The organism is Ruegeria sp. HKCCA6707 (genome assembly GCF_013033515.1).
Taxonomy (GTDB): domain Bacteria; phylum Pseudomonadota; class Alphaproteobacteria; order Rhodobacterales; family Rhodobacteraceae; genus Ruegeria.
The window spans coordinates 1-56,203 of record NZ_WQEG01000007.1; the positions used below are offsets into that span (position 1 = coordinate 1).

General features: G+C 55.8%; 58 protein-coding genes and 1 tRNA gene (1 of these 59 cut by a window edge). 24 read left to right on the forward strand and 35 right to left on the reverse strand.

The features are described 5' to 3' along the window. On the forward strand, positions 1 to 344 hold a 344-nt coding region (locus GOW40_RS22065; RefSeq protein ID WP_217352320.1), incomplete at its 5' end, for a hypothetical protein. Here the strand turns inward: GOW40_RS22065 and msrQ are convergent. Both msrQ and msrP read right to left on the reverse strand, forming a co-directional pair. After that, the gene (msrQ, locus tag GOW40_RS16605) at positions 257 to 871 is read right to left on the reverse strand and encodes a protein-methionine-sulfoxide reductase heme-binding subunit MsrQ (RefSeq protein WP_171133018.1); all 615 of its coding nucleotides are present in this window, start codon (positions 869 to 871) and stop codon (positions 257 to 259) included. The genes GOW40_RS22065 and msrQ overlap by 88 nt on opposite strands. Positions 872 to 874: 3 nt before the next feature. Further along, a complete protein-coding gene (gene msrP, locus GOW40_RS16610; protein ID WP_171133019.1) occupies positions 875 to 1,777 on the reverse strand; it encodes a protein-methionine-sulfoxide reductase catalytic subunit MsrP in 903 nt (300 codons plus the stop codon). A 243-nt stretch (positions 1,778 to 2,020) separates the two neighbouring features. Here msrP and GOW40_RS16615 point away from each other — a divergent pair, with 243 nt between their 5' ends. Beyond that, on the forward strand, positions 2,021 to 2,983 hold the full coding sequence (locus tag GOW40_RS16615) for a hypothetical protein (RefSeq protein ID WP_217352321.1): 963 nt from the start codon (positions 2,021 to 2,023) through the stop codon (positions 2,981 to 2,983). Positions 2,984 to 3,046: 63 nt separating this feature from the next. Here GOW40_RS16615 and clpB read toward each other — a convergent pair whose 3' ends face one another. Next, positions 3,047 to 5,665 carry an ATP-dependent chaperone ClpB gene (gene clpB, locus GOW40_RS16620; RefSeq protein ID WP_171133021.1) on the reverse strand — a complete coding sequence of 873 codons (2,619 nt, stop codon included), beginning with the start codon at positions 5,663 to 5,665 and terminating at the stop codon, positions 3,047 to 3,049. Positions 5,666 to 5,793: 128 nt separating this feature from the next. Further along, on the reverse strand, positions 5,794 to 6,099 hold the full coding sequence (locus tag GOW40_RS16625; protein ID WP_171133022.1) for a hypothetical protein: 306 nt from the start codon (positions 6,097 to 6,099) through the stop codon (positions 5,794 to 5,796). Between the two features lie 111 nt (positions 6,100 to 6,210). Here GOW40_RS16625 and pyrF point away from each other — a divergent pair, with 111 nt between their 5' ends. Further along, positions 6,211 to 6,915 carry an orotidine-5'-phosphate decarboxylase gene (pyrF, locus tag GOW40_RS16630; protein WP_171136712.1) on the forward strand — a complete coding sequence of 235 codons (705 nt, stop codon included), beginning with the start codon at positions 6,211 to 6,213 and terminating at the stop codon, positions 6,913 to 6,915. 277 nt (positions 6,916 to 7,192) lie between these two features. On the opposite strand, the gene GOW40_RS16635 is transcribed toward pyrF, so the two are convergent. Further along, on the reverse strand, positions 7,193 to 7,588 hold the full coding sequence (locus GOW40_RS16635; RefSeq protein WP_171133024.1) for an NUDIX hydrolase: 396 nt from the start codon (positions 7,586 to 7,588) through the stop codon (positions 7,193 to 7,195). A gap of 88 nt (positions 7,589 to 7,676) precedes the next feature. On the opposite strand from GOW40_RS16635, the gene GOW40_RS16640 reads away from it, so the two are divergent. Continuing rightward, positions 7,677 to 8,930 carry a DNA polymerase IV gene (locus GOW40_RS16640; RefSeq protein ID WP_171133025.1) on the forward strand — a complete coding sequence of 418 codons (1,254 nt, stop codon included), beginning with the start codon at positions 7,677 to 7,679 and terminating at the stop codon, positions 8,928 to 8,930. Between the two features lie 3 nt (positions 8,931 to 8,933). Here the strand turns inward: GOW40_RS16640 and GOW40_RS16645 are convergent, their stop codons facing one another. Then, positions 8,934 to 9,794, reverse strand: coding sequence for an N-formylglutamate amidohydrolase (locus tag GOW40_RS16645; protein ID WP_171133026.1), 861 nt, complete (start codon positions 9,792 to 9,794; stop codon positions 8,934 to 8,936). Positions 9,795 to 9,941: 147 nt separating this feature from the next. Here GOW40_RS16645 and GOW40_RS16650 point away from each other — a divergent pair. Next, positions 9,942 to 10,016, forward strand: a tRNA-Val gene (locus GOW40_RS16650). Between the two features lie 90 nt (positions 10,017 to 10,106). Continuing rightward, positions 10,107 to 10,232 carry a type B 50S ribosomal protein L36 gene (gene ykgO, locus GOW40_RS16655; RefSeq protein WP_008755722.1) on the forward strand — a complete coding sequence of 42 codons (126 nt, stop codon included), beginning with the start codon at positions 10,107 to 10,109 and terminating at the stop codon, positions 10,230 to 10,232. 76 nt (positions 10,233 to 10,308) lie between these two features. On the opposite strand, the gene GOW40_RS16660 is transcribed toward ykgO, so the two are convergent. Then, positions 10,309 to 10,632, reverse strand: coding sequence for a SemiSWEET transporter (locus GOW40_RS16660; RefSeq protein ID WP_171102421.1), 324 nt, complete (start codon positions 10,630 to 10,632; stop codon positions 10,309 to 10,311). A gap of 318 nt (positions 10,633 to 10,950) precedes the next feature. Here GOW40_RS16660 and GOW40_RS16665 point away from each other — a divergent pair, with 318 nt between their 5' ends. The 3 genes from GOW40_RS16665 to GOW40_RS16675 all read left to right on the forward strand — a co-directional run bounded on the left by GOW40_RS16665 (position 10,951) and on the right by GOW40_RS16675 (position 13,153). After that, the gene (locus GOW40_RS16665) at positions 10,951 to 11,967 is read left to right on the forward strand and encodes a Fe(3+) ABC transporter substrate-binding protein (RefSeq protein WP_171133027.1); all 1,017 of its coding nucleotides are present in this window, start codon (positions 10,951 to 10,953) and stop codon (positions 11,965 to 11,967) included. Between the two features lie 116 nt (positions 11,968 to 12,083). Next, positions 12,084 to 12,638 (forward strand): helix-turn-helix domain-containing protein, encoded by a 555-nt coding sequence (locus GOW40_RS16670; protein ID WP_171102423.1) that lies wholly within the window; start codon positions 12,084 to 12,086, stop codon positions 12,636 to 12,638. After that, positions 12,635 to 13,153 carry a GNAT family N-acetyltransferase gene (locus GOW40_RS16675; RefSeq protein WP_171102424.1) on the forward strand — a complete coding sequence of 173 codons (519 nt, stop codon included), beginning with the start codon at positions 12,635 to 12,637 and terminating at the stop codon, positions 13,151 to 13,153. Before GOW40_RS16670 ends, GOW40_RS16675 begins: the two co-directional genes overlap by 4 nt. 7 nt (positions 13,154 to 13,160) lie before the next feature. On the opposite strand, the gene GOW40_RS16680 is transcribed toward GOW40_RS16675, so the two are convergent. Next, positions 13,161 to 13,415 carry a BolA family transcriptional regulator gene (locus tag GOW40_RS16680; RefSeq protein ID WP_171102425.1) on the reverse strand — a complete coding sequence of 85 codons (255 nt, stop codon included), beginning with the start codon at positions 13,413 to 13,415 and terminating at the stop codon, positions 13,161 to 13,163. Positions 13,416 to 13,522: 107 nt separating this feature from the next. On the opposite strand from GOW40_RS16680, the gene GOW40_RS16685 reads away from it, so the two are divergent. From GOW40_RS16685 to GOW40_RS16705, 5 genes are all read left to right on the forward strand, one after another. Beyond that, positions 13,523 to 14,149: a J domain-containing protein gene (locus GOW40_RS16685; RefSeq protein WP_171102426.1), complete on the forward strand. Its 627-nt coding sequence runs from the start codon at positions 13,523 to 13,525 to the stop codon at positions 14,147 to 14,149. 35 nt (positions 14,150 to 14,184) lie between these two features. Next, a complete protein-coding gene (locus GOW40_RS16690) occupies positions 14,185 to 14,991 on the forward strand; it encodes a ferritin-like domain-containing protein (protein ID WP_171133118.1) in 807 nt (268 codons plus the stop codon). Between the two features lie 123 nt (positions 14,992 to 15,114). After that, positions 15,115 to 15,720, forward strand: a complete 606-nt coding sequence (locus tag GOW40_RS16695; RefSeq protein ID WP_171133028.1) for an isoprenylcysteine carboxylmethyltransferase family protein — start codon at positions 15,115 to 15,117, stop codon at positions 15,718 to 15,720. 145 nt (positions 15,721 to 15,865) lie between these two features. Then, on the forward strand, positions 15,866 to 16,852 hold the full coding sequence (gene cobS, locus GOW40_RS16700) for a cobaltochelatase subunit CobS (protein ID WP_171133029.1): 987 nt from the start codon (positions 15,866 to 15,868) through the stop codon (positions 16,850 to 16,852). A gap of 7 nt (positions 16,853 to 16,859) precedes the next feature. Further along, positions 16,860 to 17,561 carry an aspartate/glutamate racemase family protein gene (locus GOW40_RS16705; protein ID WP_171133030.1) on the forward strand — a complete coding sequence of 234 codons (702 nt, stop codon included), beginning with the start codon at positions 16,860 to 16,862 and terminating at the stop codon, positions 17,559 to 17,561. Between the two features lie 71 nt (positions 17,562 to 17,632). Here GOW40_RS16705 and GOW40_RS16710 read toward each other — a convergent pair whose 3' ends face one another. Next, positions 17,633 to 18,562, reverse strand: a complete 930-nt coding sequence (locus tag GOW40_RS16710) for a PleD family two-component system response regulator (RefSeq protein ID WP_171133031.1) — start codon at positions 18,560 to 18,562, stop codon at positions 17,633 to 17,635. A 563-nt stretch (positions 18,563 to 19,125) separates the two neighbouring features. Between GOW40_RS16710 and GOW40_RS16715 the strand changes: the two genes are divergently transcribed. After that, positions 19,126 to 19,875 carry an acyl-homoserine-lactone synthase gene (locus tag GOW40_RS16715; protein WP_254430573.1) on the forward strand — a complete coding sequence of 250 codons (750 nt, stop codon included), beginning with the start codon at positions 19,126 to 19,128 and terminating at the stop codon, positions 19,873 to 19,875. A gap of 230 nt (positions 19,876 to 20,105) precedes the next feature. After that, positions 20,106 to 21,239, forward strand: a complete 1,134-nt coding sequence (locus tag GOW40_RS16720) for a PleD family two-component system response regulator (protein WP_171133032.1) — start codon at positions 20,106 to 20,108, stop codon at positions 21,237 to 21,239. A 3-nt stretch (positions 21,240 to 21,242) separates the two neighbouring features. Here the strand turns inward: GOW40_RS16720 and GOW40_RS16725 are convergent, their stop codons facing one another. Then, positions 21,243 to 22,589 (reverse strand): cytochrome P450, encoded by a 1,347-nt coding sequence (locus GOW40_RS16725; RefSeq protein ID WP_171231093.1) that lies wholly within the window; start codon positions 22,587 to 22,589, stop codon positions 21,243 to 21,245. Positions 22,590 to 22,876: 287 nt separating this feature from the next. Here GOW40_RS16725 and GOW40_RS16730 point away from each other — a divergent pair, with 287 nt between their 5' ends. Continuing rightward, a complete protein-coding gene (locus tag GOW40_RS16730) occupies positions 22,877 to 24,304 on the forward strand; it encodes a cell wall metabolism sensor histidine kinase WalK (protein WP_171133033.1) in 1,428 nt (475 codons plus the stop codon). 11 nt (positions 24,305 to 24,315) lie between these two features. On the opposite strand, the gene GOW40_RS16735 is transcribed toward GOW40_RS16730, so the two are convergent. From GOW40_RS16735 to xylF, 5 genes are all read right to left on the reverse strand, one after another. Continuing rightward, complete coding sequence (locus GOW40_RS16735) at positions 24,316 to 25,797, reverse strand: hypothetical protein (protein ID WP_171133034.1); 1,482 nt, start codon at positions 25,795 to 25,797, stop codon at positions 24,316 to 24,318. A 131-nt stretch (positions 25,798 to 25,928) separates the two neighbouring features. Next, complete coding sequence (xylA, locus tag GOW40_RS16740; protein ID WP_171133035.1) at positions 25,929 to 27,236, reverse strand: xylose isomerase; 1,308 nt, start codon at positions 27,234 to 27,236, stop codon at positions 25,929 to 25,931. 8 nt (positions 27,237 to 27,244) lie between these two features. Beyond that, positions 27,245 to 28,048, reverse strand: coding sequence for an ATP-binding cassette domain-containing protein (locus GOW40_RS16745; RefSeq protein ID WP_171102436.1), 804 nt, complete (start codon positions 28,046 to 28,048; stop codon positions 27,245 to 27,247). Beyond that, positions 28,048 to 29,346 carry a sugar ABC transporter permease gene (locus GOW40_RS16750; protein WP_171133036.1) on the reverse strand — a complete coding sequence of 433 codons (1,299 nt, stop codon included), beginning with the start codon at positions 29,344 to 29,346 and terminating at the stop codon, positions 28,048 to 28,050. Before GOW40_RS16750 ends, GOW40_RS16745 begins: the two co-directional genes overlap by 1 nt. Before the next feature lie 63 nt (positions 29,347 to 29,409). After that, complete coding sequence (xylF, locus tag GOW40_RS16755; protein ID WP_171102439.1) at positions 29,410 to 30,429, reverse strand: D-xylose ABC transporter substrate-binding protein; 1,020 nt, start codon at positions 30,427 to 30,429, stop codon at positions 29,410 to 29,412. Positions 30,430 to 30,578: 149 nt separating this feature from the next. Here xylF and GOW40_RS16760 point away from each other — a divergent pair, with 149 nt between their 5' ends. Together GOW40_RS16760 and GOW40_RS16765 are read left to right on the forward strand one after the other, a co-directional pair. Next, entirely contained in the window at positions 30,579 to 31,796 is a 1,218-nt protein-coding gene (locus GOW40_RS16760) for an ROK family transcriptional regulator (protein WP_171133037.1), read from the forward strand. Further along, positions 31,786 to 33,297 (forward strand): CRTAC1 family protein, encoded by a 1,512-nt coding sequence (locus GOW40_RS16765; RefSeq protein WP_171136715.1) that lies wholly within the window; start codon positions 31,786 to 31,788, stop codon positions 33,295 to 33,297. The genes GOW40_RS16760 and GOW40_RS16765 overlap by 11 nt, the downstream gene beginning before the upstream one ends. Here the strand turns inward: GOW40_RS16765 and GOW40_RS16770 are convergent, their stop codons facing one another. The 17 genes from GOW40_RS16770 to GOW40_RS22475 all read right to left on the reverse strand — a co-directional run bounded on the left by GOW40_RS16770 (position 33,298) and on the right by GOW40_RS22475 (position 50,924). After that, complete coding sequence (locus GOW40_RS16770; protein ID WP_171133120.1) at positions 33,298 to 34,539, reverse strand: cytochrome-c peroxidase; 1,242 nt, start codon at positions 34,537 to 34,539, stop codon at positions 33,298 to 33,300. Positions 34,540 to 34,592: 53 nt separating this feature from the next. Then, positions 34,593 to 35,522 carry an aldose epimerase family protein gene (locus GOW40_RS16775; protein ID WP_171133039.1) on the reverse strand — a complete coding sequence of 310 codons (930 nt, stop codon included), beginning with the start codon at positions 35,520 to 35,522 and terminating at the stop codon, positions 34,593 to 34,595. A 21-nt stretch (positions 35,523 to 35,543) separates the two neighbouring features. Beyond that, the gene (xylB, locus tag GOW40_RS16780) at positions 35,544 to 37,001 is read right to left on the reverse strand and encodes a xylulokinase (protein WP_171133040.1); all 1,458 of its coding nucleotides are present in this window, start codon (positions 36,999 to 37,001) and stop codon (positions 35,544 to 35,546) included. Positions 37,002 to 37,063: 62 nt separating this feature from the next. Beyond that, positions 37,064 to 38,218, reverse strand: coding sequence for a Gfo/Idh/MocA family protein (locus GOW40_RS16785; protein ID WP_171133041.1), 1,155 nt, complete (start codon positions 38,216 to 38,218; stop codon positions 37,064 to 37,066). After that, positions 38,218 to 39,273, reverse strand: coding sequence for a sugar phosphate isomerase/epimerase (locus tag GOW40_RS16790; RefSeq protein ID WP_171133042.1), 1,056 nt, complete (start codon positions 39,271 to 39,273; stop codon positions 38,218 to 38,220). The genes GOW40_RS16785 and GOW40_RS16790 overlap by 1 nt, the downstream gene beginning before the upstream one ends. A gap of 27 nt (positions 39,274 to 39,300) precedes the next feature. Further along, entirely contained in the window at positions 39,301 to 40,359 is a 1,059-nt protein-coding gene (locus GOW40_RS16795; RefSeq protein ID WP_171133043.1) for a LacI family DNA-binding transcriptional regulator, read from the reverse strand. 7 nt (positions 40,360 to 40,366) lie between these two features. Next, a complete protein-coding gene (locus tag GOW40_RS16800; protein WP_171133044.1) occupies positions 40,367 to 41,989 on the reverse strand; it encodes a dihydroxyacetone kinase subunit DhaK in 1,623 nt (540 codons plus the stop codon). An 11-nt stretch (positions 41,990 to 42,000) separates the two neighbouring features. Next, on the reverse strand, positions 42,001 to 42,993 hold the full coding sequence (locus GOW40_RS16805) for an ABC transporter ATP-binding protein (protein WP_171133045.1): 993 nt from the start codon (positions 42,991 to 42,993) through the stop codon (positions 42,001 to 42,003). Beyond that, on the reverse strand, positions 42,986 to 44,083 hold the full coding sequence (locus GOW40_RS16810) for an ABC transporter ATP-binding protein (protein WP_171133046.1): 1,098 nt from the start codon (positions 44,081 to 44,083) through the stop codon (positions 42,986 to 42,988). The genes GOW40_RS16805 and GOW40_RS16810 overlap by 8 nt, the downstream gene beginning before the upstream one ends. Next, positions 44,076 to 44,444 carry a VOC family protein gene (locus GOW40_RS16815; protein ID WP_171102461.1) on the reverse strand — a complete coding sequence of 123 codons (369 nt, stop codon included), beginning with the start codon at positions 44,442 to 44,444 and terminating at the stop codon, positions 44,076 to 44,078. The genes GOW40_RS16810 and GOW40_RS16815 overlap by 8 nt, the downstream gene beginning before the upstream one ends. Further along, positions 44,445 to 44,639: a hypothetical protein gene (locus GOW40_RS16820; RefSeq protein ID WP_171133047.1), complete on the reverse strand. Its 195-nt coding sequence runs from the start codon at positions 44,637 to 44,639 to the stop codon at positions 44,445 to 44,447. Further along, on the reverse strand, positions 44,636 to 45,574 hold the full coding sequence (locus tag GOW40_RS16825; RefSeq protein WP_171102466.1) for a carbohydrate ABC transporter permease: 939 nt from the start codon (positions 45,572 to 45,574) through the stop codon (positions 44,636 to 44,638). Before GOW40_RS16825 ends, GOW40_RS16820 begins: the two co-directional genes overlap by 4 nt. Then, positions 45,571 to 46,518, reverse strand: a complete 948-nt coding sequence (locus GOW40_RS16830; protein ID WP_171102468.1) for a carbohydrate ABC transporter permease — start codon at positions 46,516 to 46,518, stop codon at positions 45,571 to 45,573. The genes GOW40_RS16825 and GOW40_RS16830 overlap by 4 nt, the downstream gene beginning before the upstream one ends. Positions 46,519 to 46,596: 78 nt before the next feature. Then, positions 46,597 to 47,916, reverse strand: a complete 1,320-nt coding sequence (locus GOW40_RS16835) for an ABC transporter substrate-binding protein (protein WP_171133048.1) — start codon at positions 47,914 to 47,916, stop codon at positions 46,597 to 46,599. A 331-nt stretch (positions 47,917 to 48,247) separates the two neighbouring features. Further along, positions 48,248 to 48,937, reverse strand: coding sequence for a D-lyxose/D-mannose family sugar isomerase (locus GOW40_RS16840; RefSeq protein ID WP_171133049.1), 690 nt, complete (start codon positions 48,935 to 48,937; stop codon positions 48,248 to 48,250). After that, positions 48,934 to 50,211, reverse strand: coding sequence for an amylo-alpha-1,6-glucosidase (locus GOW40_RS16845; RefSeq protein ID WP_171133050.1), 1,278 nt, complete (start codon positions 50,209 to 50,211; stop codon positions 48,934 to 48,936). Before GOW40_RS16845 ends, GOW40_RS16840 begins: the two co-directional genes overlap by 4 nt. A gap of 542 nt (positions 50,212 to 50,753) precedes the next feature. Beyond that, entirely contained in the window at positions 50,754 to 50,924 is a 171-nt protein-coding gene (locus GOW40_RS22475; RefSeq protein WP_371731864.1) for a hypothetical protein, read from the reverse strand. Here GOW40_RS22475 and GOW40_RS16850 point away from each other — a divergent pair. Next, on the forward strand, positions 50,842 to 51,825 hold the full coding sequence (locus GOW40_RS16850; RefSeq protein WP_371731861.1) for a LacI family DNA-binding transcriptional regulator: 984 nt from the start codon (positions 50,842 to 50,844) through the stop codon (positions 51,823 to 51,825). The two genes, GOW40_RS22475 and GOW40_RS16850, sit on opposite strands and share 83 nt — an antisense overlap. A gap of 89 nt (positions 51,826 to 51,914) precedes the next feature. On the opposite strand, the gene GOW40_RS16855 is transcribed toward GOW40_RS16850, so the two are convergent. Together GOW40_RS16855 and GOW40_RS16860 are read right to left on the reverse strand one after the other, a co-directional pair. Next, complete coding sequence (locus GOW40_RS16855) at positions 51,915 to 52,781, reverse strand: copper resistance D family protein (protein WP_171133052.1); 867 nt, start codon at positions 52,779 to 52,781, stop codon at positions 51,915 to 51,917. 2 nt (positions 52,782 to 52,783) lie between these two features. Next, positions 52,784 to 53,125 (reverse strand): copper resistance CopC family protein, encoded by a 342-nt coding sequence (locus GOW40_RS16860; protein WP_171133053.1) that lies wholly within the window; start codon positions 53,123 to 53,125, stop codon positions 52,784 to 52,786. A gap of 629 nt (positions 53,126 to 53,754) precedes the next feature. Between GOW40_RS16860 and rplS the strand changes: the two genes are divergently transcribed. From rplS to GOW40_RS16875, 3 genes are all read left to right on the forward strand, one after another. Next, positions 53,755 to 54,138, forward strand: a complete 384-nt coding sequence (rplS, locus tag GOW40_RS16865; protein WP_171133054.1) for a 50S ribosomal protein L19 — start codon at positions 53,755 to 53,757, stop codon at positions 54,136 to 54,138. 11 nt (positions 54,139 to 54,149) lie between these two features. After that, positions 54,150 to 54,371 carry a 50S ribosomal protein L31 gene (gene rpmE, locus GOW40_RS16870; RefSeq protein ID WP_008757924.1) on the forward strand — a complete coding sequence of 74 codons (222 nt, stop codon included), beginning with the start codon at positions 54,150 to 54,152 and terminating at the stop codon, positions 54,369 to 54,371. A 160-nt stretch (positions 54,372 to 54,531) separates the two neighbouring features. Beyond that, complete coding sequence (locus tag GOW40_RS16875; RefSeq protein ID WP_171133055.1) at positions 54,532 to 54,753, forward strand: hypothetical protein; 222 nt, start codon at positions 54,532 to 54,534, stop codon at positions 54,751 to 54,753. A gap of 17 nt (positions 54,754 to 54,770) precedes the next feature. On the opposite strand, the gene GOW40_RS16880 is transcribed toward GOW40_RS16875, so the two are convergent. Beyond that, positions 54,771 to 55,658 (reverse strand): AEC family transporter, encoded by an 888-nt coding sequence (locus GOW40_RS16880; protein ID WP_171102484.1) that lies wholly within the window; start codon positions 55,656 to 55,658, stop codon positions 54,771 to 54,773. 218 nt (positions 55,659 to 55,876) lie between these two features. Between GOW40_RS16880 and GOW40_RS16885 the strand changes: the two genes are divergently transcribed. Further along, positions 55,877 to 56,203, forward strand: the beginning of a protein-coding gene (locus tag GOW40_RS16885) for a division plane positioning ATPase MipZ (protein WP_171102486.1). It continues 483 nt past the right edge of the window; 327 of the gene's 810 nt are visible here — the first part of the coding sequence; it begins with the start codon at positions 55,877 to 55,879; the stop codon falls past the right edge of the window.

A 56,203-nucleotide genomic window follows, 5' to 3' on the forward strand; every position in this document is an offset into this window, starting at 1 on the left:
CCGTCACACCGTCTCTCCAGTGGGTCCGCACAACCTCAGCTGCGCCGGTGAAGGGCGTTCTAAGTAATACTCAAAACTTCCGCAAGAAGAAAAAACATGAAATCCGAGAAAAAGCGAAAAAATTATCAAATATATTATTTATCAATAGCTTAAATGCCCATCCACCAGCGAAACCTGTTGATGAAGGCAAGATCATCACCCCAGAGCAGAGCGGCACGACGCTTATACACATGGTTACCCACAGACTCAGGTCCTGTCAGGCGGAATCGATCCGTCTTGAGCGCGTCATCAAGCTTGAAAGCGGCAAGCGGAGCAGCAGCAGGCCGGATATGACCGAAAGGTAAATCAAGGGTTCTGGTTGAAACCCTTTGGCCAGCATCACGTAATGGAGCCCGCCTAACAAAACCGCCGGATAAACGAGGACATGCAGTTTGCGCCATCGCGGACCCAAACGCCGAACAGAACAATTGTTCGACGTTACTGCCAAAGGAACCAGCAAAAGAAATCCAGCCATGCCGACGGTGATGTATGGACGCTTAACGATGTCCGCCCAAATCTGACCCAGCACCTGAACATCCAGAAACAGCCAGACCAAAAGGTGCAGGGTGACATAGGAAAAGGCGAGAACGCCAATGGCCCGGCGGAATTTCAGCAGGTTCAAACCCAGATACTGGCGCAAGGGCGTTACTGCCAGGCCAAGGATCAACAATTGCAGAGCCAACTCGCCCAGCTTATGTTCAAGCGCGGAGATCGGCTCGACGCCCAGACCACCCGTAAGCGCGCGATAGAGAAGCCAAGGAGCGGGTATCGCCCCCAAAAGATACACCGCCCAAACCGGGATTCTGCGAAGAGCCTGGTTCACTGCTGACATGGTTTAGTAGTTCTCCCTCAGGTCCATGCCTTCATAGAGGCCAGCAACTTCTGCTTCGTAGCCATTGAACATCAGCGTCGGAATGCGCTTGGCAAAGAGGCCACCGCCCACCTGGCGCTCGCTGGCCTGCGACCAGCGCGGGTGGTTCACATTCGGGTTTACGTTGCTGTAGAATCCGTATTCGTGCGGTGCTGACATGTTCCAGCTTGTGGGTGGTTCGTCTTCGGTCAGGGTGATCTTTACAATCGACTTGATAGACTTGAACCCGTATTTCCACGGAACCACCAACCGCAGAGGCGCGCCGTTCTGGTTCGGGATCGGACGATCATAGATACCGGTCGCCATGATCGTCAGCGGGTGCATCGCCTCATCCAGGCGCAATCCTTCACGGTAAGGCCATTCCAAAACCGGAAAACGCGTGCCGGGCATCTCGTCCGGGCGATAGGCCGTTTCGAAGGCCACGTATTTGGCACCTTCTTGCACACCTGCCATGTTAAGCAGGTCCGCCAGTTCGAACCCATTCCACGGGATCACCATCGACCAGGCTTCGACACAGCGAAAGCGATAGATTCGCTCTTCAACCGTCATCTCGGACATGATGTCTTGGAAATCATAGTCTCCGGGACGATCGACAAGGCCGTCGATTTGGACGCTCCATGGTTCGGTGACCAGAGTATGCGCGTATTTCGCAGGGTCGTCTTTGCGCGTCCCGAATTCGTAGAAATTGTTGTAGCTTGTGATTTCTTCCCAAGTGTTCGGCTCCAGCGCCTCTTGCGCGGCGGCTGGACGTGCCATCGCCGTCAGCCCGACACCTGCCAGCCCAGCCATGATTTGCCGCCGGTTCAGAAACGCCGATCGCGGCGTTACGTCAGCATGTGTCAAAGTGTTGGTCCAGCGATGCGCCATTCCGGTCTCCGTCTTATAACTTTGCTCGGTGTTCGAGATAGCGTTTGTTAGCACAGAGCCAAGGAAACACGCGTAACGATTAAGAGACTAAGCTGTAATGAAAACCCAAAGTCCGTTGCTGCGGCGCTAAAGCAACTCTGCGCAAAACGATTGCGAACTTTCCGCCATTCCTGTCGAAAGCATTCCTGCGATCGAATATCTTGCATCGCAAACAAAGTTTATTTTGGGATAGTCGAATTGCTTGTGTTCAAAGCCTTCCCGCTGTCATTTTCCATATTGTGGCGGTTTGTTCTTGTCTTTCCGGTCATGCTTGTTGCCCTATTCCTGTATGGGCTGGCAGGCGGATTGGTGGGTTTGTTGATAAACCTGCTGCTACCCGGTCTCTATTTCATTGTTTTCTTCTTCATCAGTGTTTCATCTGCTGTGATCCCTATTCTGGTAGGAAACCGACTTGGGTTTCTGGCAAGAAACATGACCCCGCGTGGCGGTTACAAAAAGCTCGTGGCACCCGCTCTTATGTACGGGGCAACCGAGGCTATCCTGGGCGGCTTGTTGTTGGCCCCAATCATTGGGCTGCAATTGACCACCTCCCTAACCGGATTGAGCAACGGCTTCGAACCCGCTCCTGTCGAACCACTCAGCGCCGTGCTTTCAGAGCACAACCCTGTGGTGGCGCTGATTGTCATTTTGGGGTTCTCGGCAGTGCGCGCGCTTCTGATGGTGCCGATGGCAGCGGCCGCACTCGGCCTTGATCCCAATGACCGGCCCTACACACCGTTTAGAAATATCGGGAAGTCCTTTCTGCCTTTATTCAGTCTGATAACGCTAAGCTACGTGCTGATGGTGATCCTGATTATCGCCGCAGGCATTGGGTTTGCTGCATATGCCGACGGAAACCCCGCATTTGCCAATCCGCCTGTGTACAAGGCCGATCCTTCCTGGTCGAATATGATAGCGGTGTTTCAGCACTATTGGGTCATAGTTGTAGCGGTCTTTATTATCGGTATTTGGACGCTCAGCCTACAATGCGCGGGTGGCGTTCTAGCCTATTTGAAACTACGCGGTGACGGTGCATTTGTCCCAATGCCAGAGACTAAGGATCAGCCGCTTGCCGCGGCTCCATTTGGCGCACAACCTTCGGGCCCGCGTATGTCAGCTGAAGATCTCCGCGCCTTGCGCAAAAGTCGTGAATTTCGCGATAGCTAGCAAATTACCAAAATAGGTAAGCCCTGCCAGGGTGGCAGGGCTTGTCTTATTTATTCGGACAGATCAATGCACGACGGCATCGTCGGGACGTGGGCGTTCTGAAGTGCCCAGGCGATCCCCGATGATCAGCCCATCCGAACCGGCAGTCACAGGGATGGTCTCGCCGTCCTTGATCTCACCAGCCAGCAGCGCCTCTGCCAGAGGGTTCTGCAGCGCACGCTGGATCACACGCTTGAGCGGACGTGCCCCAAAGACCGGGTCATAGCCTTCGTTGGCCAGCCATTCCCTTGCGCTATCGTCCAAAGCCAGCTCGATCTTGCGGGCAGCCAGACGTTTCTGCAAACGTGCCATCTGGATATCGACGATGCCATCCATATCGGCCCGCTTGAGCCGGTCAAAGATGATGGTCTCGTCCAGGCGGTTCAGGAATTCGGGCCGGAAATGCGCCCGGACCGCGTCCATCACATCCCGCCGTGCCTGTGCGCTATCTGCACCCTCGGGCAATTGGCTGAGCGCCTGAGACCCGAGGTTCGACGTCAGGATGATCAGCGTCTGTTTGAAGTCCACGGTGCGGCCCTGACCATCGGTCAGAACACCATCATCGAGAACCTGCAACAGTACGTTGAACACATCCGGATGCGCCTTTTCGACCTCGTCAAACAGCACGACCTGATAGGGCCTGCGCCGCACCGCTTCGGTCAGCACACCGCCTTCGTCATAACCGACATAGCCCGGAGGGGCACCGATCAGACGAGCAACCGCGTGCTTCTCCATAAACTCAGACATATCGATGCGCACCATCGCATTGTCATCGTCAAACAGGAAATTCGCCACGGCCTTGGTCAGCTCGGTTTTACCCACGCCAGTGGGTCCAAGGAACAGGAACGAGCCCAGCGGGCGCCCTTCGTCGTTCAGACCCGCACGCGCACGGCGCACCGCATTGGCCACGGCGGTGACCGCCGCATCCTGACCGATCACGCGGGAGTGCAGATCGTCTTCCATCCGCAGCAGCTTCTCACGCTCGCCTTCCAGCATTTTGGCGGTCGGGATACCTGTCCAGCGCTCGACCACGGATGCGATCTGTTCCGGCCGCACGGTTTCCTCGGCCATCATTGCGTTGCTTTCGGCGTTCTCGGCCTCGGTCAGCTGTTTCTCAAGCTCGGGTATGATGCCATAGGACAGCTCACCCGCTTTCGCCAGATTGCCTTCGCGCTTGGCGATCTCAAGGTCAGCCCGTGCCTTGTCGAGCTGCTCTTTAAGATCACGCGCGCCGGCAAGCTTGTCGCGCTCGGCCTGCCACTGGGCGGTCATCTCGGCAGATTGCTCCTGCAGGTCTGCCAGATCCTTTTGCAAGGTTTCCAGACGATCCTTCGACGCCGCATCATCCTCAAGCTTCAGCGCTTCTTCCTCGATCTGCATCTGCAAGATCTGACGGTCCAACTGGTCCAACTCTTCGGGCTTACTATCAACCTCCATCCGCAAACGCGAAGCCGCCTCATCGACCAGGTCGATGGCTTTGTCGGGCAGGAAACGGTCGGTGATATAGCGATGCGAGAGCGTCGCAGCCGACACCAGCGCCGAATCCGAGATGCGCACGCCGTGGTGCAGTTCGTACTTCTCCTTGATCCCGCGCAGGATGCTGATCGTGTCCTCGACCGTCGGCTCCTGCACCATCACAGGCTGAAAGCGACGGGCAAGGGCCGCGTCTTTTTCAACGTATTTGCGATATTCATCCAGAGTGGTCGCACCGATACAATGCAGCTCACCGCGGGCAAGCGCAGGCTTGATCAGGTTGGCAGCATCCATCGCGCCATCGGATTTACCGGCCCCGACAAGCGTATGCATCTCATCGATGAACAATATGATCTCACCAGCGGCTTCAGTGACCTCGGTCAGAACCGCCTTGAGGCGTTCTTCGAACTCGCCCCGGTATTTCGCACCGGCAATCAGCGCGCCCATGTCGAGCGCGAGCAGTTTCTTGTCTTTCAGGGATTCCGGCACGTCACCGTTGATGATGCGCAGGGCCATGCCCTCGGCAATTGCGGTTTTACCAACGCCGGGTTCCCCGATCAGAACCGGATTGTTCTTGGTACGGCGAGACAGAACCTGCATCGAGCGGCGTATCTCTTCGTCGCGCCCAATAATCGGGTCGATCTTGCCTTCGGCGGCCGCCTCGGTCAGGTCTCGCGCATATTTCTTGAGCGCGTCATAGCCTTCTTCCGCCGACGCGGTGTCGGCGGTGCGCCCTTTACGGATGTCATTGATCGCCTCATTGAGTTTCTGGGCCGATACCGCTCCTGCCTCCAAGGCCTCTTTGGCTTTGGACTTCACCATGCACAGCGCCATCAGAACCCGTTCGACCGGCACAAAACTATCGCCCGCCTTAGCGGCGATCTTCTCGGCCTCGTCCAGAACCTTGGCGGTCTGACTGTCCATATAGATCTGGCTTGCATCACCGCTGACCTTCGGGATCTTGCCCATCGCAGCGTCCAGCGCTTCAACCACGCGGGCCGGCGCGCCGCCCGCGCGTGTGATCAGGTTGCTGGCCAGCCCCTGATCGTCATCCATCAATGCCTTGAGTATGTGTGTGGGCTCCAGCCTCTGGTGTCCTTCGCGCAGTGCAATGGTCTGCGCCGCCTGCACGAATCCCCGTGCCCGCTCGGTGAACTTGTTCAAGTCCATGCGTTCTCTCCTTTTCAAAGCGCCTCTTGTATTCTGCGCCCGCTTGGCGGCACGCATCGGTCGAGGCCTCACATTCAATCTGGGAAATATCTCTGCCGGTTCAAGAGGCTGATCCGCAAATTCCCACCCTATCTGCGAGGTACTGAATAGAGAGTGTATCCCCCTGTCATCGCAACCTCGCGAGCGCCATACATCTCGACCAAAGACCGCGCCACATCGCTGCCGGAAGGGCACGAGACAAGATCAGCCGCGTCATCCAGAAAATTCACGGTGAACGCGGTTTCACCGGTCAATTGACACTCATCATCTGTGGACCGATAGCCGCCGACAAATCGCAGATCATCATTCGGAGGGACAACCGCATCAACCGAGGTTTCAGAAGGTGTTTGCTGACAGGCAGCCAAGGCAAGACAGAACAAAACCAGCTTTTTCATATCGGTCCCTTTCAAAGAATACCCCAGTTTATCACGAGACCGCACCACTTGCATGGACACAAGCGCCCGAACCCGCTAGGACGCAGACGTTTGCCAAAAAGGAGCCCCCCAATGTCTGATGACCGTCTGATCGTTGCCCTTGATGTTCCCAACGCCCTGCAGGGGCTGGCACTGGCCGAACGGCTGGGCGACAGCGTGTCTTTCTATAAGATCGGGCTTGGTATGCTGACCGGTGGCGGGCTCGCTTTGGCCAATGAACTGAAACATGACCATGGCAAACGCATCTTTCTGGATATGAAGCTGTTTGACATTGGCAATACGGTCGAAAGCGCCGTGCGGGGGTTGGCGCAGTTTGATCTGGATTTTCTGACGGTTCATGGCGACCCACATGTGGTGCGTGCGGCAAAAGAAGGCGCTTCGGGGAAGGATCTGAAGATCCTGGCGGTGACAATTCTTACTTCTCTTAACCGAGACGATCTGGACGCCAGTTTGCTCAAAGCTGGCGATGTCCAGGATCTGGTTGTCGAGCGCGCGGCCAAGGCGCTGGAGGCCGGGGCCGACGGTGTAATTGCCAGCCCGCAGGAGGCCGCCCTGATCCGTGCCCTGCCCCAAGCCGATGGCCGTCTGATCGTCACTCCCGGTGTGCGCCCGGCAGGGGCAGCGTTGGGGGATCAGAAACGCGTGGCTACACCCGCCAGCGCCATCAGTGACGGCGCAGATCACATCGTTGTCGGTCGCCCGATCCATCAAGCGGATGATCCAAAAGCGGCCGCGCAGGCGGTTCTGAACGAGTTAAATTCTTTGACACGGCATTGAACGCACCGGCGGTTGGCCACAAAAATCTTACAGCTTCGCGGTCCAACAGGTTGACCTTACGTCAGTTTTGCCGATTCTACGCCAATTTGCCCCTGTGCCCGAAACCACACAACACATTCCGTAGATTGCACACATGCGGTTCCACGCTATCGAAAAACTGTGTTTTCGGCGATTCTAGCAGGGAATACTCCCCGCGGGCCGTGTCTTCCTGAGGTCCGTCACCTTCCCCCGCACTCTTTAATGCGGGGGGTTTCTTTCAAACAGATGATGTTTCGGTTCAGTGCTGGGTATCCGCAAGGTAGTCCTGCAGCCGTGTTATCAGGTGAGGAACTGCCAAAGGGTGCGCCTCGAATCCTTTGGGCGTCATCATCTGCCATCCCTGCCCTTCGTCCCCGAACACGATCTGATCTCGATCTGTTGGCGGTCTTTGGGCGACAAAAAACCAATTCTGATCGTATTGCCGTGACCAGACAATATCAGAAGGCTTCAAACCCAACCCTAGTTCCTCAAGAGTTTCGCGTATCACACAATCCTGTGGGCTCTCGTCGTCCTCTCGGCCGCCTCCCGGAAAATCCAGATGCCCCGGAAACGGTATGGGTTTGTGACTGTCGCGTCGAATGACCAAAAGATCGGCGCCCAAGAACAACGCCACCTTCGCTCCGTTGAACTCCATCACTGGCTTTCCCTTTTGCACCCGACACATTAGCCTTTAGGGCATATCCCACTTCGCGCCAAAGCGCATTATACTGGATCAATATAACATGCCCGGCCTGTGCCGAGATTGCCTAACATGTCTTGATGACCAACGGCGCTGCCCCAGCTGTGGCAGCCCACGGATTACATCGCATCCTGAACTGTTCGACCTCACCATTGCGCATATGGATTGCGATGCGTTCTATGCCTCGGTCGAGAAACGCGACAACCCAGAGCTGGCGGATAAGCCTGTGATCATCGGCGGTGGAAAGCGCGGGGTCGTTTCCACGGCTTGCTATGTGGCGCGCATTCGCGGTGTACGCTCGGCAATGCCGATGTTCAAAGCCCTGCAGCTTTGTCCCGACGCCGTTGTGATCCGGCCGCGGATGTCGGTTTATGCCGAGGTGTCGCGCGAGATCCGCAAGATGATGGATGAGCTGACACCCGTGGTCGAACCACTTTCGTTGGATGAAGCGTTCATGGATCTGTCCGGCACGCAGCGTCTGCATGGCGCCCCACCCGCCGTCATGCTGGCCCGTCTGGTCAAACGCATGAAGGATGAGCTGGGCCTGACCGGCTCGATCGGGCTGAGCCACAACAAATTCCTGGCCAAAGTGGCCTCGGACCTCGACAAGCCGCGCGGGTTCTCGGTGATCGGAAAGGCGGAAACAGCGTCCTTCCTGTATGACAAACCGGTACGTTTGATCTGGGGGATCGGCCCTGCTGCGCAAGAGTCGCTGGAGCGCGCTGGTATTCGAACCTTCTCGGACCTCTTGCGCTGGGATCAAGAGGCGCTGACCGCAAGGTTTGGATCAACAGGATATCGGCTGTGGCATCTTGCACGGGGCCAGGACAAACGCCGCGTCTCGGCCCATGAACCGATGAAGTCTATCAGCAATGAGACCACATTCTTCGAAGACACTGCCAGCACCATCATACTGGATGGCCATATTTGGCGTATGTCTGAAAAAGTGGCCGATCGGGCCAAAGCCAAAGGTCTGGCGGGGCGCGTGGTCACTCTGAAGCTGAAGAAAGCCAATCACAAGATTATCACCCGGCGCGTGTCGCTGCGCGATCCGACGCAGATTGCAGACCGCATCTATCGCACCGCGCGCGCATTGTTCGATCAGGTTGGTGACGAGGGTCCCTATCGGCTGCTGGGCTGCGGCCTGTCGGATCTTTGCAGCGAAGATCAGGCCGACATATCGGGCGACCTTCTTGATCCCGGCGCGACCCAAAGGTCGCAGGCCGAACGCGCGACGGATGAAATCAGAAAGCGGTTTGGTTCGGACGCGATCCTGAAAGGCCGCGCATTGCGCTGAGCGCTATTCGGCTGCCAGCGGTGTTTGGTTCTGGCATAGACGGCAAATGTCTGAGATCACGTCTTGCAGAACCTGCCGGAAGTTCAGGAAATTGGCATTCGGTTCGATCCGGTCTTCGTCCATATAAAGCGCCCGATCAATCTCGATCTGAACCGCGTGCTGATTCCGCATCGGGCGACCATACGTCTGCGTGACATATGCCCCGGCAAAAGGTGCATTCCGTGCAACCCTGAAACCGGCCGCGACAAAGGCGCTTTCGATATGATCGACAATCTCAGGTGCTGCAGACGCACCAAACCGATCACCCAGAACAATCTCGGGATGCTTCGAGTTGGTGGGCCCGCTCAGCGCGACAGCTTCATGTGGCATCGAATGGCAATCCACCAGAATCGCGTGCCCGAACTGTTTGTGAGACTCCAGCAGAAGCGATTTGAGCCGCGTATGATAGGGGCGCCAATAGGTATCGATGCGCAAGCGCGCCTCATCCATTGTCAGCTTGCCCCGGTAGATGGCCCGCCCATTGGCAACAACGCGGGGAATCACACCCAGCCCTGACGCGACGCGCGGATTGTGCCCCTGCCTCCGCGCGCCCTGGATCAAGGCGGGGTCAAGCTCTTCCGCGCTGCGATTCAGATCCAGATAAGCCCGCGGCATCGCAGCTGCGATCAACGGAGCTCCATGTGCTGGTGCCGAGGCAAACAATTGATCTACAAAGGCATCTTCCGAAGACCGAATCGCATGTTGCCCCAATACCGAGTGCCGTAAAAGCGAGTCAGGATAGCGCCGACCGCTGTGAGGTGAAGCAAACACCACGCATGAACTGCGCGTTTCGGGCATATCCAGAACGTAGGCTGAACTGTGCATAAGGTCTCCTTGTCGGATACGAACATAGACTGGAAAATAGTTCTTCCAAACCCCTTGATCCCCTTTCCGACTCCTTTTATAGAGCCCGCTACCGGCGCGGGGTTCCGCGCCCCATTTCGTTATGGGGCAGGTCACGCAAAGGTTCATGGGCGGTTAGCTCAGCGGTAGAGCACTTCGTTGACATCGAAGGGGTCACAAGTTCGATCCTTGTACCGCCCACCATGATTTCACTGTTCCGGGCTTCCGGGACACCCGAGTAACCCAGGCGCTGGCCACGTCCTTGATGAAGGCGCCGCAGATTGGAGACAGACCATGAAGGTCAAGAACTCGCTCCGCTCGCTCAAGAACCGGCACCGCGATTGCCGTATTGTGCGTCGCAAAGGCCGCGTCTACGTGATCAACAAGACGCAGCGCAAGTTCAAAGCACGTCAGGGCTGAGAACAGCATAAATCGAATTCAAAAAAACCGCGCTTTTGGGCGCGGTTTTTTTGTTTTTGGTCCAAACGATTGCCAACTAGAACGTATAGCCGGCGTGCAACATGATTCCGAACACCATCAGCAGGTTCAGGACCATGGAAATCCCGTTGCCCAGATAGATCGGCAACTTGCCCACCACTAAACCGTAGACGAACCACAAAAGGGACAGCAGCGCATAAAGCGACCAGGATATAAGCGACTGGCCTTCGGCATGTTGGGAATGGGTGAAGTAGAGCTTGATAAGCTGCGGCACCGTCGCGAACGGGCCCGCGACGCCGACAAAGATCATGAAGCTTTCAAACCGCGCCAACCAATGGCCAAGATCCGACTTTTCCAGTTTTTCAGCAAGCGTTTCCGCCATGAGAACCCTCGTCGTCAATGTGATGCACCGTTCCGGTCGTGACCGAATAAAATCACGCAAACCCTAGCCCGAACACCCCCGACAACCAATACCTTTGAAATCGCAGTTTGCGCGACTTTTCTTGTGCGATGCCGGCTTCGCGTTCACCGGAACACGAGACATCAAGCCTGTGAAAACTGGCAGATTGCCGAAGCGAAAACTGCCCCCGGATTTAAGTTTACTAATTCTGTCAGTTTTACTTGCATCCTCAGCAAAATGGTATAATTGACTGAAACAGTCGGGTTGAAGCCCGCCACGAAATTCAACTTGGGAATCGATATGTTGAAATCTTCCACCTGCGTTGCTGCGGCGCTGACCGCTCTGATCGCAGCTTCAGCCGCCGCCGAAGGTGAGCTGAACCTATACTCTTCGCGCCACTATGACACGGACGAACGGCTATACACCGATTTCGAAGAGGCCACCGGCATCACGATCAACCGCATTGAAGGCAAAGCTGACGAGTTGATCTCGCGTATGGAAGCCGAGGGTGCGAACTCTCCTGCCGACATTCTGCTCACCGTGGATACGTCGCGTCTTGAACGCGCCAAGAACGCTGGGATTCTGCAAGCGATTGACAGCGAAGTGCTGGAAGATCGCATCCCTTCCAACCTGCAAGACAGCGATAACCAGTGGTTTGGCTTCTCGCAGCGCGGACGCATCATCTTTTTCAACAAAGAGACGGTTGATACTCCACCAGCCACCTATGCGGATCTGGCAAAGCCCGAGTTCAAGGGCATGGTCTGCATCCGCTCGTCGACCAACACTTATAACCAGACCCTGCTGGCATCGATCATCACGCATGAAGGAACCGAGGCCGCCAAAGATTGGGCCGCTGGAATTGTCGAGAACATGGCCCGCGACCCACAAGGTGGCGATACAGATCAGCTGCGGGGCATCGTTTCGGGTGAGTGCGATATCGCCGTTTCAAACACCTACTACTTTTCCCGCGCGATCCGCACGGATGTCAAAGGGGTTTCCGCCGAACGTGACATGATCGGGTGGATCTTTCCCAACCAGGACGGCTATGGCGCTCATATGAACCTGTCGGGCGCTGGCGTTGCCGCGAATGCGCCGAACAAGGACAACGCGGTCCTGTTTCTGGAATACCTGGCCAGCGATCAGGCCCAAGAATACTTCTCGGCAGGCAATGACGAGTTCCCGGCTGTGGTCAACGTCGAACTTGCGGACTCGGTCAAAGCTCTGGGCGAATTCAAGGCCGATGAGATTGATCTGTCGGATGTCGCCAAGAACATCCCCGAAGCGCAGAAGATCTTCAACGAAGTCGGCTGGAAGTAACCAAAATCCACTCACCGATCTACTGGGGGCGCAATTTCGCGCCCCTTTTTCTGTTGATTACCTTATAATTTTATCGCAATATTCTCATATTAGCGATTTCTTCTCACTTTAGGTCGATGCTAGATAACCTGTCAAACCGCCTCGCTACCAGATTGAATGAGCTACGCCAGTCTCGCGATTGGTCGCTCGACCACCTGTCGCAGGCCAGCGGTGTTAGCCGGGCAACACTGTCCCGCATGGAACGGGGCGATGTCAGTCCAACAGCAGAAACGCTGGGGCGCCTTTGCGCCGCTTACGGCCTGCCGATGTCGCGTCTGTTGATGATGGTCGAAGACAGTTTCGATCCCAAGATCCCTTTTGAACGCCAGCCCGAATGGCGTGACCCCGAAACTGGCTTTACGCGCCGGTCGGTCTCACCGCCAGCGACGGGGTTGAGCGGAGAGGTGCTTGAGGGGCATTTGCCACCGGGCGCAACCATCTCTTACGAGACCCCTCCGCGCCCGGGGCAGGAACATCATCTGATTTTGCTGGATGGCGCGTTGACGCTTACGGTGGACGGCACGGCACACGCACTCAATGCCGGGGATTGCCTACGCTATCATCTGGCTGGGCCAACGCGATTTGAAACCGGCCCCGCACGCGGGGCCCGCTATCTTTTGGTGCTGATATGATTACCCGCCTGACCGATGCCTATTTCGACAGCGCCGTGGATGACCTGACCGAGATATTGCATGCCTGTGTTCATACCGGTGCCAGCATTGGGTTCATCCTGCCTTTCCCGCGCGATCACGCGCGAAGCTATTGGCAGGATACCGTGCGACCGGGCGTGCAGACCGGGGCCGTGGACCTGTTTGCAGCTTACGAAGACGGGCGTATCCTTGGCACAGCACAGTTGATCCCGGCAGGGATGCCCAACCAACCACATCGCGCCGATGTCGCAAAGCTTTTGGTTCATCCAGAGGCGCGCCGGCGCGGGTTAGGCCGCAGCCTTATGCAATCGCTTTTTGACCGTGCCGCCGAACTAAACAGAACCGTACTTGTGCTGGACACCCGCAGTACCGATCCGTCGAAACTCTTGTACCAACAGCTTGGGTTTCAAATCGCGGGTGAAATCCCGGATTATTGCCGTAACCCCTTCGACGATCGATTGGAGCCTACAACCTATATGTTCAAGCACTTGGGCTGAGCCTGCATCAGGTATCAATATCCAACGCAAGCGCATGAATACGCGGCACGATATCGCCCAAGGCCTTATGCACAGCGCGATGACGCGCGACACGTGACTGCCCGTCAAATGCAGCCGCCCGAATCCGCACATTGAAGTGGCTTTCACCACCCTCTTGATACCCTGCATGGCCGCGATGGCTTTCGCTGTCGTCCACGACCTCCAGTTCAGTGGGGTCAAAGGCCGCCTGCAGGCATTCCCGAATTTCATCCGTCACAGTCATTTTTCCGCTCGACGGCAAAAAACTTGCCGCTCCCCTCTTCTACTTTCTGAGCCTTAGATTAAACTGCTGCCTCCGAGTCGAAAAGACGCGTTCGAAGGAGCAGGCCCATGACGAAATCAGATCCGTTCGGATTCGATATGTCCGTATCCAGCGCAAAGAAAAAGAAACCGCGCGGACGTCGGGGCATGTCGGGCGCGTCCGAAACTTCGGTCCGCATCTGTGACCATCCCGATTGCGAAGAACCGGGCAAGTTTCGCGCCCCAAAGGCACCTGATGTGTTGGACGACTTTTACTGGTTCTGTCAGCAGCATGTGCGTGAATATAACCAGAAATGGAACTTTTTCGACGGCACGACCGAGGCCGAGCTGAACGCACAACGCTCGAAAGACAAGGTGTGGGAGCGGGAAACCAAGCCCATGGGCGACCCCGAGGCGCGGGCCTGGGCGCGGCTGGGCATCGAAGACCCGCATCAGGTTCTGGGTGCAAACGGGACGCAGAACAAAGGCCGCACAGCCGGTACCGGTGGTCGCCGCCTGCCCCCGACCGAACGACGCGCGATCGAAATTCTCGAAGCCAATGACAGCTGGTCCAAGGCAGAAGTGCGCAAGGCCTATAAGAAATTGATCAAGGTTCTGCACCCTGACATGAATGGCGGTGACCGCAGTCAGGAAGAACAACTGCAAGAAGTCGTCTGGGCCTGGGATCAAATCAAGGACAGCCGGAACTTTAAGTGACTTTGGCCAAGCAACAGCCGCAGACGTTGACAGCCATGGCCGTCGACGTGCTGACCACGGCAGATGGCCGTGAAAAAACCGCGAAGTCGCGAGACTATGCTGCGCGCTGGCAGGCCGCTCGGGCTGGGGGTGAACTGATTGAGATTGGCGCTGCAACGCCCCCCGATCACCCCTCGCGCCCGGAAAAGCCCGAACTGCTCAGCCCGCGCGATGTGCCAAAGCGCAAGCCGGGATCCCCGGCAGGGCGTATCGCGTTGCTGCATGCGGTGGCGCATATCGAGTTGAACGCTGTGGATCTGCACTGGGACATCATCGCGCGCTTTTCCCATGTGCCGATGCCCATGGGATTTTACGACGATTGGGTCAAGGCGGCCGATGAGGAATCCAAGCATTTCAATCTGATCTGCGATTGCCTGAAAAACATGGGCAGTTTTTATGGCGCCCTGCCTGCCCATGCGGGCATGTGGCGGGCGGCCACCGATACGATGGAAGACCTGCAAGGCCGACTGGCCATCGTGCCCATGGTGCTTGAAGCGCGCGGGTTGGATGTGACCCCTGGCATGATCGATATCTTCCAGAAGGCCGGAGCAACCGACGCCGTCGAAAGCCTAAAGGTCATTTATGCCGAAGAGGTCAGCCATGTGGCCTATGGGGCCAAGTGGTTCAACTTTGGCTGCGGGCGCGACAATAGCGACCCCAAAGAGGCGTTCCACGCACTGGTCAGAAAATACTTCAAAGGCGGGCTGAAGCCGCCATTTAACGAAGAAAAACGGGCCGAAGCCGGGCTGCCACCCGATTTCTACTGGCCCCTGGCTGATGAGTTGCCCGCTTACGTGCGCTGATCCAGCGCATAACCTGACGCCCCCTCCTTAGACGTCCTGTCATTGTTACAAATGCCTGTTACCGCCCCGAGTATGGGCCGGTGTTCAGGCCCATATCCGATTTGTCCGAAAGGAGATTTAGATATGGAAAACCTGATCTTCTCAGTTCACGCGACGGCATTATGGTGCGCCTTGGGCGCGGCCCTGCTGCTTTGCGGTTATCTGTCTTTGAACTTGAGGCGCCCGCAACTTGGGCTCTGGCCAAGCGCCAGCGGCTGGCGACATCATACCGCCTTTGGATTGTTCCGGCTGTTTTGCGGGGCAACCGTAGTCTTTGCGTTTAGCGAGGTTTGGGTGAATGGTTGGGGCCATTGGATCCGCTATGCCATCGGCCTGCCCATCATGGTGCTGTCCTTTGGGATAACGCTTTGGGGTTATCGTTTTCTGGGCCTCGACAACACCTATTGCGAAAGCGAGGGTCTGGTGACCGGTGGCATGTATGCCTATTCCCGCAACCCTCAATATGTGACGTCGGTCCTGTCCACGGTTGGGTTAGGGATCACCAGCGGATCCTGGACAACGCTGATGCTGGCGGCGATCCTCTTCGTGATCTACTTTTTGTTTGTCCTCAATGAAGAGCGGTGGCTGCTGCATGGCTATGGCCGAGCCTTTCAGGACTATATGCAATCGACCCCGCGCTTTGTGGACGAACGCAGTCTGATACGCGTGCGCGACGCCCTTCTCGACTAGGCTGGGCCTATCAATAAGGCCAGTTTGAAAGAATAATCCGTTCAGCTTGCGCCGGGGGCGGCTTTCCCTTGCCCTCACCCGGAATATGTTGCACCACACACAGGTTCAAACCCGGTGAACGGGCCACAGGATAAGGACAAGGCGCATGGCTGACGGATCGATTGACGTAAACGCAAAACCTACCGAAGAAATCTCGGTCCGTGACGTGTTCGGCATTGACAGCGACATGAATGTCAAAGGCTTTGCCGAGGCCACCGATCGTGTCCCAGCCATCGATCCGACCTATAAGTTCGACCCTGAAACCACGCTGGCGATTCTGGCTGGCTTTAGCCATAACCGCCGCGTCATGATCCAAGGGTATCACGGAACGGGTAAGTCCACCCATATCGAACAAGTCGCTGCCCGCCTGAATTGGCCTGCAGTCCGAGTGAACCTGGACAGCCATATCAGCCGGATCGACCTGATCGGTAAAGACGCCATCAAATTGCGCGACGGGAAGCAGGTGACCGAATTCCACGAGGGTATCCTGCCCTGGGCCCTGCGCAATCCTGTTGCGATTGTGTTTGACGAATACGACGCGGGCCGTGCGGATGTGATGTTCGTGATCCAGCGTGTGTTGGAACATGACGGCAAGCTGACTTTGCTTGACCAGAACGAGATCATTACGCCGAACCCCAATTTCCGCTTGTTTGCTACGGCAAACACCGTTGGCTTGGGTGACACAACCGGCCTCTACCACGGCACCCAGCAGATCAACCAGGCTCAGATGGACCGTTGGTCTTTGGTGTCGACGCTCAACTATCTCAGCCACGATGCCGAGACGATGATCGTTCTCTCAAAAGCGCCGCATTACAACACCGCTGAGGGCCGTAAAACCGTCAGCCAGATGGTCACCGTGGCCGACCTGACCCGGACCGCCTTCATGAACGGCGACCTGTCTACGGTCATGAGCCCGCGGACCGTAATCAACTGGGCGCAGAACGCCGAGATCTTCCGTAATGTTGGCTATGCCTTCCGACTGTCCTTCCTGAACAAATGTGACGAGCTGGAACGTCAGACCGTCGCTGAGTTCTACCAGCGTTGCTTTGACGAGGAACTGCCTGAGAGCGCAGCAAGCGCAAGTCTGGGCTAGAGCTGCTTTGCATATCGGGCTGATCGGGGGAATTGGTGTTGCTGCGACGGTGGCGTACTACCAGCGCCTGACAGCCGCAGTTTCCGCGCAGGGACAGGCGCTTGAACTGACCATTGTTCATGCCGACGTTCAGGAATTGATCCGCAACAACCTGGCGGATCAACGTGACGCGCAAGCGCAGGTATATGCCAGACTGATCGACCGGCTGAAGGCCGCAGGTGCGGATTGCGCAGCGATCACGTCTTTGGGTGGTCATTTCTGCTTTGACGAGACAGTGTCAAGATCATCGCTGCCCTTGGTTTCGGCGGTCAAGCCGCTTGATGCGTATTTCCAGACCCAGGGGTTTTCCAAAGTCGGCCTGTTGGGAACGCGCGTCGTGATGGAAACCCGTCTGTACGGTCAGCTTCAGCATACTCAAGCTGTTACGCTCGATGATGAGCTCGAGCCCCTCGCCCAAACCTATCAGGACATGGCGGTCTCTGGTACCTGTAGCGGCGATCAGCGATCCCTCTTTCTGGATGCCGGACGACGCATGGTTAATGAATTGGGCGCGGACGCTGTTGTTCTTGCCGGAACAGACCTCAACCTTGCCTTTGAAGGCCAGTCACCAGGCTATCGCGTCGTCGATGCACTTGATGTTCATATCGACCAATTGGCCAAGCTGGCCGCAGGTCATCTCTCACTGTCCGAAATCATACTAAGCGAATAGTCGAAAAGAAAAAGGAGAGCGGGAGCTCTCCTTCTCTATTTGGGCTTGGTTTCGTTCGAAAACCGTAACGATCAGCCGAATTGAGCAACCTGGTCCTCGATCATCTCGGCCATTTCAACTGCCTTATCGATCAGGAACAACGCTTCCATTTTCGAAGAGGCCTTAAGAGCGACTTCTTTTCCGACCTGGAACGCCATTGTGGTGTCTGTCGAGCTCGAGTCGGCAACTTCGCTCAGTGGTGCGCGCAATTGCCCAGGGCTGAGTTCCATTTCAGAGTCGAGCAGCAGCAGGAACACTCCGTTCCCCCAATAGGTCGCAAAATTGCGTTCGTTCTTGGTCGCCATCAACAGTGCGGCACCCGCAGCGCCCATGGTTTTGCGGAATTCCGCAGCACTGCTGGATTGGAAGATACGCTCGACATCAGCCACCTTGATGGCGACGATTTTCGAAACCATCGAATGCATGGTCGACAGTTGAATCACATAGTTTTCAAACTCGGAAAGACCCATACAACCCGGTAGATCGCCAAAGAATAACGGATCGCTAAGACGCATTTCGCTCGATACTTCGGGCTCTTGCCACGTATACCCGTCTGCTTCGAATACTTCGATGGCCGCGCGTCGTTCAGCCGCCATGCGATATGCATCACCGAGGCGTTGCTTCAGATCCGAAAACTCAAACGGTTTGGTTACATAATCTGTCGCGCCTGCCTCAAACGCTTCATCAATGTACTGCTTTTGCACCATGGCGGTGACCATGATGATAGGCGTAAACGTGTAGCCCGGCAGCTTTCTGGCTTCCTCACACAGAGCGATGCCATTCATTTGCGGCATCTGAACATCCAAAAGCAGGCAGTCGAACACCTCTTTCGGGTCATTCAAGATATCAAGTGCCTCTTGTCCACTTCTAGCGGTCACAATGTCTTCATAGCCAAAGGCGGCAAGCACGCTTTCGAGAAGCTCCAGAATGCTTGGATCGTCGTCCACAGCAAGTATACGCATAACTTTTCACCAACCTCTTTGCACCGGGCATACCGAAGGCTTTTGATCACCGTGAATAGTTCGGAAATCCGGCGCGTGAAACATATAGGGTCTTAACAGTATGACTAAAGAAAGCGGCAAAAGGGTGACGTTAGATTGGCTCGCATATGTCTGCCCAAAACTTTTCGGCATTCCGGTACAGATCAGCGGGCGAACACACGTCAAACGGGAACGCCGAGGCGTTTTATCCAGAATGCAAGCCACCTCAGCACCTGATTTGGCCCGATCTTTTCGTTTCTCCACCCGCCACAATCAGACTGCGAGGCAGGTAAAACGAATCGAAATAAGAAAAACTTATTATGTTTATTTTCAATATTTTAACAGACCCCTTTCGCGCTTGGGCCTCTAAGGCCAGCATGCCCGGAGTGTTAATAACTGGGCTTTCTGTGACCCAAGTGCCACTCTACACGCCTTGAGGGAGGTGAAAGTGACACACAATCAGGAATTTCTGCCATTTACGTCACTAGGTTGTAGACAATCCCTGCTGAATCTTGTCATAAGTGTGGCGAATGTATGGGAAAAATATGGACCAACCACTCAGGTATGCGCAGGAATATCCGGCGCCGGACGCTTTTCCGGACCTGCAACCGGCCAATGACACTCGGGCCGCACCAACAGCTGGAGCGCAACGCAATTTATATGCGTTGAAGCGCAAGTCGCCGACACCTCATGGTGAAATCGGCGGGGTTCAGGCGACCGTCATGAACTTTCGCAACATCCATGAGCACGGCACTTTGCTCGCAAAATACCTTGAGATGCGTAAGCATATCTTTATCGACCGGCTGAACTGGCAGGTCGGTGAGGTAGACGGTATGGAATTCGACCAATACGACACCCCTGCATGCCAATGGGTGGTTCTACATGAATTCGGTGAGGTTCTTGGTGGTGTCAGGCTGATGCCGACCACCGCCCAATGCGGAATTTACAGCTATATGCTGCGCGATGCGCAACGCGGCATTTTGAAAGGTCTTCCGACAGACATATTGTTCATTGACGCACCTGTAAAAAGCAACGTTTGGGAAGCGTCTAGGTTCTTCATCAGCGATAGTGTTTCGTCTTCGCGCAGATTGGCGATCCAACAAGAGCTTTTTCATCAAATGACACTCGCAGCCCGAGCCGGTGGTGCGACAAGAATTTTGGGGATCGTCCCTGCGGTTTGGGCGCGTTGGTCACGCCGTCTGGGTGTTGGCGCATCACCTATCGGTGCAAAATTCTCAATTGACGGGACATGGAGCCAATCGGTCTTGTTCAACATCGAGAGCTACGCCAGCTGAAAGAGATTTGTCAGCTTACCGCGCTGCAATCGCCCGCATTCTAACCGCACCTAATCTGCTCGCGTGCGCGTGGCGCGCCTTGACCTTTCGCGATAGCTAAGATCCAAGCGCGCCTCAATAACGTCAAGAAATTACCCAATTTCTTGTGCGTTTTCTTGGATTTCGCCGCCGTTTTGTCTCAGTTGCTTCCTAGTGTGCCTAGGCTAGTCGAGTCAGAAGCGGTTACAAGTATGAAACAGGTCAATCTCAGCAGCGATCGGTTCCAAAGCAAACTTGAGATGCGTGCACTCAAGCAGGCCACTCTCAGTGTGTTGGCCGTTGACGATGAACCCGGCATTCTTGAAATGCTCCAGTCTGCCTTGCCTGAATTGGAAAACTGTCAAGTCACAACCGCCACAACAGCCGACGATGCCTTGGAATTAATTCGAAGTGCCAAAACGCCCTTCGACTGTTTGCTTTTGGACATTCAGATGCCCGAAAAAAACGGCATCGAGTTGCTGCGCGAAATCCGACGCGTACCCGGCAACCAGAACACGCCTGTAATTATGCTCACGGCAATGGACGATCGCAAACATATCGAAGATGCGTTCCTCGAAGGTGCCTTCGATTACATCACCAAGCCCTTTGATTTCTTCGAGTTGCGCAGCCGCATGAATGCAGCACATCTGTTGATGATGGAGCGGATCAAAACGCAGACTTCGACAGCCTCGATCCGGAACCTGCGCGAAGAATTGGACCACAGTCAGCAGTTCAGGTTTGATGATCCGCTTACTCTTGATGGGCTAAAACGCTGCCTTCGTTGCGTTGAATTCAGCAACTATCTCGAACAGATGACGCGCGCGCGCCGCTCAGACACCTGGGTCACCGCCGTTAAACTGCAGGACGCTCAATATCGGTTTGATCTGGGCGACTATGGCGGCTTCCGTCGCGCCATCTCTGACATCGGAGAATGTATCGAAGGCGTAACGCGCGACAGCGAATCTATCTTCTCATATCGCGGCAGCGGTGTATTCCTAATTGTGACCCACGGGCGCGAGTGTACAGATCAGATACCCTCAGAAGAGGTCCTAAACCAAAAGCTGGCAATGATCCTCAGCAACCGATGCGCCTCGGTCCATCTGAAAACTGTAATGAGCACGGCGGTTTCCATGCGTTCGATTTCCAAGGCCGGTGTCTCGGCAGCCCTAAACAAAGCCCTCGATCAGGTCAGCGAACGAGAGGACGCCTTTCGCAAAGGCACAATCGTACCGTTGCGCCCCGTTTCTAAGGATGTGTCGGACACAAAGAAAAAGGGCACAGGGCGTCTATTCGAAACGGTGATGCAAGAGCTTTACGGGAACAATTCCTATTTGGCCCGGAAATAAAACCTAGCTGACACGTTCGGCATTCAGGACAAGCGGCCCACTGGTGCGCATTGTGAATGTTAGAACCGGCTCGGGTAATTCAAAATCAGAAAGCGAGAAATTGATCCGCCTCAGCAACGAGGCCATCAAGACCATGATCTCGGTTTCTGCATATTGCGCGCCGATGCATATTCTTGGGCCGTCTCCGAACGGAATATACTGCCCGCGGGGCAAATTGGCGTTCATGAACCGCTCAGGTCGGTACTCGGCCGGCGCGTCCCACAGTCGCTCATTCCTGTGCAGTGAATAAACTGGATAGAAAAGCGCGTCGCCCTTTGCGATCTTGATTCCTTTTATTTCAACATCTGCCGTCGCATCGCGCGCAAAGAATGCCGCCGAAGGATAAAGGCGCAGCGTTTCTTTGATATGGGCGCGAAGCAATGGCATCTTTTCAAGATCGGCAAATTCAATCGGCCCACTGGCGCGCACCGACAGTATCTCGTTTCGGATGCTGTTTTGGACTTCCGGGTTCAAAGCCAGCAAATAGTAACCCCACGCCAGAGCATTGGCCGAAGTTTCATGGCCGGCCACGACAAATGTCAGCAGGTTATCGACCGTCGTTTCCTTGTCCTCGAAATCCGTCTTCAACGCTTCGATCATGAAATCCAGAAAGTCTTGCGGCTCTTCCCGATTTTGCGCTCGACGTTGTTCAATGACCAGTCGCGCCAGATCGCGCATCTTGGTAACGGGTGCTTTGCTGACGACCCATTTCTTTCGCGGCAACCACTTGGGCAATCCCATCAGGTCAAAGAGCGAAAGATCAGAAATATAGTTAAAATAGGCGATGAGCCCAACACGGATCTGTTCAGCGCTGACCTCTTCATTTCCCGAGAAAATCACCCGAGAGATATTGGTCAGTGTAGACGCGGGCGCAATTTGAGCCATGTCCACGGGGCCTTCGTTTTCGGCCAGCGAGTCGGCGACCTCCATGCCAGTTTCGGCAAAGTGACGTGCAAGAACCGGCAGATTTCTGGCCGCGAAAAGCGGCGAATACCTGCGCCTCTGCTGGCGCCATTTTTCACCCTCAGACAAAATCAAACCGTTGCCGACGGCAGATCCGATGATGTCCTTGGTGAACTTCGCCTTTGGAAATGAGCGCCCCTGTCCAACAAGGAGTTCCGTGATCATTTCCGGATCACAAATGTAATGGATGTTCAAAGGGCCGCGAACATACGTCTCGCGCAACGTTTCTGCCGGTATGACTTCGAGCATGTTTCGCCCGGCCGATCTTGCAAATTGCAAAAGTGACACCGGTTCCTCAGCAAGCCTTGCCGAAACGGGGGTGACATCAAATTGCCTCATTTTCGTCATGCCAGCAGCGGTCAAACCGTAATTCCTTTAAGATATTCGAGAACGCTCTGCCCCATTTACGGAGATATTTTCCGGATTGGCAACGTTATCGCCAAATTTTCGCCTCAACTCGGGCACTTAAGCAACAAGAAGTCTTTGGGCTCGACCGTTTCAACCAAACGGTTGCGCTGAACAATCACCGGGCTTGATTGATGACTATTGTCAAACTGTGAACCCAATTCCGACCAACTACGTCCTCATTGTTCAGCTAAGACCGAAACGAACGTTCGAATAACGAAGTTATTGCAATGACAGCCATCGAAGCAGCTCAACTGGCCCGGTCAAAGAACGAACCGGAAGACCGGCTACTGCAGAATATCAAAGACTACACGGCCATGAGCTTTGAGCTCTTGTGGCAGCGGCAAGCGATTTTTCTTGCCACGACGATACTGACCGCGTTCTTCTTTGATCCGATAAATGCGCTGTTGTTTTATGGCACAATCCTGATTTGCGAAGCTCAGGACCTTATCCTGGCCAAACGCGTGCCAAAGCTAAGGCCAGAACAACACAAAGCCATCGCAATGATGGTCATGTGGATACTGCTAAACACTATCCTCAGTTCGATCGCCATATGCTTGTACGCCGTCTCAGTCGCCTTCAAGCAAGAATCCGGTGGACATTTCACCCCTTTGTTCTTCCTTTTCGCAGCTGCCTTGTTCGCGGCGATGAACAACCATCAATTCGTTTGGGCAATGATCGTACGACTGGCCATGTACGGCATTTCGTTCATGATCATTGTCGTCAAAGACCTGTGGGTCGTCAGGCCACCGCTGTCGTCCGAGCTTTGGCTGCATTTCTTCACAGTTGTCTTTGTAATGTACTTTCTGATCGACTGTTCGCTTGTTTTCCTCAAGCTCTATCGAAGAAATCTGGAACAGTTGGAGAGATTGAAAGAAGAACATGAAAGAACAAAAGCGGCCTATGTCGCAAAAACCCAGTTCATATCGACAATTAGCCACGAGCTTCGCACGCCCCTAACTTCGATCAAGGGGTCGATTGACCTGATCAATTCCGGTGCTTTGGGTGAGGTTCCCGACAAGATGCTGAACCTCGTGCAGTTGGCCGGAAAGAACAGTGAGCGGCTGGCCTCGTTGATCAACGACATCCTGGACATCCAGAAAATGGAATCCGGTGAGATGAGTTATCGCGAAATCACGATCAGCGCTCAGGCTTTGACCCGCGAGGCGATTTCGTCGAACCTTGGATTTGCCAGCGCCCACAACGTCGAAATCAAAGAAGATATTCCGAAAACGGAAGAACTGTTGGTGCAAGGCGATGACGTTCGTCTTCAGCAGGTCTTGACCAACATGATTTCCAATGCGGCCAAATTTTCTTTTGACGGCGGGGAAATCACTGTCGGATGCAAGCGGATCGGCGACCGCGTGCGTTTCTTTGTCAAGGATCAGGGTATCGGAATACCACAAGGCAGTCGCGACAAGGTGTTTGATCGTTTCTCACAGATCGACTCGTCGGACGAGCGTCATGCGGGTGGAACTGGGCTTGGCATGAATATTTCCAAGCAGATTGTCGAACACTTTGGCGGAACGATTGATTACGAAAGCACACTTGGCAAAGGCAGCACGTTCTACGTTGATCTTCCGCTGTCCACCAAGGAAGAGCGCGCGGCATCCGCTGTTTCGGTGATACCGCAAGCCAGAATAGTACCATCCGAGTAAAGCACCCGCTGCTACAATTCCTTCAGGTCGAAGGCAGCCACTGGCTGAGCGCCATAAGACAAGCCCGACTTGAAATGTAGCTCCGAGCCGTCGACGCGCTTGATCTTGAAGGCTTTGCTGGTCAGATCTCGCGCCTCTTCGCCCGGCGGCAGTTCGCCATTCCATCCTCCAAGCGGATGATTGGCGCAGCAGTCAAAGTCGCAAAGATCGAATGTCTGAACGACCTTTACTGCACCGGGCAACTTTGTGCCTTCGCAGCGATACTGCTTTGGGAAACGGGGATCGTTGCAGACCATGTCTTGAACCTCGACGTCATCATTCCACTCAAAGCGATCAAAAGCCTCGCGCGGCGGGCCGGCATTTTCTGGATACTCGGCATCGTAGAGACCCAACAGCGTATAGCGATCATTCCATTCGCTTGTGCGCCCCTTTTTTGCATAGGTCGTCCGCGTCTGGGCCGAGTTGAAGATCGACCAAAACCCTTTGCGCGCCCGCGGTGGCATATTGCCCGTCTTGTCCGGCGGCCCCAGGAATTTGAAAACCTTGCCGCCCTGATTATCCTGCCCGATCAAACCCGGTCGGCGGTCATTCAGAACCCAGTTGGCCAGAACGATAAAGTCTCGCATCGCGACCCCATCGATCGAGAACGCGGCGTGGCAATTGTAGAACCGGTTGTTGTAGATACACCAGTCCTCGGCCCCCAGCTCTGGCTCGACGGCGTTATCACGGATAAAGGCAAAGCTATTGTCGTGAATGCGCACATTGCGGTTCCGGGTTATGCGCGGTTCTTTCTTGGTGCCCTCGATCCGCTTCTCGCGAATGTCCATTCGGATGGCATTGAACGCGTGGCTGATCTTGCAGTTTCGAACCACAACCTGGCCTTCTATGTCGAAAGCCCCCAACATCGCGCCGTTGAAAAAACTGGCGTCAAAATGGTCGCGCTTTCCCTTCACCTCGGGCCAGGTATGGCGCCCATCCCACATGTCATGATCAGGGTCCTGCACCCATGTGATGCCATCCAGAACCAGACCTTTGGTGGGTTTCTGATCTGTCTGTCGCGCATACAGGAAATACCGCCCACCTGTGCCGCTACATCCCCGCACCGTCACATCCCTGCAGGATCTGAGGTAGATCGCATTGGGCCAGCAATTTTCAAAACTCAGGTTTTCGATCACGATATGATCTGCACCAAACAGTTTGAGAAAAGCAAAATCGCCATCCAGCGGCTCCAGCCCGCCATGCCGCCCGTCATCGCGTGTTTTTCCACCGTCCAGCACCGCGCGGCCCCGGCGTGGCCCGCGAATTGTGATGGGGTGTGTTTTGGTTCCCGAGATCGCGATCACGGTTGGTGTGGGATAACGGCCCGGCAAAAGCTCAATCGTATCGCCGGGCCTGGCCTTGCCAATCGCCGTTTGCAGATCAAAAGCCCAGTCAGACGACTGATCGGTGTTGTCGCGTCGACGCAAGCTGGGGGCCGCAAAGATCAATGCCATAGCGTATCCAATCAATTTTCCTGAAACAGGAAAATTGAACGAAATTCGACCGCGCGGCGCAAGTGTTTTGCAACAAGGCGGCACCAATGGCGCGGCTCACCGGCCTCATACAGGGATCTGACGATCAGCGGTTAAACGAACCTATTGACGTAGTTTTCCAGTTTCTCTTGCCGACCCGAGCGCGGATTCGGGTTGATCCCCTGGTCCAAGACGCGCGCGGTGATCTGGTCCAGATCGCTGTCCAACATCGCCTCAGCTTCCGGGTCGGACCAACCCGCATAGCGTTCGCTCAGCGCCGCCTCCAGACCACCATCTTCGATCATCGCCGCAGCAGCTTTCAGACCACGGGCGCAGATGTCCATCCCACCGACATGAGCAGCCACCAGATCTTCGGCATCAATCGACTGACGGCGGATCTTGGCGTCAAAGTTGGTGCCCCCGGTGGTGAAACCTCCATCCTTGAGGATGTGGTAATAGGCCAGCGCCACCTCGGGCGTGTTGTTGGGGAACTGATCGGTATCCCAGCCCGACTGGTAATCGTTGCGGTTCATGTCGATCGACCCCAGCATCCCTTCTGCCGTGGCCACCGCAATCTCGTGTTCGAAACTGTGGCCAGCCAGAATGGCGTGCCCCTGTTCCAGATTCAGCTTCACCTCATTCTCAAGCCCATACTTTCTTAGGAACCCGATGCAGGTTGCGGCGTCGTAATCATATTGATGTTTTGACGGTTCCTGCGGTTTTGGCTCCACCAGAATGGTGCCTTTGAAGCCGATCTTGTGCTTGTATTCGACAACCATGTTCAGAAAGCGGCCCATGTGATCCAACTCGGCCGTCAGATCCGTGTTGAGCAGGGTTTCATACCCTTCACGCCCGCCCCAAAGTACATAGTTTTCACCGCCCAGTTTATGAGTCGCATCGATGCACGATTTTACGGTCGCCGCAGCAAAAGCAAACACGTCTGGATCAGGGTTTGTACTGGCGCCTGACATCCAGCGGCGGTGGCTGAACATATTGGCCGTGCCCCAAAGCAGCTTGGTGCCAACCTGCTGCATTTTCTCACCGATATAGTCGGTGATCTCGTTCAAAGTGCGCAGATTGTCAGCGAAATTGCCCTGCTCGGGCCGAACATCAACGTCGTGCCAGCAGAAGTAAGGCTGCCCCAGAATGTCAAACATCTCAAAGGCGATGTCCGCCTTCAGACAGGCGCGGGACATGTCGTCTTGCGGGTACCAAGGGCGCTCAAAGGTCGGACCGCCAAACGGATCGCCGCCTTCCCATGCAAAGGAATGCCACCATGCGACAGCAAAACGCAGGTGATCTTCCATACGCTTGCCCATCACGATTTCGTCTGGGTTGTAATGGCGGAAAGCCAGCGGGTTCTTGCTGTCCAATCCTTCGTATCGAACTTTTTCGATACCCTCAAAAAAACCGCTGGTCATGGTCTTACCTACTCTGTTTTTTGTCCTGGTTGCTTGCCCAGAATAATCATGGACAGCAAATCGTCATCTGTAACGTCGGCGATGTCGACCGTTCCAACCAGTTTCCCGTTTTTCATGACCGACGCGCGGTCACACAGTTCCATCACCGCATGTACATCATGGTCGATAAGGAATATTCCGATCCCCTGCGCCTTGAGCTGATGGATCAGATCCGCCACCATCTGCGTTTCATGAGGGCCCAAAGCTGCGGTCGGCTCGTCCATGATCAGAATACGTGCGTTGAAATAGACCGCCCGTGCGATGGCAACCGATTGTCTTTGCCCACCCGAAAGCGCCGAGACCGGGTCGTTGAACTTTTGAAAGTTCGGATTGAGCTGCGCCATGATCTTGCGGCATTCGGCCTCCATCGCGGCATCATTGACCAGACCCATTGGCGTGATCATCTCGCGCCCCAGAAACAGGTTCGAGGTCGCATCCAGATTGTCGGCCAGGGCAAGCGTCTGATAGATCGTCTCGATATTGTTGGCACGCGCATCGCGCGGGTTGCCGATTTCGACCGGTTTGCCATCAATCAGGATCTCGCCCTGATCCATCTGGTAAGCACCCGACAACACTTTGATCAGCGTCGATTTCCCCGCCCCGTTATGGCCCAGAAGGCCAACAACCTCACCGGGATAAAGATCGACAGAGACATGATCCACCGCCTTGATCCCGCCAAATGAGATCGAGATGTCCCGCATCTCGACCAGAGGCGGTTGGCCGGAGCCACGACCAGAACTTGAAACCTGTTTTTGAGTGTCCTGAGTTTCCATCACTTGGCCCCCAATCGCTTGCGGTAGACGATGTCGATATAGACGGCCAGCACCAGAACGCTGCCGACAACGATGTTTTGAAACGGAGCATCCACACCAACCATGGCCATGCCCGATTGCAACGCTTGCATGATCAACGCGCCCAGTATCGCGCCGTAGATCGTCCCAAGACCACCAGACAATGCGGTGCCTCCGATCACGGCCGCCGCGATCACCCGCAGTTCGTCCAGCGTCCCTATATCGTTCGAATGGTTGGCCAGACGCGCCGATGCGACAACGGCTGACACGGCACACAGAAAGCCCATCAAGGCAAAGATCTTTACGGTCAGCAGGCGCGTATTGATCCCCGAAAGCTCTGCCGCGTCCGGGTTCCCTCCGGTGGCAAAGATATAGCGGCCAAACCGCGTTTTGCGCGCCACAACGGTCAGTGTGACGGCGACAATGATCAGAATAAGGACCGAAATCGGGATACCATATCCAACGACCAGCCCCTCGGGCATTACCTCACCCCGCGCCTCAAACATGCGCTCTAGCCGGCGCGTCGGGATCGCATAGCTGTTGACGATGTAGACATATCCTAGGATGGCGATCGCGATGATGGCCGCCAAAGTTGCCTCGGCCCAAACGGGTTTGACAGGGAAACCATGCGCGGACTTGGCACGCCTGCCGCTCCACAAGGCCCAGATCGCTACCGCCGTCGCGGCAAATCCAAACAGCCAGCTTGTGGTCGTGCCCAACGTACCGTTGGTACCACCAAACATGAGGAACGTGCTGTCCAGCGGGCCAATGGTCTGACCGCTGGTCATGTACCATGCCACGTTTCGCCAAACCAGAAATCCGCCCAATGTAACAATGAAGGCAGGGATCGTCAGATAACCCACCATCCATCCGTGGAACGCCCCGATCAGAGTGCCGACAAACAGACCAACAACAACGGTTATGGCCCATGTCAGCGGATTGTTCAGGCCCATGCCCAGGATGTTCGGCAATAGCTCGGTCTGCGTCATTGCCATTACGGCTGAGGTGGTCGCCAAAAGCGCACCGACCGACAAATCGATATGTCGCGTCACGATGATAAAGACCATGCCACAGGCCATGATGGCCACCGAGACGGTCTGAATGGACAGGTTGAACAGGTTCCGGGGTGTCAGAAAACGCCCGTCAGTGACGATGTTGAACCCGATGCAAAGGATGACAAAGGCGCCGATCATACCCAAAAGTCGCATATCCAGTTCCAACTGCTGGAACAGGTTCTGCTTTGCTTTTTGAGGTACCGGCTGAGACGAAGTTTCGGTCATTTCCGATCTTTCATGTTCAGCAAAGGGTCCCTGGCCCAAAGCGCGGGCCAGGGACTTTTAGGTTTAGTTACAAGGTGCTGGGCCGTTCTCGACGCCCTGGCACAGATCCTCCAGAGGGATCCAGCCAGCATCTACAACAACCGACAGGTTGTCTTGTGTGATCGGAACCGGTGCCAGGAAGACCGAGTTCATTGTCGTGCCACCCGGCGAGGTCCAGCTGATCGCACCATCAACATCGCTCGGGCTTGTACCACCACTCAGGGCAACAGCAATCTCACCTGCCGCTTTGCCAAGCTCGCGCGCGTCTTTCCAGACGGACACAGTTTGCGTGCCCAGCGCAACTCGGTTCAGCGCCGCGTGATCGCCATCCTGACCCGAAACCGGAATACCTTCCATGCCTTGCGCGGTCAGCGCCGCAACAACACCACCCGCCGTGCCGTCATTCGAGGCAACAACCGCGTCAACGTTGTTTTCATTGGCGGTCAGGATCTGTTCCATGTTCCGCTGCGCGTTGGCTGGAAGCCAGCCATCGGTATAGGCTTCGCCGACGATGACGATGTCACCGCTTTCAACTGCGGCCTCAATGATCTCTTGCTGGCCACCGCGCAGGAAATCTGCGTTCGGGTCAGTGGGCGAACCCTTGATCATCACATAGTTGCCTTTGGGCATTGCTTCAAAAACGGCGCGTGCCTGCATGCGACCAACTTCGACATTGTCGAATGTCAGATAAAAGGCGCGATCGTCTTCGATCAGACGGTCATAGGCAATCACCGGGATGCCTTCATCTGCAGCCGCCTGCACGGCGGGGCCAATGGCCTGTGCGTCCTGCGCCAGAATGATCAGGGCGTCGACACCCTGCGCAATCAGGCTTTCGATATCCGCCAATTGTTTGGCAGAAGACGATTGCGCATCAGCCGAGATATATTCGGCACCCCCCGCTTCAAGCGCGGATTTGATCGCCGCCTCGTCTGTTTTCCAACGTTCTTCCTGAAAGTTGGACCAGCTTACGCCGACGACTGGCTCGGCGAATGCAACTGTTCCAAGCAGAACTGCAGCGGCCGAAAAACCGAGAATTCGTTTCATGATTTCCTCCCAATTGTCGAGCCAACGTCCTTGATTCGTGGCCCTCACGAATTTGGATAGCATATTTATTTCAGTCGGTAAAATATTTAGTGTTCAAAACCCTCCCACTTGGCTAAAAATGGGTAAGCTGCAGGAATCGGAACGGTAAGATGCTGAAAAGCAATGCTTCTCTAAAAACACTGGACCAAAGAAATGTAACGCGGCTTCGCGTTTTGGATCACATCAGGACGCGCGGATCGATTTCGCGGATCGACATCGCATCTGCTTTGAATACCAGTCCGGCAACGGTCACCGCTGCAACAGCCGATTTGATTTCAGCAGGCTTGATCCGGGAAGTTGAAGGCAATGCAAACCCGAATGCGGTAAAGCGCGGACGACCGCGTGTCTTGCTGCAGTTAGACGCAAGCGCCCATCTCGTTGCAGGGATAAAAGTGGCCCGTCAGTTTATCTCGGCCATTCTGGTGGATTTTGAAGGCAACGAAGTCGTCACGCATGAATACCCGCTGCAGAAGGCAAGAATGACGCCCACCGAGTTCGTTCAAACCATCGGCGCCGCATTGGATGAAACTTGTGCCAAATTTGGTGTCAGTGCCGATGCCGTGGCTGGTATTGCAATAGGTGTGGCCGGGCTTCTCGATGCAGAACGAAACTTCGTCCATTGGTCCTCTTCGATCACCGAGCGCAATGTCGATTTCAGTAAACTGCTGACGGACGCTTTGCCTTGCCCAGCCTTTATTGAAAATGACGCAAACCTTGTGGCCAAGGGTGAGCAGCTTTTCGGTATGGGCAAGGGATTGAAGAACTTTCTGGTTGTGACGATTGAACATGGTGTTGGGCTGGGTATCGTCCTTGATGGCAAACTATTCCGTGGGGAACGCGGTTGCGGGGCCGAGTTCGGTCACCTCAAAGTGCAGCTCGATGGTGCATTGTGCCAATGTGGTCAGCGCGGCTGCCTCGAAGCCTATGTGGGCGACTATGCTCTGATCCGGGAAATGACCGTAATTGGGGCCAGTGAACAGTTGAAATCCGTCTCTGACATTTTCCAACGCGCGCATGACGGCGATGATCGCGCTGCGTCCGTGCTTGCACGCGCAGGCCAGGTGTTTGGGCTTGGAGTCTCCAATCTGATTAACCTGTTCGATCCCGAATGTATCATTCTGTCTGGAACCCAAGCCAATATCGACCACCTGTGCACCGATGAGGTCATGAACCGTATCGAACGCGGCGTGGTGAAGGTTGATGCCCCACTGCCCGAGATCAAGATCCACCATTGGGGTGACCAGATCTGGACCAAAGGGGCCGCCGCATACGGAATCGAGCAGGTCTCGATCCTAAAAGTGAACGAGCTTGCCAAACATGCGTCTTAGTCCGGTTTTCACTCTTATCTTTGCAACAGCCGCAACTGCCGAGGTCGCGCTGCCAACGTTCGAACAGATCGCAATTCCCGAGCATGTCTATGACGGCGGATGGGAACACTTCGTCGGCGGGGGAGTGGCGGTGTTTGACTGCAACGGTGATGACCTGCCAGAGCTTTTTGTGGCCGGGGGATCCAACCCGGCGCAACTGTTCCTGAACACCTCGCAGAATGGGGTCTCATTTCGCAGCGCCACTCCCGACACTTTGACCTTAACCGGAATCTCCGGGGCATACCCGCTGGATATCGACAGCGATGGCCTGATGGATCTGGCAATTTTGCGAGTTGGTGAGGATCTGCTGCTGCAAGGCAAACCAGACTGCGCCTTCGCGCCCTTCGAAGCCATAGGATTTCAATCCACAGACCATTGGACAACCGCGTTCTCGGCCACTTGGGAGGCGGGCCAAACCCTACCGACTCTGGCCTTTGGCACCTATGTCGATCGGCTCAACCCAGATGGGCCGTTCGAAGCTTGCGGACCAACGCTGCTCTATCGCCCCGCAGGTACAACCTATGCAGAACCGCAGCATCTGACACCCGGCTATTGTGCGCTTTCCATCCTGTTTTCCGACTGGGCGCGGAGCGGGCGAGCAGATTTACGGGTCAGCAATGACCGGCACTATTACGTCCGAGGCGGCGCAGAGCAGATGTGGGCGATGGAACCTACGCCCCGGCTTTATTCTGCGGATGAGGGATGGTTGCCCTATTCGATCTGGGGCATGGGCATCGCCTCGCGCGATTTGACGGGCGACGGATACCCTGAGGTTTTTTTGACGTCGATGGGTGATCAGAAGTTGCAGGTGTTCGACCCGGTCGCGGATGGCCCGACATGGCGCGATGCGACCTATGACAAGGGGACCACTGCGCATCGACCGCATGCAGGGGAGGATGGACGGCCTTCGACCGGCTGGCACGCACAGTTTGCCGACGTCAATAATGATGGGCGTGACGATATCTTTGTGGCCAAAGGCAATGTCGAACAGATGCCGGACGCAGCGATGAGCGACCCCAACAACCTGCTTTTACAGCAACCCGATGGGCAGTTCGTTGAAGCCTCGGTGGATGCGGGTGTCGCCTCGATGTCCAAGTCGCGCGGCGGAGCGGTTGTGGATCTGAACAACGATGGACATCTGGATCTGGTAGTCGTGAACCGCGGCTCTGCGCTGGAGATGTATGAGAACCAGACCGGCCCGGGAAACTGGCTGCTTGTTGAGGTCGAGCAACCTGGGACAAACCGCGCAGCCGTAGGAGGGTTCATAGAAATCGAAACCGAACAGGGCCTGCAAACGCGCGAAATCACCATTGGCGGCGGCCATGCTGGTGGCATCGCGGGCCAGCATCATTTCGGCTTAGGCGACGCGGTTGAGGCCCGGTTACGGGTGATCTGGCCCGATGGCACGGTTGGCCCATGGCAGAACGTAGCGCCCAATCAGATCATCCGCATTCAACGCTGATCATTGGTCGACCGGCAAACCGCTGGGCACCTGTTTCGGGACTCCCAGGCGCAGGGCCGGATCCTCAAGACTACCTAGAAAACTCATAATATCGCCGATTTCGGCGTCGCTCAGTTGGATCGGTTCCAGATCATTGGACGCAGCTATTGCATCGACAAGGGACGCGTCCAGCATCGGCTTTTCATCCTCAGCGCCGGGGAATTCGGGCAAATGCGCCGACGCCACGGCGTAGTCCCGCAGCGACTGCACCGGATCCAGATGATGGCGGACGACATCTTCCAACTCGGCATAGGCTCCGCTGTGCCCATAGGGCGCGGTCAGCGTAACGTTGCGCAGGGACGGCGTTCTGAATGCAAAGGCGTCGTCTGCATCACCAGTGACGCGCAATCGCCCGTCATCGCGGGCATGGTTTTCAAATCGCGCAGCTTTGCCCGGCCCGATCTGCGGCATGGCAATGGAATGAAACCCGTGATCTGTCTGGAACCAGCCGGAATGGCAGCTGCTGCACCCGGCTTCGCCATAAAATATATCCATGCCGCGCTGTTGAGCGTCCGAGAGGTCGCCTTCACCACGCATTGCCCGATCAAACGCACTGTTATCCGCGCGCCACTCGAACGCGATAAAGTCGGCGATAACGTTGGCGATACCGGTGAATGAAATCTCTTCGCCTGGATAGACGTCCTGAAACCGCTGCTGGTATTCTGGGATCTCGGCAACGCGCGCAGCGATCAAATCCCACGCACCACCTTCTTGCGACAGAAAGCCCAGCCGCACAGCTTGACTGATTTCGTTCTCCGAATAGTGTCCGGCCATTTCGTCAGGCGACAAAACCGGGAACATGGCCTGTGCCGCCAGCGCAGATTGGAACCCCGATCTCATATGCGTGCTGAGCGGTGTTCTGATCCCGTCCGGTTCACCTGGCGCGGCCTCAAGCCGGCCATCGTGAAAGAAGGTCCTGAACTCGGTTGCACCCAGGTTCCAAAGACCCGGAGAATTGCGGGGTATTCTCTGTTCCGGCAAGTTTTCGGGGTCAAGAACCCGCCCATCCCCAAGCCCTACCCCGCCCTCGCCGACCCCAAGCGACAGGCCGTCCGAGGTTCCAAGATCAGGGTGATGACATGTGGCGCAGCTGATGTTTCGATTGCCCGACAGGATCGGATCGTAGAACAATAGCTGGCCAAGCTCGACCGCATTCAGATCCAGCTGCGGAAATTCGGGCTTGGGGCCAAGGTCCAGCGCCATTCCGACCGAGCCCGTCAAACACAGCCCAGAAACTGCGCCGACCAATCCACGTTTCACACCCGATCCTCCACAATCTCCAAGACCAGCTTTTGATAGTAGGGCTTTTCAGGCGAGTACAATACTGAAGGGAATGACGGTGTGTTGACCGCATTAGGATAGCCCGACGGCTCGATACACAATCCGGCGCTATCCCAAAACGGAAAAGACATCTGTACCGCCGAATAGACCTGTGCCCCAGGCTGGTCGGAATAGACCCGCAAGGTCAGACCGGATTCCGCAACAAGCTCGGCAACCGGTTCGTTGGTGGATCGCTTAGCATTGAAAACGAAAAAACTGTCCAGACCCTCTGCGCAGTCACCAATCGGACGCGCAGCAGTGAAGTCCCGCGTTGACCCCTTCACCTGGTGAATTGGCCCGTTTGCAACACCCTGAGCGTCGGTGTCTAAAATTCGGTCCGACATGATCCTGAGATGTGCATCGGTCATACCGCCGAGATTACCCAGAGTATAATAATTGTGCTGCGCGATGCTGATCGGAGTTGGCCGATCCGGCTTGGCCGTTATTTCGTACGTCAGGCGCGGATATTTCAGCGTCACACGAACCTCAAATGCCACCAAACCGGGAAAACCACATTCCCCGTCTGGCGAGGCGTAATACATCACAGCCTGATTGGCGTTGGACTGTTTAATTTGCCAATATTGGCGCGACAGAGCGTGGAAACCGCCATGCAAGCTATTCGCACCTTCATTTGCGTCCAACAGGTTTTCAACATCCTCCAGTCGGAACCGCGCCCCGCCGATCCGGTTGGCGACCCGTCCCACGATGGCACCCAGATAGAACGGGTCTGACAGGTAATCCTGCGGGTTTTCATACCCAAGGATCAGCGGCGTTTCACCCAAAACCCAGCTTTGCGTGATCGCGCCATAGTTCAGCAACGAGGCCGACATGTCGTGATCTCTGAGAGTAACGCGTTCAATCTGCACGGCTTTGCCCCAGGCCTTTGTCTAACGCGCGGCCAAAGGGGCCACGGCTTTGTAATACTGCCTATACCGCTGATACGCGTTTTCATAGGCATCCAACAACTCAGCGCGCGGCTCTATATGTTCGGCAATCGATGGTGCGACCATTACGTCGCTTGGGGTGGCAACTGTGACCGCACAAGCCGCCAATCGCGCAGCGCCCATCGCGGCCCCGAACTCACTGCCTTCGGGCAGGGCGAGCGGGACATCAAGCACAGTTGCAAGGGTTTCCAGCCAGAACCGGGATCGCGCGCCCCCGCCCACAGCCAGCAATCGGCTTGGCTCCGTGCCCGTAGCTTTGAGCGCTTCAAGGCAATCGCGCATTGCGAAACTCACACCTTCCATCACCGATTGAGTCAAATCCGCCGGTTCCGATGACACGTCGATCCCAAGAAAGGCACCTCGAATGGCGCTGTCATTATGGGGCGTGCGCTCCCCCGACAGGTAAGGCAGGAACGTAATCGCAGAAGGACCGTTCACTTGATCAGGCAGCGCTCCAGCCAAGGCACTGACAGGTTGGCCGAGATTGCGCGACAACCAGTTCATGCTGTTTGTCGCCGACAGGATAACCCCCATCTGGATCCACCTGTCCGGCACCGCGTGGCAAAAACAATGTACCGCTGTTTCCGGGTCGGGCGCATAAGCGTTCTTGGCGACCAGCAGCACGCCAGAGGTGCCCAGAGACAAAAAGCCCGTGCCTTCGTCAATCGCCCCGATACCACAAGCGGCGGCGGCATTGTCACCGGCACCACCGGCAACGATAACCGGCCCGGACATCCCCCAGTCATGCAACAACTGGGCCCGCACTTCACCACCTGGCGCATTGCCCTCCACCAGATCGGGCATCTGGCTGGCGTTCATATGGCTCAGCTCCAGCGCCTTGCCCGACCACGCGCGCTGTCCGACATCCAACCAGGCGGTTCCCGCGCTGTCGGACATCTCGCTGAAGAGCTCTCCCGTCAGCCAATAGCGCAAATAGTCTTTCGGCAGGAGGACCTTGGCTGTTTTGGCGAATATGTTGGGCTCGTGGGCCCGAACCCAAGCAAGTTTGGGCGCGGTAAAGCCGGGAAAGACGATATTCCCGGTGATCGCGCGCATGTCAGACAGGCCATCCAAAGCAGAGGCCTCATTGGCTGAGCGGGTGTCATTCCATAAGATGCACGGCCGCAGAACCTGCCCCGCCTCATCGAGCAGAGTCGCCCCGTGCATGTGGCCGCTCAGCCCGATGCCACGGACCGAAGCCAGAGCGTTTGGGTTCGCCTGTTTCAGACCTGCGATGACGCGCTGACAAGCCTCAACCCAATCCGCAGGGTCCTGTTCCGACCACCCCGGCGACGGGGTCGAGGTTTCTATTGCGGCCTCAGCCTCAGCGATGATCTGCATCTGGTCATCGACCAGCAGCCCTCGCAGGCCCGAAGTGCCCAAATCCAGACCTAGAAACATGTTTGATCCTTCCCGATCACGCGCTTTTCAAGACAGCCGATGCCGGCCGCAATAGAACTCGGTCAATCCAGCTTGACCCAAGCAGAGTTGCGCGCCGCGCTTTGGACACAGGCACCTACGAATTTCACACCGCTCAGCCCATCCTGAATTGTTGGATAGACAACCGACGCGTCCGGCGTCTTGCCGTTTCGATGCGCTTGAATGGCCTCTGCCGCTTCGCTGTAGATATTGGCAAACCCTTCCAGATAACCCTCGGGATGGCCCGGAGGCACGCGGCTTATGCGGTTTGCCGCATCCCCTGCCCCAGCCCCGTTTCGGGTGATCAGGCGCTTGGGTTCGCCATAGGGAGTGAACCACAGATAGTTCGGATCCTCCTGCGCCCATTCCAGACCCCCCTTGTCACCATAGACCCGCAAGCGCAGAGCATTTTCATTGCCGGGTGCCACCTGCGAACACCAAAGCATCCCCCGCGCACCGCCCTTGAAGCGCAACATGACATGGGCGTTGTCATCCACAGGCCGCCCGGGCACAAAGGCCTGCAAATCAGCGGCCAGGCTTTCAGCCTCCAGCCCCGTGACAAAGCAGGCCAGGTTATAGGCGTGCGTTCCGATATCCCCGGTTGATCCCCCCGCGCCCGAGCGTTCGGGATCGGTGCGCCATTCAGCCTGTTTGAAGTCCTGCTGTTCGGTCAACCAGTCCTGCGGGTATTCCACCTGCAACACACGAATGGTGCCGATGTCGCCATTGGCTACCATCTCTTGCGCCTGCCGCACCATCGGATAGCCGGTATAATTGTGCGTCAGGATGAACAGAGCGTCCGAGCTTTCTGCTGCTTTGACCAGCTTTTTCGCGTCGCTCAGAGTCGAAGTCAGTGGTTTGTCACAAATGACATGAATGCCCCGTTTCAGAAACTCGCGCGCCGCCGCATAGTGAACATGGTTGGGCGTTACGATTGATACCGCTTCGATCCCTGATTTCAGCCGGGCCTCACGGATCGCCATCTGCTTGAAGTCATCATAGATCCGCGCAAGCCCCAAAGCCTCACCGCTGGCCTGTGCTTTTTCCGGCGTCGAGGACAATGCGCCAGCGACAAGCTCGAACTTGTCGTCCAGTCGCGCGGCGATACGATGTACGCCGCCGATAAAGGCGTCGTTGCCACCACCGACCATACCAAGGCGAATACGGCCCGAGAGGTTTTCGTTACGTCCAGTAACCATCAGTCGATCCCCAGCATCTTGCGGTTTGCAGCCTCATCGGTTCCGCCATCTGCGAAATCGTCAAACGCCTTTTCTGTAACGCGGATAATATGATCCGAGACGAATTGCGCCCCTTCCCGCGCGCCGTCCTCGGGGTGCTTCAGGCAGCATTCCCATTCGACAACCGCCCAGCCATCGAAGTCATTCGCGGCCATTTTCGAGAACACTGCCCCAAAATCCACCTGCCCATCGCCCAGCGACCGGAACCGGCCTGCACGGTCGACCCAGCTTTGATAGCCCGAATAGACACCTTGCCGACCGGTTGGATTGAACTCGGCATCCTTGACGTGGAACATTCTGATCCGGTCTTTGTAGATGTCGATATTGTCCAGATAATCGAGGCACTGAAGGATGTAATGTGACGGGTCATAGAGCATGCAGGCCCGCGCATGGTTACCGGTTCTTTCCAGGAACATCTCATATGTGATGCCATCATGCAGGTCCTCGCCCGGATGGATCTCGTAACAGACGTCGACGCCGCACTCTTCGGCGTGGTTCAGGATCGGCAGCCAACGGCGCGCAAGCTCATCAAAGGCGGTTTCAACCAAACCCGCCGGACGTTGTGGCCAGGGGTAAAGATATGGCCAGGCCAGCGCGCCAGAAAAAGTCGCATGCGCATTGATCCCCAGGTTGCGCGAGGCCGACAACGCCTTTTTGACCTGATCCACCGCCCATTCCTGGCGGGCTTTGGGGTTGCCCCGAACGCTTTCGGCAGCAAAGCCGTCAAAGGCGGTGTCATAGGCAGGATGCACCGCAACCAATTGCCCCTGAAGATGGGTCGAAAGCTCGGTGACTTCGGCGCCGTTCTCCTGCGCCTGCCCCTTGAACGCGTCGCAGTAGTCCTTGCTGGTCGCCGCAGTTTCAAGATCAAACAGCCTGTCGTCCCAACTGGGTACCTGCACCCCCTTATAGCCGCATTCGGCCGCCCATTTGGTGATCGCGTCCCACGAGTTGAAGGGCGCCTCGTCTCCGGCAAACTGTGCCAGAAACAAAGCCGGGCCTTTGATTGTTTTCATGGTGTTTCCTCCCAGAACCCAAAACCCCTAACGGGGCAAATTTTCTTTCAGATAAATGTCAGTGCGGATACGTTCCTGTGCCCTGTTGAAAGGCACCTTGTCCGAAGTCGCGCGCAACAGGCGAACCGCAGAGCGAATGATATGCCCAGAATCTTGTGAAATTAGAGCGTCAAAAATCCCTTTTCGCAAGGCTTCGCGGCTAAGCGGGGTCAGTTCATGAGCAATGATCACCAGATCCTTGCCGATTCTGTGATCTGACAGAAACTGAACAAGACCTGCATTACCCGCAGCGGACGAATAAATCCCGACAAGATCAGGGTAGGTCTCAAAAATCTCGGGCAACAACTTGTAGATCAGTTTCGGGTCGTCGCGACCTTCGACCGAAGCCACAACTTCGAGATGCGGAAAATCTTCCGAAACCACCAGGTCGAAACCCTGTCGACGTTCCAGGTGATCACGGGCAAGCCGCGATCCGGTCAGAACCAGAACCTTCCCTTTGCGATGCACAAAGCGCCCCATCAACTGTGCCGCAGTTCGCCCGGCCGAGACATTGTCGATCCCGACAAAATGATCCCGATCAGAACTTGGCAAATCAGACACCAATGCGACCACCGGAACGCCTTTGTCTCGGGTTCGTTTCACAGCATCCCGAACCGATGGGGTTTCTGGCCCGAACACTGCGACACCGTCTGTTTCCCCGCTATCGATCCCATCAAGAAGATTGACGATTTCTTGCGGATCAAAGGGCGCGACTTTCTTGATTGAGATGCGGGTCCGCTCGATGAATTGGTCACGGGATTGCTCGGTAATCTGCGCGGTTAACGCCTCGATGAACTCATTGTCCGTGTCGGGCAGAATGAACAAAAACCTGTACACGCGCTTTCGCGCCAGATTGGCCGCTGCCGTATCGCGGACGTAACCCAGCTTATCGATCGCCTTTTGCACTTTCTGGACGGTCACAGAGCGCACTCCGGGGCGTCTGTTCAGAACCCTGTCGACCGTCGCAAGGCTGACACCGGCCACACGCGCGATGTCATTGACCGTTGGCTTTTTCACCAATTCTAGTTTTTGTTTCTGGTCTTCCACGTGACGTTCAGCCCTCAAGCTCCTGCGCCAGACCTTCGAATAATAGGGCGACGGCCTCGGCACCGGGATCGTTGTGCCCGATCAGGTTTTCGGCCGGAACATAGGCGGCGCGACCGGCTTTGGCACGATGAATCTGTGCCGTTGAGTCAGCTCCTTTACGCGCTGCCTTGGCGGCCTCGGTCATGCCCGATTGAAGCGCTGCAAGCGCCGGGGCGAGCGCGTCAACCATTGTCCGGTCACCCACCTGTGCGCCGCCCACCTGACTGACCCTGTTCAACCCTTCAACCAGCGACTTGGAAATCGAGGCACCGCTGGCACAGGCATCGCCTGCAGCGTTGAAGAAGATTGCTAGAATAACACCGGATGACCCGCCCATGGTCTGGCTCAGCTCATTGCCCAGCGCCGGAAAAAGCTGCGTAAGGTCAGCCAGCGGCATCCGGTCTATGCTGACTTGCAAGGCGCGCGCTGCGGTCGCCAATGTGCTACCGGTGTCCCCATCCCCGGACTTGGCGTCCAACTCGTTCAGTCTGCTTTCCGCATTGATCAGCAGTTCCGACAGGCGCAAAATCGTCTCGCGCGTCGCCGGGTTATTCGATGGGATCGGATCGATTGGGGTCAACCCGTCGGGCAGCGGTGCAACCGGCACGGGCTGGATGGCGTTGACACCTGGCCATGCGGGTAAATCAACCGGGGTCTGGAGTGCCGCCAGATCATCGGTGGCAACTGGCAGGATCGACACGGAAAATCCATGCATATCCAAAGACGTCATCATCGGAGCAGGTCCGATGATATGCTGTGCGATACCCGTCGCGGTCAGCGCATGGGTCAGCACCGACATCTCAAGCGGCGTGGTCGAACCCAGGTTGTTGACCAGCGCCACACAGTCGCCCGATCCCACACGCTGTTTCAGCTTTTCGACCACAGTAGACATCGCCGTGACCGCGTTCGAGAAATCGACCTGTTCCACCCCCGGCTCACCGTGGATGCCCAACCCAAGCTCGGCCTTGCCCGGCGCTATTCTCTCTTCTTTGGGCGATCCCGGTACGGTACAGGTATCCAGGCTCATCCCAATGCTGACGACCTTGTCGATCACGGCTTTGGCTGCAGTCGTAACAGTGGCCAAGTCAGCCCCGCCTTCTGCCAACGCGCCCGCGATTTTATGGACAAACAAAGTTCCCGCGACACCACGTGGTTGCGGCAGGTCCGGCAAGGCGATGTCGTCATCGACCACAACCATCTCGACCTTGCGCCCCAGCGCCCGCGCCCTTTCGGCTGCCAACCCGAAGTTCAACCGATCGCCGGTATAGTTCTTGACGATCAGCAGGCAGCCTGCCTCGCCCGTGACAGCAAGTATCCCGGCGAGTACCGCCTCAACCGATGGCGAAGCGAATACCTCTCCGCAAACGGCAGCGGTCAACATGCCCGCGCCGACGAACCCGGCATGGGCCGGTTCGTGCCCGGACCCACCACCCGAAACCAGCGCCACTTTCGACTTGTCCCAGTCCGACCGGTATACAACCTTGATATGCGGATACCCGTCCAACCGTGTCAGCGCGCCGCCGGACGCGGCCAAAAGGCCATCGATCGCATCGGTCACAAGGGTTTCTTTGGTGTTGAGGAACTGGGCCATGCTTTTGCTCCTTAAGTCACACGCGCACCGGACGCGTCAAAGTATAACGGGTTCTGTGGGCGGATTTTTATCATCTTTCCAGCAGGATAGTCCTGATGGACATCAATCAGGGTCACCACCTGATGCCCCTTCAGATCCAGATGCAACCTGGTCTGATCACCCAAGTGCTCGGCACGGATGACGCGGGCATCCGCACCTTCACCTTCAACGATGTTTTCCGGGCGCAGGCCGATCTGCGGGCCTTTGTGACTGCCACCGAACAACTCGGACGGAAGAATGTTGATCCGCGGCAGGCCCAACCGGCTGGCGACATAGACGCTGCCGGGATTCTCGTAAATGTCGCGCGGTGTGCCGTATTGAACCAAGCGGCCGTCTTCCAACACCCCGATATGGGTCGCCATTGTCATGGCCTCGACCTGATCATGGGTTACATAAAGCAGGGTCGAGCCCAGATCAGCCTGAATGCGCTTAAGTTCTACCCGCAGGTCGGCGCGCAGTTTGGCATCAAGAGAGCTTAGCGGCTCGTCCATCAAAAAGATCTGCGGATCACGCACCAATGCGCGCCCGATGGACACGCGCTGCATTTCACCGCCCGACAGCTCTGTGGCCTTGTTGTCCAACTTATGGGGAATCTGCAGGATTTCCGCGACCTCGTTTACCTTGCGCGTGATTTCATCCTCGGGCGTCTTCAGGATCGGCGAGCGCAGTGGGAAGGACAGGTTATCGCGCACCGTCATATGCGGATAGAGCGAGTATTGCTGAAACACCATTGCCACGTCGCGCTGAGCGGGCGTGTCCAGGCCAACATCGCGTCCACCGATGTGAACCGAACCTGCATCCAGTTTCTCAAGCCCTGAAATCAGACGCAGTGTTGTGGTCTTACCAGCCCCGGTCGGCCCCAAAAGCACAACAAACGCACCGTCAGGGATGGTCATCGAGATATCCTTGACCGCTTCAACATTCCCGAACGACTTCGAGATATTCTTCAACACAACCTCAGCCATCGCCCAACACCTCATCGTTCAGCACTGACCGCAACGCCCGGCCCGATGATTTCTCGAACAGCGTGACTGTTGGAGAGCGGAAATCCAGACCCACGAGATCTCCGGGGGTAACCGTTTCGCGCGCATCGATGCGGGCTTTCAACTCACCATTGGGGCTTTCAAGCGTCACGATCTGGGTCGTCCCCAAATATTCTGCCGCCAGGGCCTTGGCACGGTAGTTACTGGCATCGGACAGGAACACATGTTCCGGGCGTACACCAAAGACCAACTCGCCTTCGGCTCCTTCCAGCAGTTTGGGCACCGCCTCATCATGACCGTTGAGCCGCACGGATTCTGCACCGGGCACCACCTTGCCCTGAAATGGTAGGAAGTTCATTGAAGGTGAGCCGATGAAGTCAGCCACAAACATGGTCGCGGGTTTGTCATAGATCTCTTGCGGTGTTCCAAACTGTTCGATTACCGCGTTGTTCATCACCACGATCTTGTCGCCCATTTGCATAGCCTCAAGCTGATCATGGGTGACGTAAACTGTTGTTGCGCCCATACGATCATGCAATGCGCGCAGTTCTTCGGCCATGTGTTCGCGGAACTCGGCGTCCAAAGCCCCTAGCGGCTCGTCCATCATGAAGGCCTTGGGCTCGCGCACAATGGCGCGACCAAGGGCCACGCGTTGCCGGTCACCACCTGACAACCCACCCACCGGGCTGTCCAGAATGTCGGTGATCCCCAGAATGCCCGCAACCTCTTCGACCTTCGCCTTGACCGCTGCGCGCGGCATGCCCTGAGAGATCAACGGATAGCTGATGTTCTTACGCACATTCATATGCGGGTAGAGCGCGAACATCTGGAACACAAAGGCAATATCACGCTCAGACGGCGGGCTTTGACTGATCTCTTCCCCGTCCAGATAGATCTCACCCGATGTCGGCAGCTCGAGACCAGCAATCATGCGCAACGTGGTTGTCTTGCCACAGCCCGAGGGGCCAAGCAGCATGAAGAACTCGCCGTCCTCAATGGTGAAAGAGCTTTCACGGACGGCCGTGAAGTCCCCAAACATCTTCTTTACGTTTTTGACGACGATCTCAGCCATCCGCAATCACCTCACCAATACGCAAGAGATTGCCATCAGGATCCCATAGCGCGGCCTCTCTCATGCCCCATGTCTTGTCTTCAGCGGGCATGAACTTGGGAAAGGCCCCAGTCTGCGGCAGCCCCAGCTGCGCGACACGATCTGAAAACTCATCAACATTGGTCGGCCGAATATAGACACCATGGTCGCAAGTTTCGGGCCGATTTTCGGGCTTTGCGAAAAAGTGAAGCTCTACCTTTTCATTGTTCATCAGCAGATAGCCTTCATCCTTGTACCAAGTGTCGAAACCAAGATCGGCATAGAAGTTCTGGGTCGCGTCAAAGTCGCGTGACGGAAGGATTGGGCAAGCTTGTTCCCACATCTATTCGCCCTCCGGAAAATGGCTGACGATGATGAACATGACGGTTCCAATCAGCGTGACAATGAAGGAATAGGTGAAGGCCCACAGGACAAAAGGCTGCATCAGCATCAAGACCCCGACAGCGATCAGGATGGTCGCCACCATTTCCCAGGGTCCACGGCGCAGCCGCAGCAATCCGTTCAGAAACTTGGTCATTTGCGCACCGCTCCGAAAGTGATCCCGCGCAGCAGATGCTTGCGCATCAGGATGGTGAAGATCATGACCGGGATCAGGAAGATCGTGGCCCCTGCAGCGACGGCCGGCCAATCGAGTCCACCGATCCCGATGATTGTGGGAATGAAGGGTGGCGCTGTTTGGGCATTGGCCGAAGTCAGCAGTACTGCAAACGCATATTCGTTCCAGGCAAAGATCAGGCAGAAGATCGCGGTTGAGGCAATACCGGTCGCGGCCTGTGGCAGTACCACCTTGTAGAAGGCTTGGAACCGCGTGTAGCCATCGATCAGGGCGGCTTCTTCATACTCGCGTGGGATTTCGTCTATGAAGCCCTTTAGCAGCCACACTGCCAGCGAGATATTCACCCCGGTATACAGCAAGATCATCCCCAAATGCGTATCGCTGAGACCCAGATTGCGGAACATCAGAAAGATCGGGATCGCCACCGCAACCGGTGGCATCATCCGTGTACTCAGGATGAAAAACAGCAGATCGTCTTTCAAAGGCACCTTGAAACGGCTGAACGCATAGGCAGCCAAAGTGCCCAGAAAGATGCTCAGGAAGGTCGATCCGAACCCGATAATCACCGAGTTCATGAACCGTTCACCAAATTTCGAGGGTCCGACGATGACCATGTCGTATTGACGCACGATCTCATCCGCCCAGTTCTGTGGCGGGTTCGCTTCCAGAAACTCCTGTGTCTGCCGCGTGCGTGTGGTGAACAGGTTGACATATCCCTCAAGCGTCGGGTCAAAGACAAGCTTGGGCGGATAGCTGATTGCATCTGCGGGGGATTTGAACCCGGTCAGCAAGATCCAGACCAGCGGGATCATGGTGATCAGCGCATAGGTGATGACCAGTACACCGGCGATCCACTTCGACCGGTTGGTCGGTTCGGTAACAGAAAAGCCGCTCATCTCTGTTTCACCTTGTTCAGGGCTTTGACATAAATCGACGCAAGGCCGAACACGGTGACGAACAAGATAATTGCATAGGCAGACGCATATCCCGTTCGCCATTTCTCGAACGCTTCACGTTTCAGATTGATCGAGGTCAGCTCGGTCGTTGATCCTGGGCCACCTCCGGTCAATTGGACCACAAGATCGAACATCTTGAAGTTCTCGATCCCGCGGAAAAGAACCGCCAGCATCAGGAAAGGCAGTACCATGGGAATGGTGATCGTGAAGAACTGCCGCAGCTTACTGGCACGGTCGATTTCGGCAGCCTCATAGATATAGTCGGGGATACTGCGCAGCCCGGCCAGGCAGATCAGCATCACAAACGGTGTCCACATCCAGGTGTCGACGATCACGATGGACCACGGCGCCAGTTTCACCGATCCCAGCATCTCGAAACTGGAGGGTTCTTTGCCCGTGAACCAAGAGATGATGTAATTGAATAAGCCGATTTGCGGCTGGTACAGAAACTTCCAGAAATTCCCAACCACAGCAGGGGACAGCATCATCGGCAGCACGATGATTGTTGTCCAAAGATCGTTGCCTTTGAATTTCTTGTTGATCAGCCAAGCCAGGGTGAAGCCGATCAGGACCTGAAAGAAAATCGTCCAGAACAGGAAATGCGCCGTTGCCTGCATATTCAGCCAGGTGTCAGAATCCGTCAGGATCCTCTCGTAATTCCTGAACCCTACATCCTTGATCTCGCGTCCGATCCGGTTGGCTTTGTAATTGGTAAAGCTCAGTTGGATGGTCCAGATCAAAGGAAAGATGTTGATCGCAAGCAGCAGGAAGATCGTCGGAGCAATGAATATCCAGGCGATCGCGCGGTCCGAAAGCCCCCGGATTTTTCGCGCAACTCTCACGGGCGTTGCCTGCGCAACGCGGTCTATGGTCCTGTCAGACATGTCTTGGCCAGTTCTTTTCGGTTTCGGACCTGAGGGTCGCAGAGCGGGCGACGGCCCGCTCTGAACCATTGTTCAGGACTACAGTTTGCCTTCGTCTTCGAAGACTTCGGTCCAGTCTTCGATCAGAAGATCAAGCGCTTCCTGAGCGGTGCCTTGGTCAGCAACCACATAGTCGTGAATGCGCTTTTGCATCGCCAGCAGCAGTTCCGCATAGGCTGGCTCTTGCCAAAAGTCCTGCACGCCCGCCATCGCTTCTAGGAAGTCGCCGGCAAAGGGCTGGCTGTCGACGAAACCGGGATCTTCCAGCACCGAATTATGCGCCGAATATCCACCCAGCTCCCACCACTTGGCCTGAACCTCGGGTTGGGCAAACCACTTGATATACTCAAGCGCTGCGTCCTGCTTGTCAGAATAGCTGACAACAGAAATGCCCTGCCCACCCAGGGTCGAGCCCGGCTGGTTCTGCGGCGGGTTCACGAAGAAGTCGATCTTGTCACCGCCGGTGTTCGGATCAGCATAAAGCCCCGGGAAGAACGCAAACCAGTTCATCGCCATAGCGACCTGACCAGACTTAAAGGCGTCCAGGCTCTCACCCATGTAAGAGTTGGTATAGCCCGGAGGTGTCGCGGTCTCGTAGAATTCTTTGTAGAATTCCAAAGCTTCCACCGCCTCGGGCGAGTTTACCGCCCCTTCCATGTCGTAAGATCCCGGCGTGTTCTCATACTTGAAGCCCCAAGGGTACAGCGCGCCGGTCACACCCATGGTGATCCCTTCGGATCCACGCTCGGTAAAGATAGCCGCACCATAGACGGTTTTGCCGTCAATCTCGCGACCTTGGAAGAACTGGGCAATCTGCAACAGCTCTTTCTGAGACTGCGGTTCGCGCAGGTCCTGGCCGGTTGCTTCCTTGTAGGCTGCCTGAATTTCAGGATCTGCAAACCAGTCTTTGCGATAGAACCACCCGTTTGCATCACCCATGGCAGGCAAGGCGTAATAGTTCGGCGTACCCTTTGGCCAAGTCGAATAAGCGTAGACGGTCGCCGGAGCGAAATCATCCATGCTGATCCCTTCAGCATCGAAGAAATCATTCAGCTTTACGTAATGCCCGTTCTCGGCACCGCCGCCGATCCATTGGCTGTCACCAATCAGCAAGTCACAAAGCTTGCCGCCCGAGTTCAGCTCGTTCAGCATCCGGTCTGCAAAGTTCGGCCAGGGCACAAATTCGAAATTCATGGTGTGGCCAGACTGGGATTCGAATTCCTTCGAAAGCTCAACCAGTGCGTTGGCCGGATCCCACGCCGCCCAACACAGTGTCAAATCGTCAGCATTTGCCTTGGTAGAAAGAGTAGTAGCGGCAAGGACTAGTGCGCTGGCCGAAGCCAGTTTTGTGTAAGTCATCCATTCCTCCCTTTTTGCGCCGTCGACCGAGGATGTGCGAATCGCGGCATATGTCCAAGGCTATTTGAGGTACGCACCTCAAGTCTAGGAATTTTTGAGGTTCGTACCTCAACCCAGGAAAAAACTCACGTTTCCGGTTCAAACAAACGCTTTTGGATTTGATGTTTGCATCCGGAAACGGCGCAAAGTTTCAACGAACTATCGATACGACAGTCGCGCGATTCGTGACTACACTCGCCAGCCAGCATTTCAAGCGAACGGCAGCTTCAGATGATCAAACTCTATCAATTTGCCCACAGTTGCGACAGGGTATTGGACTTAGAAATTTGCCTCAGCCTTCAAGCCAGGTGCCATAGTCGCTGACCAGCAAGTGCGTGGGCGCCTGGTCTTCTTCGACGTTCGAGAACCGACCAATCGGTTCGCGGAAGATGTTGTCAGTCTCGTCGTCATTGACGGTTGAGACCTCTCCGATCAACACATCGCCGCCTTCGCCCCAGAACGCGTGCCAGTCACCCGGTTGCAAGGTCACGCTTTCGCCCGGTGCCAGTTTGAGCTTCTCGCCCGGCCCATACGGGCGTCGGATGCCGTCACACCAAACAGTTCCCCCCTGCTCCGCCGCAAAAGAGCCATCCTCGTTCGAGCCAAAAAGCTCGATTACCAGCGTGGCACCACCGCGGTTGATGATGTCTTCGGCCTTGATGACATGTGTGTGCATCGGCGAAAGCTGATCCTGACGCGAGATCAAAAGCTTTTCGGCATAACACATGCCCCGACCCTGCTGCAGATCAGCCAGACGGCCATTTCGCAATGTGAACAGAAACAGTCCCATTTCATCAAAGCGCCCATCGCCATAGTCGGTAATGTCCCACCCGCAGCGCGCGTCGATCAGATGCTGCGCCTCGGCGCGCTTTGCCTTGAACTCATCGGGTGTCCAATAGGCAAAGGGGGGCAAGGTAAAGCCAAAGTGACGGATCATCTCGTCAGCTTCGGCCATGATTTCATTGATTCTGGACCGCTTCACGCGACTTCTCCTGTGAGTTTCAGGAACTCTATTACCATCGCCGCCGTCCATGTGAAATGAGGACCACCGCAGGGGGCGCCATTCATCGGGTCAAAATATTCGGCAAAGCCACCGATATGGATCAGCTTCATGCTGTCGGCGATGATACGGTCAGCGGTATCTTTGTGACCATCCCGTAGCAACCCGTCAGAGATCATGTAATTCACGATCAACCAGGACGGCCCGCGCCAATAGCGGGCACCGTCATAGCCTTCGACATCGGGATCGTGGCTGGGGATCAGATACTTGACCCGACGCCCCAGGTCATCAATGCGTGCCGCAATAGCGTCGGCGCGGGATTGTTCGATCCGCGCGAACACGGGCAAGAGTCCTCCGATGGACGGGCTGTCGATCAAAGCTTCGGCCGCGCGGTCGAAACACAAGTACTGCTGATGTTTGTCGCTCCACAGGGTCTCCATCGCGGCAAGACCTTTTTCTGCAAGACGGCGTTGCTCGGTCGCCAGGACATCATCGCCAAGCTCTTCCGCCAAAGCGGCGAGATCGGCGCAAGACCTCAGCAGGATCGCGTTAAAGCCAGGATCGACCACCGTGAAGGGTGATGCATCATGCAAAAGCGAGTTATCCCACCTAAGACTGCGGAAATGCTGCACAAGCCAGATATAGCGCTGATACTGCTCTTTCGTCGGCCGATGTGCCGGATCCGCGTGCATCGTGTCGCGACGGGTGAACTCTCCGACACCCTCTGTCGGAACGCGCGAAAAGGCATCATCCCAATCGATCGAATTGTCGCGCCCGGATTCCCAAGGGTGAATAATCGCCACCAGCCCCGTGCCGTCCGGGTCACGGTTAGCAAAGAACCAATTGTGCCAAGCCGCGATCTTGGGCAACAGAACCTTGGCTCGCCGCTGCGCCATATCCTTGTCATGCGCCCGATCGTATAGGCGGCGAATGGCAAACCCGGTGACGGGCGGCTGTGTGATGCCCGAGGACGGAACCTTGCGATTGGTCGCCCAAACCTCGGGGCCAGGGAAGTATCCGTCATCTTCTTTGTGGAAGATGATATGCGGCACCATCCCGTCTTCCCACTGATGCTCGAAAAGAGTTTCTATCTCCGTCCAGGCGCGGGATTCGTTGATGTAATACTGACCCAACGCGGACAGGGCGCTGTCCCAATTCCACTGGAACGGATAGAGCCCATGGGTCGGTACCGTGTAATGGCCCAAGTCATTGCGCTCCAAGATCTCGACAGCTTGGTCATAAAGGACGTTATTCATTTTTGTCTCCGGCGATCAGGCCACGGCAAATTGCGACTGTGTGTCGAACCAACGAAAGCACCTGTTTTTTGATGTTCCAGCGACCTTACTCCTCGAGCCACTCTTCACGTTACTCTTTGGAATGAAACTGCAGACGTTACTCGCCACACCGCAAGTCCCTAACCAAAGGCTCATTCAGGTTTCAAGCTGATGTTGCTTTGCAGGTGATCAGCACAAGACCCCACAGGGCGTTCGTTAGAAAAACCCTGGGAGAGATCGAAGCGCAAACAAGACCTAATCGACAGTGTATCCTCGAGTCGCATTGCTACTCCCAAACAAAGCTCAAAACCAGGTATTAGGACCCAACAATTCGTGGCTCTGTGCGTTGCAATCGGATCGCAAGCACAATCATAGTCACCTGACGCATATTTCTTACAGATCCGGGTGAGTTTACGGGCAATCTGATATAACGTTATACCTGATGTCAACTCAAATCCATGGACCGGAGGGTTGCTTCGCCGAGGTTCTCGCTCCGAACGCCTTGCAAGCTCGCCTGCTTGAATTCAAAATCTGCCGCAGTTGTATTTCCAAGTGAGACCGATGGCTGAAAAACCAAAGCTCGAAACCGTGGCGAAAAAGGCCGGTGTTTCCATTGCCACGGCAAGCCAGGTCATGCGCGGCACAGGACGAATATCGGACAAAACCAGGACAAAGGTGCTCGAAATCGCGCGCATTCTAAACTACGTGCCAGATGGGCGCGCGGCGTCGATGCGATCTGGCGAAAGCCGCGAGATCGGGTTTACGATTCACCAGATTGCCAACCCGTTCAACGCTGAGGTTATCAGTGGGGTGAGCGACTTGCTTGAGACCGAAGGCTACCTCGTCTCGGTGCTTGACTCGCAAGACGATCCCAAACGCCAGAGGAACCAGCTGGAAACCTTCATACGCGGTTCACGCGGAGGTTTGCTTTGGGTCCCTGCCAGAAATACTCCGCTGTCTACTCTGGAACTGCTACGCACCCATCGAACGCCAACCGTTTCGTTCTTGCGCCGCGGAGACACCTCTGAATTTGATCACGTAGGGATCAAAAATTTTGAGGCGACACAAACAGCTACTCGACATCTTTTGGCTCTAGAACACAAGAAAATAGCGTTTCTCGGCGGTATCGCCGATGTCGAAGTCCGAAACCAGCGCATTGCCGGGTATAGATCGGCACTGGAAGAACATGGCTTGAACCATCCGGTGATCTGGGAATGCCCCGACAACAAGCTTTCTGGCATGAAAGCAATGGCCGGGCTCAAAGAGGCACATCCAGAAGTAACAAGCGTTGTGTGCAACGGAGATATGATCGCGATTGGTGCGTGTCTTGCTCTTGTTCGCATGGGGCTCAAGCCTGGCAAGGACGTATCTGTCATTGGTTTTGACGATATTCAGGATGCAGCAGTTTCCGCACCGCCATTAACGACGATGGCGGTTTCGCCGTACAATCTTGGTCAACAGCTGGCTCAGGTTTTGCTGGAAAGAATACGAGAACCGGAACGGCCTGTTTCTTCGCATGAAGTTTCCGCAAAGCTTGTAGTTCGGGAAACCACCGGCATTGCAAAACCGTCGCGTGGAAAACTGCCGAAAAACTGAAACGGGCAAAATTCCCGTGGGGTCATGGCTTACAGCGATGGCAACACGACGCAGCGCCACGACAAAAAGAGCTTGATTTCCTTACGTCTTTAGCTCGGCGGTGTCAGGACGCTCGTCAACGTCGCAGTTGTTGCCAAAACCACCACCATTGTCAAAAACTCAAGCTCGATCGAACGGGTCAGGCGCTGCCCGGCCCTTGCATCTCCACTTCGCAGGGCCGGAACAAACTGAAGCTTGTTGAATGCTGCGAAGATCAACAAGAGGCCAACAAGAAAGATTTTGAACAAAAGCGCACGACCATAGCCGGTTGCGAAGAGTGCCTGAATGCTGCCGACAAGCGCCCAAGCCATTACCAGACCCGCCGCGACCAAGAGCGGCACAACAAGTACACCCACCTTGCCAAATCGGTACCCTAGCTCCGCCGCATCTAAAAGCTGCCCTGGTTCAAGCGCCATTCTGCGAAGTGGGGCAAAGACGCCAAGCCAAAACGCTGCGCAAAGCAGATGTAGGAAAAGAACAACTTGAAAACCAAACCGTCCAAGTTCCGGCACATGACCGATCAGAGCAAAGGACCAAAGCGCCAAGAGGCCTCCGCAAAGAGCAATCCAACGGCCAAATCGTGGGACAAAGCATCCAAAAAGAAGCAAAACGGCGGCTAGTACTTGGCATACAAGCAGGTATCCCACGGATGTCTGCCACAGCAAACCAAGCATCTCGGGGTCGACCATACCATCGATCTCGCCTTTAAGTGCAGCTCCGCGAAGCAAAAAACCGATAACCGCCGCGACCAACGCTAAACAGGCCAGAACGATGGTCTGACGCTTCAACTCAGGGCTTATTCGCGCCACCAAACCAGAATAGACGCACCCGATGATCACAACCCCGGTAGCACCGATAAAGCTTAGGTAAAGTACAAGCTTGGCAAGGATTGCGGCGACACCCCAAACGTCCAGCATGTCTATTCCACAGTAAAAGAAAACTCGCCTTGCATCGTGTGACCGTCCACACCCAAACCTCGCCACTCGATAACATATGTACCGCTGCCCTTGCTCGGCAACGGTATCGAAAAGTTCTGTTCGAAATTCGTTTGGTCACCCAGTTCGAGTTTGACAGCCTTCTCCTGTTCAAAGGCCAGTCCAACTCGCGTTAACCTGATTTCCTGGTCAAATCTCAGCTCAACTTCACCCGGTTGATTGGGTATCGTTGCACCATCGGTTGGGGTCGTCGTTTCTACTTTCGAATGCGCCATGGCAAAACCGGAAAGCAGGACCAAAATCACGAAAGCCAGGATTGTCTTCATACTGTTTCTCTTGGTTTTTTCCGCGCCACTTTCCGGTCAAAACTTTTGGCGACCACCGCAGCGAGGTTACCATAGACCAGAACTTTGCTTGTTATGAAGCATCAATCGTCAGATTGACGAATGGCGAAACGCCATTTCGATCCGTTTCATTATCTACGCGGTTTTTATTCCTGATCCACAATGCGCCATCAAAACTTCAGGGTTCGCCGCTGCCCGCGCAAGAAGCGGCCAAACTTCGCAGCCCTGGATTTGAGCGAGGAGAACAACAGTAATTAAACCATGGATCACCGGTGCAATTATGATCTTTCGGCCACATACCGAAGGTGACAGCTTATTTCAGCAAAAACCCGTCAGCCCAGGAATAGAACTTTAGGCTTGATCCCCTCCCCTATTTTCCTTAAACGACCGCAATCCGGTGCCGCGTGTTCGCGACTCCGGTGTTTTTGGTTTGTCTTCTGGCGTGGCGCCCCGCTTTCTTCGGCCCAAGGCGTGCTGATGGCAGACCGGACCAAAGGAACAGTCGACCTGATCTCTGGCGGGCTGCGGTGCAGGACCCGGTAGAAGACCAAGAGCTCTGAGGGCGCGCTCAAACTTCGTGGACCAACCACGAGCAGATAGGAGTACCTGCGATGGACCTGATCGCACAGCTTGAGGCGGAGCAAATTGCCGCCCTGGGGAAAGACATCCCCGATTTCAAAGCCGGTGACACCATCCGTGTCGGCTATAAGGTGACCGAAGGGTCGCGCACCCGTGTGCAGAACTATGAAGGCGTCTGCATTGCGCGCAAGAACGGCGAAGGCATCGCCGGTTCGTTCACCGTTCGCAAGATTTCCTTTGGCGAAGGTGTGGAACGTGTGTTCCCGCTCTTTTCGACCAATATCGACAGCATCACCGTTGTCCGCCGTGGGCGCGTTCGTCGCGCCAAACTGTACTATCTTCGCACCCGTCGTGGTAAATCCGCACGTATTGCAGAAGTCACCAACTACAAGCCCAAGGCTGGCGCCGAGGCGTAAGGAGCGGAAAGATGAAAAAAGACATCCATCCCGATTATCACGTCATCAACGTCAAAATGACCGATGGCACCGTGGTTCAGATGAAATCCACCTGGGGCGCCGAGGGCGACCAGCTGGCTTTGGAAATCGACCCTTCCTCGCACCCTGCGTGGACCGGTGGCGGCACCCGTCTGATGGACGCAGGCGGTCGTGTGTCGAAGTTTAAGAAGAAATACGAAGGTCTGGGCTTCTAAGCCAAACCTGTTTCGAATGCGAAAGGCCGCCTGTTTGGGGCGGCCTTTTTCGTTTGGGTCAGCTGAGCGGTGGATTAAGAAATCGTAATCTTTTGCCCATCCGGGCCGCAGGTTGCGCGCACATCTAAAGGTGACCAGAGCGTTACCCCAGGAGAGTGCAATGCTATCGCCCACCAAATTGCTCGCCGCCACTGCAACCGTGGCCCTGTTGTCGCAAGCCGCTATCGCTGGCCCTGCCGACCAAAACACAGAGTTGCCCCCGCAGGATGAATATCTGGTGGATGGGATGCCCCTTTGGGGACCGTTCACTCCGGATTTTCCGCTGTCATTGCTGATCGAAAATAGCGGTGAGGCTCAGACCTCGTTGTCGACAATGGTCTAGCGCCCACCGCCGCAGGCTTAGACCCAAACCGACAGCGCCACAGGCAGAACCAGGATTGTGGCCAGGGTCGAGACCAGAATAAAGCCCGCCACGTCGGGCCCGTATTCCGGCACATGCTGATCGATGAAAAGATAGGTTGCCACGGATGAGGGCATCAGGCAGCACAGGATCACCGCGCCGCGCTCCGCACCCGTAAAGCCGAACAGCCAGACCAAAGCACTGGCGATCACAACGGCCATGGCGAGGTGCAGCCCGGTCAGTAGTACCGCGCGCCAAAGGCTTTGGATTTGTAGCGTCGCGAGTGTATGGCCCAGTGTCAGCAACATCAGCGGGATCGACAGCCCGCCCAGTATGTCAAAGGATTTGGCGATGGGTTGCGGCAGGCTGGTCCCCGTCGCCATCAGCACCAATGACAGCGCAACCGCATAGATGATCGGCGACGTCGCCAGTTTCTTGGGGGAAAACGCGCCAGCCGGGATCCACATGCCGATGGTAAATATGCTGATCAGGACCACGACGACAAAACCCATCGTATAGGCCATGCCCGCATTGCCCAGAGCCAGCAACGTGATCGGCAGACCTATGTTCCCGACATTCCCGTGCATCAAGGGCGTCAGGAATGCGCGCACCGGAAGGCGCATCAACCGCAGCGCCACAAACCCCAGAACACCAAAGCCCGCGATCGCCAGCGCGGCGGCCGCCATGACGTCCAGGAACGTTCCGACAGCAATGGTCGTAGCCGACAGGTGCGAGATGATCAGTGTCGGGTATCCCACCCGCGAGACAATGCCGCCGATCACCTTGTTGTCGAAAGGCGCTTTGGTCACGGCCAGCCCATAGCCGATTCCGGCGCAGATCAGCACGGGCAAAACCACGTTGAGAACGTTGAGAAACAGGTGCTCCACCCAAAGCCTCTTGCGCTGATGTCTTGCACAGACTGTGGTTGAGCGGCAGGAATTTGACAAGCCTTGGCCTGTAACGCCCCCGCATCACGGGATTTTCCGGAAAACGCGCGCGGAACCTCAAAACCGCAGTGTGAAGTCCTTCCCTTCGACACTCACACAACATATAGTGGCATGCAACAACGTGTGGATAAACACGGCGGGACACTGGGAATACAGGCATGGCACATATCATCGTAGTCGGGAATGAAAAGGGCGGCGCGGGTAAATCAACCGTATCCATGCATGTGGCCACCGCGCTGGCGCGACTGGGACACAAGGTCAGCACCCTGGATCTGGATTTGCGCCAACGCAGCCTGGGTCGCTATTTCGAGAACCGTTTAAACTTCATGAAAAGCGCTGGATTGAACCTGCCCAGCCCACGCCACCATGACCTGCCCGAGATTGATCCCAGCACGCTGAGACCCGGTGAAAATATTTACGACCACCGTTTGTCTGCGGCCGTGGCCGAGCTGGAAAGTGACAGCGACTTTATTCTGATCGACTGC

Coding starts and splice junctions, on each gene's coding strand:
- GOW40_RS16805 (WP_171133045.1), bottom strand. CDS start 42,993: ATGGCTGAGGTTGTGTTGAAGAATATCTCGAAGTCGTTCGGGAATGTT.
- GOW40_RS16760 (WP_171133037.1), top strand. CDS start 30,579: ATGCTGAAAAGCAATGCTTCTCTAAAAACACTGGACCAAAGAAATGTA.
- GOW40_RS16790 (WP_171133042.1), bottom strand. CDS start 39,273: ATGAAAACAATCAAAGGCCCGGCTTTGTTTCTGGCACAGTTTGCCGGA.
- msrQ (WP_171133018.1), bottom strand. CDS start 871: ATGTCAGCAGTGAACCAGGCTCTTCGCAGAATCCCGGTTTGGGCGGTG.
- clpB (WP_171133021.1), bottom strand. CDS start 5,665: ATGGACTTGAACAAGTTCACCGAGCGGGCACGGGGATTCGTGCAGGCG.
- xylA (WP_171133035.1), bottom strand. CDS start 27,236: ATGACCAGCGGTTTTTTTGAGGGTATCGAAAAAGTTCGATACGAAGGA.
- pyrF (WP_171136712.1), top strand. CDS start 6,211: ATGTCTGATGACCGTCTGATCGTTGCCCTTGATGTTCCCAACGCCCTG.
- xylB (WP_171133040.1), bottom strand. CDS start 37,001: ATGTTTCTAGGTCTGGATTTGGGCACTTCGGGCCTGCGAGGGCTGCTG.
- GOW40_RS16725 (WP_171231093.1), bottom strand. CDS start 22,589: ATGACGAAAATGAGGCAATTTGATGTCACCCCCGTTTCGGCAAGGCTT.
- cobS (WP_171133029.1), top strand. CDS start 15,866: ATGGCTGACGGATCGATTGACGTAAACGCAAAACCTACCGAAGAAATC.
- GOW40_RS16765 (WP_171136715.1), top strand. CDS start 31,786: ATGCGTCTTAGTCCGGTTTTCACTCTTATCTTTGCAACAGCCGCAACT.
- GOW40_RS16825 (WP_171102466.1), bottom strand. CDS start 45,574: ATGAGCGGCTTTTCTGTTACCGAACCGACCAACCGGTCGAAGTGGATC.
- GOW40_RS16800 (WP_171133044.1), bottom strand. CDS start 41,989: ATGGCCCAGTTCCTCAACACCAAAGAAACCCTTGTGACCGATGCGATC.
- GOW40_RS16675 (WP_171102424.1), top strand. CDS start 12,635: ATGATTACCCGCCTGACCGATGCCTATTTCGACAGCGCCGTGGATGAC.
- rplS (WP_171133054.1), top strand. CDS start 53,755: ATGGACCTGATCGCACAGCTTGAGGCGGAGCAAATTGCCGCCCTGGGG.
- GOW40_RS16745 (WP_171102436.1), bottom strand. CDS start 28,048: ATGGAAACTCAGGACACTCAAAAACAGGTTTCAAGTTCTGGTCGTGGC.
- msrP (WP_171133019.1), bottom strand. CDS start 1,777: ATGGCGCATCGCTGGACCAACACTTTGACACATGCTGACGTAACGCCG.
- GOW40_RS16625 (WP_171133022.1), bottom strand. CDS start 6,099: ATGAAAAAGCTGGTTTTGTTCTGTCTTGCCTTGGCTGCCTGTCAGCAA.
- GOW40_RS16665 (WP_171133027.1), top strand. CDS start 10,951: ATGTTGAAATCTTCCACCTGCGTTGCTGCGGCGCTGACCGCTCTGATC.
- GOW40_RS16670 (WP_171102423.1), top strand. CDS start 12,084: ATGCTAGATAACCTGTCAAACCGCCTCGCTACCAGATTGAATGAGCTA.
- GOW40_RS22475 (WP_371731864.1), bottom strand. CDS start 50,924: ATGCGCGCGATTTCGAGCACCTTTGTCCTGGTTTTGTCCGATATTCGT.
- GOW40_RS16730 (WP_171133033.1), top strand. CDS start 22,877: ATGACAGCCATCGAAGCAGCTCAACTGGCCCGGTCAAAGAACGAACCG.
- GOW40_RS16640 (WP_171133025.1), top strand. CDS start 7,677: ATGCCCGGCCTGTGCCGAGATTGCCTAACATGTCTTGATGACCAACGG.
- GOW40_RS16710 (WP_171133031.1), bottom strand. CDS start 18,562: ATGCGTATACTTGCTGTGGACGACGATCCAAGCATTCTGGAGCTTCTC.
- GOW40_RS16720 (WP_171133032.1), top strand. CDS start 20,106: ATGAAACAGGTCAATCTCAGCAGCGATCGGTTCCAAAGCAAACTTGAG.
- GOW40_RS16645 (WP_171133026.1), bottom strand. CDS start 9,794: ATGCACAGTTCAGCCTACGTTCTGGATATGCCCGAAACGCGCAGTTCA.
- GOW40_RS16735 (WP_171133034.1), bottom strand. CDS start 25,797: ATGGCATTGATCTTTGCGGCCCCCAGCTTGCGTCGACGCGACAACACC.
- GOW40_RS16845 (WP_171133050.1), bottom strand. CDS start 50,211: ATGAATAACGTCCTTTATGACCAAGCTGTCGAGATCTTGGAGCGCAAT.
- GOW40_RS16770 (WP_171133120.1), bottom strand. CDS start 34,539: ATGGCGCTGGACCTTGGCCCCAAGCCCGAATTTCCGCAGCTGGATCTG.
- GOW40_RS16680 (WP_171102425.1), bottom strand. CDS start 13,415: ATGACTGTGACGGATGAAATTCGGGAATGCCTGCAGGCGGCCTTTGAC.
- GOW40_RS16835 (WP_171133048.1), bottom strand. CDS start 47,916: ATGACTTACACAAAACTGGCTTCGGCCAGCGCACTAGTCCTTGCCGCT.
- GOW40_RS16785 (WP_171133041.1), bottom strand. CDS start 38,218: ATGGTTACTGGACGTAACGAAAACCTCTCGGGCCGTATTCGCCTTGGT.
- GOW40_RS16685 (WP_171102426.1), top strand. CDS start 13,523: ATGACGAAATCAGATCCGTTCGGATTCGATATGTCCGTATCCAGCGCA.
- GOW40_RS16810 (WP_171133046.1), bottom strand. CDS start 44,083: ATGGCTGAGATCGTCGTCAAAAACGTAAAGAAGATGTTTGGGGACTTC.
- GOW40_RS16750 (WP_171133036.1), bottom strand. CDS start 29,346: ATGACCGAAACTTCGTCTCAGCCGGTACCTCAAAAAGCAAAGCAGAAC.
- ykgO (WP_008755722.1), top strand. CDS start 10,107: ATGAAGGTCAAGAACTCGCTCCGCTCGCTCAAGAACCGGCACCGCGAT.
- GOW40_RS16660 (WP_171102421.1), bottom strand. CDS start 10,632: ATGGCGGAAACGCTTGCTGAAAAACTGGAAAAGTCGGATCTTGGCCAT.
- xylF (WP_171102439.1), bottom strand. CDS start 30,429: ATGAAACGAATTCTCGGTTTTTCGGCCGCTGCAGTTCTGCTTGGAACA.
- rpmE (WP_008757924.1), top strand. CDS start 54,150: ATGAAAAAAGACATCCATCCCGATTATCACGTCATCAACGTCAAAATG.
- GOW40_RS16635 (WP_171133024.1), bottom strand. CDS start 7,588: ATGGAGTTCAACGGAGCGAAGGTGGCGTTGTTCTTGGGCGCCGATCTT.
- GOW40_RS16830 (WP_171102468.1), bottom strand. CDS start 46,518: ATGTCTGACAGGACCATAGACCGCGTTGCGCAGGCAACGCCCGTGAGA.
- GOW40_RS16875 (WP_171133055.1), top strand. CDS start 54,532: ATGCTATCGCCCACCAAATTGCTCGCCGCCACTGCAACCGTGGCCCTG.
- GOW40_RS16695 (WP_171133028.1), top strand. CDS start 15,115: ATGGAAAACCTGATCTTCTCAGTTCACGCGACGGCATTATGGTGCGCC.
- GOW40_RS16815 (WP_171102461.1), bottom strand. CDS start 44,444: ATGTGGGAACAAGCTTGCCCAATCCTTCCGTCACGCGACTTTGACGCG.
- GOW40_RS16690 (WP_171133118.1), top strand. CDS start 14,185: ATGGCCGTCGACGTGCTGACCACGGCAGATGGCCGTGAAAAAACCGCG.
- GOW40_RS16715 (WP_254430573.1), top strand. CDS start 19,126: ATGGACCAACCACTCAGGTATGCGCAGGAATATCCGGCGCCGGACGCT.
- GOW40_RS16855 (WP_171133052.1), bottom strand. CDS start 52,781: ATGCTGGACGTTTGGGGTGTCGCCGCAATCCTTGCCAAGCTTGTACTT.
- GOW40_RS16820 (WP_171133047.1), bottom strand. CDS start 44,639: ATGACCAAGTTTCTGAACGGATTGCTGCGGCTGCGCCGTGGACCCTGG.
- GOW40_RS16860 (WP_171133053.1), bottom strand. CDS start 53,125: ATGAAGACAATCCTGGCTTTCGTGATTTTGGTCCTGCTTTCCGGTTTT.